This is a genomic window from Rhodococcus jostii RHA1 (assembly GCF_000014565.1).
Lineage (GTDB): Bacteria > Actinomycetota > Actinomycetes > Mycobacteriales > Mycobacteriaceae > Rhodococcus_F > Rhodococcus_F jostii_A.
Window position 1 is genome coordinate 1,461,885 of the sequence record NC_008268.1, and the last position, 57,671, is coordinate 1,519,555.

The following is a 57,671-nucleotide window of genomic DNA, read 5'->3' on the forward strand; positions in this document are numbered from 1 at the left end:
CACCAGCGTCGAGCACGAATGGTTCCGCGCCGCCCTGGCGTCGCCGCCGGGCAGTCCCGAACGGGACCGATACATCTTCCGCGACGGTCGCGGTGAGGACGGCGCGGAGCCGCCCAACAACTGGCCGAGCATCTTCGGCGGGCCGGCGTGGACGCGGATCACCGAGGCCGACGGCAAGCCCGGCCAGTGGTATCTGCACATCTTCGCGGCGGAGCAGCCCGACCTGAACTGGGATAACCCGGAGGTCGTCGACGATCTCACGAAGACGCTCCGGTTCTGGCTGGACCGCGGCGTCGACGGATTCCGCATCGACGTCGCGCACGGCATGGCCAAGCCGGAAGGTCTGCCGGACCACGACTGGTCCGCCAACGAACTGCTGCAGAACTCCGATGGCGATCCGCGGTTCGACAACCCCGCGGTCCACGACATCCACCGCGGCATCCGCAAGGTCCTCGACGAGTACCCGGGCACGATGGCCGTCGGGGAGATCTGGGTTCGAGACAACGAACGCTTCGGCGAGTACATCCGGCCCGACGAACTGCACCTCGGGTTCAACTTCCGGCTGGCCGAGGCCGAGTTCTCGGCGGAGACGGTGCGGGAGGCGATCGAGAACTCCCTGACCGCCGTCGACCAGGTGGGCGGGACACCCACGTGGACCCTGTCGAACCACGACGTCGAACGGGAAGTCACCCGGTACGGCGGCGGCGAGATCGGCACGGCACGCGCCCGGGCCATGATCCTCGTCGAACTGGCGTTGCCCGGTGCGGCGTTCCTGTACAACGGTGCCGAACTCGGCCTGCCCAACGTCGACCTCCCCGATTCGGCGTTGCAGGATCCGGTGTGGGAACGATCCGGTCACACCGAACGCGGCCGCGACGGCTGCCGTGTGCCCGTGCCGTGGGAAGGCACCGAACCACCGTTCGGGTTCAGCACCGGCGAGCCCTGGCTGCCGATGCCCCCCGAATGGGCGGACCTCACCGTCGAGGCGCAACTCGAGGACGTCACGTCGACGCTGTCGCTGTACCGTGCAGCACTCGAACTGCGCTCGCTGCGTCCGGAGTTCTCCGGTCCCGGGGTCGACTGGTACGGGAGCCCCGCGGGCTGCTTCGCCTTCCGCAGGCGCGGCGGACTGATCTGCGCCCTCAACGCCACCGACGCGCCGATCTCGCTGCCACCCGGTGAGGTGCTGCTCAGCAGCGCGCCGCTCGTCGAGGGGCAGCTCCCACCGAACGCGGCTGCGTGGCTCATCTGACCCGCACTCCCGCAGTTGCGGCGGTCGTCGCAGCATCGATCCTGTTCGCCACCACGGGAACCGCGCAGGCCCTTGCGTCCCGCGCCCTCGGATACGACCTCGACCCACTGGCCGTCGGCTCGGCCCGGGTCGTGGCCGCGGGCGCGCTCCTCGCGGCGTTCGCGGCGCTGCGCGGCGGACTCGGGTTCGGTGACGGCCCCGGGATTCGCCGATATGCGCCCGCCGTGTGGGGCGGGATCGGGGTCGCGGCGTACCAACTCGGATTCTTCACTGGCGTGCAGAGCGCCGGAGTGGCCGCAGGAACCATGATCGCGCTGGGTTCGGGACCCGCGTTCACCGGCGCGCTGCAATGGGCGGTGCACCGTCACCGCCCCGGCCCGGTGTGGGCCGTGTCCACCGTCATCGCCGTCGCCGGCATGGCGTTGATCGTGGCGGGCACGACCGGCGGCTCCGACTCGTCCGGGATCCTGGCGGGTGCGCTGCCTGCGCTGATCGCCGGTCTCGGGTACGCCGCCTACACGGTCGCCGGGTCGTCGCTGCTCGCGGCGGGTTCGAGTCCCGAGGCGGCGATGGGACAGATGTTCGGTCTCGGTGGACTGTTCCTGATCCCCGTGCTCGTCGCGACCTGGCCGGGCGGCCTCGACACCGGGGCGGGCGCCGCGGCCGCCGTGTATCTGGCGATCGTCCCGACCGTGCTGGCGTATCTCCTGTTCGCCGCCGGTCTGCGGCGGCTGCCACCCGCGACGGTCGCGACGCTGACCCTCACCGAACCGGTGGTCGCGGCACTGCTCGGGACCGCGGTGCTCGGCGAGCAGCTGACCCTGGTCGCGGGGCTGGGCATGGCGGCCGTCGTCGCGTCGCTCGCCGTGCTGGCCACCAGCACGCTGCGGTCCGGCTGACGGCGCGCTACCGCGCGACCGACAACGGAATCCCCCCACCGCGGTGCCGGTAGATCGACCCGAACCGGGCGTCCACCCGCAGCCACGACGCGGTGGCACGCACCCGGACCAGTTCGGAGGCGTCGATGCGCTCGAGGTCGATGTCGGCGGTCAGCCGATCCGAGCCCGCGTGCGGAACGAACCCCATCGCGGTGAGAGCGAACACCACCCGCATCGGGATGCCGACCGTGTGCTCCGCGCCCGCCACCTGCAGGACTTCCTGGTCGAGAAGTGATGCGGGTGGGCCGTGGCCGCTGCCGTGCTCCTGCGCCAGGGCCGCACCGCGCTGCGCGAGGTCGACGAGAACACGCGCCGGGACGTCGTCGACGTGAACGAAGCCCTCCGCCGGAGGCAGTGCGCCCCGCCACGCCGAATCCATCGAGAAACCCGGATCGATGTCGGCTGCGGTCGCCGCTTCGAGAGCGGCGAGCAGTTGGTCGCCGGCAGCCGACGTGTCGTCGGGGGTGATGGTCCCCGCGACCGTGCGCACCGCCAGCGCGTCGAAACCGGTTGCCGCCCAGATCGTCAGGCGGCCGGGTCCGCGTTGACGCAGACGCACCACCGTCGACTCGTCCAACCGGACCACCCTCGTGAGGAATGTGGCGAGATCACCGCGCTCAGTGGCGTCCGGGATCGACAGGACGCGCTCATACACGCTGCCAGCTCTCCAGGTACGCCCGCTCGACGTCGGTGATTCTGCGCAGGCGCTGGGTGTCGATGTCGAACGCCGCGATCTGCGTCGACGCGATGATGGACGGCGCGACCGAGACGTCGACGCCCTTCGGTCGGACCTCGTAGTTGATCGTGAAATCGACCGCGCGCACCTTCTCCACCCACATCAGGACGTCGAGCGGTGAATCGCTGTGCCGGAGTTGCCCGCGGTAGCGCACATGGAGGTCCGCGATGACCGCGCCGTCACGCAACGTCACGGTCGGACGGTCGTCCTCGAACAGCCAGGGAATCCGCGCCTCCTCCAGCAACGTCACCATCCGTGCGTGGTTGATGTGCTGGAAGACGTCCATGTCCGACCACCGAACTTCGACCTCCGCGTGAAAGCCCTCGCTCAACGTCATACCTCCGATCGGGTGCCCATACCTCGCACCATGCTGCGTACCTGACGCGCCGCCACCGAGAGCGTCGCGAGGTCAAGGGTCCCAGACTCGAATATTTCGGTGAGAGCGGACCTCGCCCTGGCCAGCCGGGACGCGTTCGTCGACTCCCAGTCGTCGATCTTCTCCTGCGGCGTCTCGTGAGGTTCACCACCCAGGAGCACTTCCATCGTGAGCTGACGCAGCGAACTGTAGAGGTCGTCGCGCAACGCGAGACGGGCCAGCGAATGCCAGCGGTCACCCCGCGCGAGAGTGGACACGGCGCTCAGCAGCCAGTCGATGCCGAGGTGCGCGTCGAGCTCGTAGTACAGCTCGGCGACCTCGTCGATGTCGCGTTCGGCGATGTCGGCGATGTCGCTGATGTCGAGCAGACAAAACTTGTCCAGAAGCCGGAACACCTCGAACGCGAGGTCCTCGGGCGCGCCGCGGACGACGAGGGGCCGCGCCCGCGTCTCCACGTCGGCGAGCTGATGCCCCCGCACGAGCTGCGGCACCCTCGGCGAGAGTGCACGGAAGTCGGCCGAGTACCGGGCGATCTCGGCGCCAACGGCGAGGGGCTGAGGCCGGTTGGTCAGGAACCAGCGGGACGCGCGGTCGAGAACTCGGCCGGACTCGAGAATCAGGTCGTCCTCGATGTCCGCCGCGATGTTCGCCGACCGGATCCTCGACCACAGCTCCGGCAGGGCGAAGATCTCGGTGACCGCCGCGTAGGCGCGGATGGCGTCGGTGCTGCTCGCACCCGCCTCGTCCGCCAACCGGTACGCGAAGGTGATACCGCCGTTGTCGATGGTCTCGTTCGCGAGCATCGTCGCCACGATCTGCCTGCGCAGAGGATGCGCCTTGATCGCGGTGCGGAACCGCTTGCGCAACACCGTCGGGAAGTACCGCGGCAGCCGCGGCGCGAACGTCTCGCTGTCGGGCAGGTCCGTCGCGAGGAGGTCGTCCTTGAGCGCGAGTTTCACATGCGCGGTGAGGGTCGCGAGTTCCGGAGACGTCAGGCCCTGACCGGCCTGCCTGCGTCGGGCGATCTCCTCGTCGGTGGGCAGGGCCTCGAGCTTCCGGTCGAGTCCGCGACGCGACGCCAGGTGCTCGATCTGGCGGCGATGCACGGTCAGCATCGGAACCGCGCTGGTCCGGGAGACACCGAGGAGATCGTTCTGCGCGATGTTGTTCGCGAGTACGAGTTGGGCCACCTCGTCGGTCATCGACGCCAGCAGAGGATTGCGTTCCTCCCGCGGCAGCCCGCCGCTGCTCACCAGCGAGTCCAGCAGGATCTTGATGTTCACCTCGTGATCGGAGCAGTCGACGCCCGCGGAGTTGTCGATCGCGTCGGTGTTGATCCGGCCACCGTTCTGGCTGTACTCGATCCGGCCGAGCGCCGTCACCCCGAGGTTGCCACCCTCGCCGACCACCTTCGCCCGCACCTCGTTGCCGTCGACGCGCACGGAGTCGTTGCTCTTGTCGCCCACCATCGCGTTGGTCTCGGTGGACGCCTTGACGTACGTGCCGATGCCACCGTTCCACAGCAGGTCCACCGGGGCACGCAGGATCGCCCGGACCAGTTCCGGCGGGGAGAGTTCGGTGACGGCGTCGTCGAGTCCGAGCGCGGCACGCGCGGCGGCACTGATCGGGACCGATTTGCGGGTCCGGTCCCACACGCCCCCGCCCTCGCTGATGATGCTGGTGTCGTAGTCGGCCCACGACGACCGGGGCAACGCGAACATCCGCGACCGCTCCGCGAACGACCGGGGGGCGTCGGGATCGGGGTCGAGGAAAATGTGCCGGTGGTCGAACGCCGCCACCAGCCGGATGTGTCGGCTCAGGAGCATGCCGTTTCCGAACACGTCGCCGCTCATGTCGCCAACGCCGACCGCGGAGAAGTCCTGGGTCTGGGTGTCGACGCCCATCTCCCGGAAGTGCCGTTTCACGCTCTCCCAGGCACCGCGCGCGGTGATGCCCATCCCCTTGTGGTCGTACCCGGCCGACCCACCGGACGCGAACGCGTCGCCGAGCCAGAATTTGTACTGCTCCGCAACAGAATTGGCGAGGTCGGAGAATTTCGCGGTGCCCTTGTCCGCGGCCACCACGAGATACCGGTCGTCGCCGTCGCGACGCACCACCCGGGCCGGGGGCACGATCTCCCCCGACACCTGATCGACGTTGTCGGTGAGGTCCAGGAGCCCGCAGATGAATGTGCGGTAGCAGTCCTGGCCCGCCTCGAGAGCGGCGGCGCGGTCGGCCGCCGCGTCCCCCGAGGGCGTCGGCGGATTCTTGACGACGAAGCCGCCCTTCGCGCCGACCGGGACGATCACCGCGTTCTTCACGGCCTGGGCCTTCGCCAACCCCAGGATCTCGGTGCGGAAATCCTCACGCCGGTCCGACCAGCGCAACCCGCCGCGGGCGACGGATCCGAACCGCAGGTGCACACCCTCGACGTCGGGTGAGTACACGAAGATCTCGTACTTCGGGCGGGGCTTCGGCAGTTCCTGGATCGAGGTCGGATCGAGCTTGATCGACAGGTATGTGGGCGGCTCCCCGGTCTCGCCGACGACGAAGTAGTTGGTGCGCAGCGTCGACTTGATCAGCCCGAACAGACCGCGCAGGATGCGGTCCGCGTCGAGGCTGACCACGGCGTCGATGTACTCCCGCAGACGGGTGTCGAGTTCGGACACCAGATCGGGTGAGGGCGTCTCCGGATCGAACATCGCCTCGAACAACTCGACGAGTGTGTACGCCGAACGGGGATTCGCCAGCGCAACCCCCTCGATGTGGAACTGACTGTACGGAAACCCGGCCTGACGCAGGTACTTTGCGTACGTCCGCAGGATCACGGCCTGCCGCCACGACACTCCCGCCCGCAGGATCAGCTCGTTGAACCGGTCGGCCTCCGCCCGCCCGAACCAGACGGCGGTGAAGGCATCGGTGAACCGTTCCTGAAGCTTCGGTGCGGCGGCCGACGCCTCCTCGGCGGCGAGTTCGGCATCCAGGTCGTCCTCCACCGAGGAGCGGAGCAGCTCCGCGGGCACCGACAACCCGAAATCGTAGATCCAGCAGGTCAACCCGTCCGGCCGCGGAATCAGATAGGGCCGTTCGTCGAGCACCTCCACACCCAGGCTCTGCAGCACCGGAAGCACCTGGCTCAACGAAATGCCGTCCCCGCCCACGTACAGGGTGAATCGCCAGTGCCCGACCTCCGCCCCGGGATCGCGGTAGAGCAGCAGATCGATGGAACCGTCTTCGAGCGCCTCCAGCCTCGCGAGATCCGACAACGCGCGTGTGGCGTCGAAATCCTCCTTGTACCCCTCGGGCAGGACGGCGGCGTAACGCTGCGCCAGAACGGGATCCACACCGGTGGTCACCGGGAGGAGGTCGCCGAGATGGTCGTCCCAGCTGCGGCTCGCCTCGGCCAGCATCGCCTGGACCCGTTCGCGGTCGGCGTCCGAGAGGTCGAGCCGAGACCCCATCTGTTCGGTGCTCTTGCGGATCGTCACGTGCAGCAACGCCAGGTCGGATTCCGTGACGCGCGCGGTGTATTCCAAAGTGCCGCCACCGAATTCCCGCAGCAGGATGTCCTGCATCGCGAGCCGGACCCGGGTGGTGTACCGGTCGCGGGGCAGGTAGATCAGGCAGGAGACGAATCGTCCGAGAAAGTCCTCGCGCACGAACAGACGCACCTGACGCCGGAGCCCGATGCTGTGCACGGCGGTCACCGTGTCGAAGAGTGTGTCGGCGTCGCTCGAGAAAAGCTCGGTGCGCGGGAACGACTGGATGACCTCCAGCATCGCCTGCCCCGAATACGAATTCAACTGGAACCCGGCCCGGTCGATCACCTTGCGCACCCGGCGAGCGATCACGGGAATGTCGAGGACGTTCTCGTGCAGCGCCGTGACCGTGAAGACCCCGAGGAAACGGTGCTCACCGGTGATGTTGCCGTTCTCGTCGAGAATGCTCACGCCGACGAAGAACGGGTAGACCGAGCGGTGCACGGTCGCGGGGAACGAGCCCTGCGTGAGCACGAGCAGGGGACGGTCGGGGATCTCGGCGGCCGGCGGCAGACTCAGCGGGCCTTCGGTGACCGCGTCGGAGCGCAGCAGTCCGAGACCGCTGCCCGGCACCACCTGCAGGCTCCGGGCGCCGGAGCTGTCGGGCTCCCCCAGTTCGAAGCGGCGGTAGCCCAGCGCCGCATAATTGCCCTGCGACATCCATCGCAGCAGATCGGCGCAGTCCTCCAGGTCGTCCTTCGACACGCCGGGACAGGGTGCGGACGTCTCGAGTTCGTCGGCGAGTGTCCGCTCGAGCTTGCGCATGATGTCGGTGTCCCGGACCACCTGGCGCACGTCGGCGAGGACGGTGCCGACTTCCTTCTCGAGTGTGTCGAGAACCGCGGAGTCGGTACGGGGATCGAGTTGGACGTGAATCCACGACTCGGCGAGGCTGCCCTCGTCGGCATCCTTGGCCGTGTCTCCCATGAGGATTTCGCGCAGTGCACCGATCGGATCGCGCCGGACCGAGACGATGGGGTGCACGAATTCGCTGATCCCGATGCCCAGGCGGTTCAGCAGCGCGGTGATCGATTCGACGAGCAGCGGCATGTCGTCCGTCACGATCTGCAGGGACGCACCGAGTTCGTGCCCGTCACCCGGGCGGTAGACGCGGGTGACCGCGCGCTCCGGCGGACGGTGCAGGGCAAGTGTCAGATGCGCGCCGAGCACGGCCTCGGAGGCGCCGTTGACGGCGCTCTCGCTGTCACCGCGATCGACGTGACGGAAATACACGGCTGCGAGAGTCGGCACCTGCGACCGGAGACCTTCGGGCAGATTCCGCGCCCACTCCGCATCTTTCAGTGCTGCCGATTCCGTCATCGGGGCTCACTTCCTCTGTTCCGATCGCCGCGGGCAACTCTCTCGAGACTAGCCCGCGGCGATGGGAACAGAGGGTGAACTTCGGGCACCCCGCGTGCCGGATCCGTCAGCCGGTGGTCACCGGCGCGAGGTACCGCTCGAGCGCGTCCCGTTCCGCCTCGGAGAGCGGACGCGAGCGTTCGGTCTTCGCGTCGAACGCCACCATCAGGGCGTCGCCCGTCGCGCAGCGGACCCCGTCGCGGTTCGTGACGATGTGCCGGATCGTGTACGACGAATTGCCGACATGGAGCACCGACACGTCGATCGTCAGCGGACCGGAAGCGTCGGTGACGGGACGCAGGAATTCCACGTCCATCTTGCGCACCACCGTGGCGCCCGCCCGGGCTCCCACCGACTCCAGCTCCGACGACAGGAAATGCACACGTGCTTCCTGCATGTACTCGACGAAGCGGGTGTTGTTGACGTGACCCAGCCGGTCGGAGTCACCCCACCGGACCTGGATCTCGTACGTGAAGACCTTCGACTCCGCCAAGGGTCAGTCCCTCGTGAGCTTGCGGTGCGTCACCCGGTGCGGCCGCGCCGCGTCCGGTCCGAGCCGCTCGACCTTGTTGGCCTCGTAGCCCTCGAAGTTGCCCTCGTACCAGTACCAGGCGGCTTCGTTGTCGCCGAAGCCACCCTCCCACGCGAGGATGTGCGTGCAGGTGCGGTCGAGGAACCAGCGGTCGTGGGAGATCACGACGGCGCAGCCGGGGAACTGCTCGAGGGCGTTCTCCAGCGAACCGAGGGTCTCGACGTCGAGGTCGTTGGTCGGTTCGTCGAGCAGGATCAGGTTTCCGCCCTGCTTGAGCGTCATCGCAAGGTTCAGGCGGTTGCGCTCACCACCGGAGAGGACGCCCGCCGGCTTCTGCTGATCGTGGCCCTTGAACCCGAACGAGCTGATGTAGGCGCGCGACGGCATCTCCGTCTGGCCGACCACGATGTGATCGAGACCGTCGGACACGACCTCCCACACCGTCTTGTCAGGGTCGATGCCCGTGCGGTTCTGGTCGACGTAGCTGAGCTTGACCGTCTGACCGATCTTCACCTCACCGGCGTCCGGCTCCTCGAGCCCGACGATGGTCTTGAACAGCGTCGTCTTACCGACACCGTTGGGGCCGATCACGCCGACGATGCCGTTGCGCGGCAGGGTGAACGACAGGTCCTTGATCAGGACCCGGCCGTCGAAGCCCTTGTCGAGGCTCGAGACCTCGACCACGACGTCGCCGAGTCGCGGCGGCGCCGGGATCTGGATCTCGTCGAAGTCCAGCTTGCGGGTCTTCTCGGCTTCGTTGGCCATTTCCTCGTAGCGGTCGAGGCGGGCCTTGTTCTTGGCCTGACGGGCCTTCGCTCCCGAACGGACCCAGGCCAGCTCCTCCTTGAGGCGCTTCTGCAGCTTCTGGTCCTTCTTGCCCGCGACCTCGAGCCTCGCGGCCTTCTGCTCCAGGTAGGTGGAGTAGTTGCCCTCGTAGGGATACAGGCGGCCGCGGTCGACCTCACAGATCCACTGGGCGACGTGGTCGAGGAAGTACCGGTCGTGGGTGACGGCCAGGATCGCGCCCGGGTAGGCGGCCAGGTGCTGCTCCAGCCACAGGACGCTCTCCGCGTCGAGGTGGTTGGTCGGCTCGTCGAGCAGCAGCAGGTCGGGCTTGCTGAGCAGGAGCTTGCAGAGGGCGACGCGGCGCTTCTCACCACCGGAGAGGTGAGTGACCATCTCCTCCGGCGGCGGACAGCGCAGGGCGTCCATCGCCTGCTCGAGCTGGGAGTCGATCTCCCACGCGTCGGCATGGTCGAGCTTCTCCTGGAGCTCGCCCATCTCCTCCATCAGCTCGTCGGAGTAGTCGGTGGCCATCAGCTCGGCGATCTCGTTGTACCGCTTGAGCTGGACCATGGTTTCACCCAGGCCCTCTTCGACGTTCTCGCGAACGGTCTTGGTCTCGTCCAAGTGCGGTTCCTGCATGAGGATCCCGACGGTGGCACCCGGAGCGATGAACGCTTCACCGTTGCCCGGCTGATCCAGCCCCGCCATGATCTTGAGGATGCTGGACTTACCCGCGCCGTTCGGGCCGACCACACCGATCTTGGCGCCGGGGTAGAAGCTCATCGTGACGTCATCGAGGATGACCTTGTCACCGTGCGCCTTGCGCACCTTCTTCATCGTGTAAATGAACTCAGCCATGGGGCCAGCCTAATGGTGAAGTGCGATGAACCCACATCGCGGAGGGTCGGGGACGTGATCGGGGGCTTCGCAGGAAGAAGCCGCGGGCACCGGCGCCGCGGGCGCGGGGTCGGCGCCGATACCCGCTGGTGCGCTACGCGACGAGGGACCGAGTGGCGACCTGTTCCGTCGCCGGGGTCGCCGCACCCCCGTCCGCGGTTCTGGGCGCGCGCTCGAGGACGACCGTGCAGCGGGCGAGATCCGGTCCGATCGCGGTCGCGCTCAGCTCCAGGTCGGAGCGGGCGATTCCGTCCCGCGTCGTGTACTCCGTGGTGCGCAACTCGCCGGTCACGATGACCGGATCCCCCTTCGCGATCGATTGGACGACGCCGGCCATCAGTCGCCGCCTGCAGGTCACCGTGAGGTAGAGCGTGCTCCCGTCGCGCCACTCGCCCGTCGCGTGATCGCGGCGCCGGACCGTGCTCGCCATCCGGAAATTGAGGAACTCGTCACCGGCCGCGTTCGACCGGGTGACCGGGCTGGTGATGACCGTTCCGACCACGGTGCCGTGTGTTTCGTACATTTCGCTCTACCCCCTGTGAGTGCGGCAAGGTGCCGTCACTCACAGCGTGCCGTCCGGATGGGAGATTGCCGGACGGCATCCGAAATCTGTGGAGAAACGGAGCGGGTGTGGATAGAGCAGCCGAAACGGCTGCTGACGCTCCGACGGTGTCGGAACCACGTGCTAGCGGTCAGTGTCCGGCTTCTCGGTCCCGTCGCGCCAGTTCCGCGAACATCGCGTTGTGCGCTGCCAGGTCGGCATCGTCGTCGCGGTCGGCGGCCCGGTCGACCCGCCGCGCCGTGCGGCCGTCGCTGCGGGACCACTGGATGAGCAGCGCCATCATCACCAGCACCAACGGGATCTCGCCGGTCGCCCACGCGATGCTGCCACCCAGTTGCTGGTCACCCACCAGGTCGGCGTTCCAGCCCAGTCCGAGCGACCGGTAGTACCACTCGCCCATCACCGCGCCCATGCTCATCAGCGCCACACCGAAGAACGCGTGGAACGGCAGCGAGCCGAACACCATCGCGAGCTTCGTCACCGGCTGAAGTTTGCGCGGCGAGGGATCGACGCCGATGGCGACCCAGTAGAAGAGGTAGCCGCTCAGCAGGAAGTGCAGGTTCATCAGGACGTGCGCGGAGTGCGAGTCGACGGCGGCCTCGAAGATCCCGCCAAGGTACAGGGCGTAGAAACCGCCCACGAACAGCACGGCCGCGACGACGGGATGGGTGATGAATCGGGAGAACGGGCTGTGCAGCGCCGTCAGGATCCACTCGCGCAGACCCGGCACACCATTCTTGCCCGCCGGATCGAGGGCACGCAGGGCGAGGGTGATCGGCGCACCGAGCACCAGCAGGACCGGGGTCAGCATCGACAGTGCCATGTGCGCGCCCATGTGCACGCTGAACACGGCCGGTGAATAGCGCCCGACACCCGACGACGTCGCCACGAGGAGCACCACGCATCCGCACATCCACGCGACGGTCCGGCCCACGGGCCAGCTGTCGCCGCGACGCCGGAGTTTGCGCAATCCGAGCGCGTAGACGACGACCAGCACTATCGCGGCGGTGCCGTAGAGGAGGTCGAATCGCCAGTCCAGCATCAGCCTGGAGAACGTCGGCGGCCCCGCCAGGTTGTAGCCGAGTTCCACCTCCGTCAGGGTGGGCGCCGCGGTCGGAGGGGGCGGGGGTGTGCGACCGAGCCCGACGGCGAGACCGATCGTCGCGGCGAACACCATGGCCTCCGCGCCGGCGAACCGGATCAGGTTGCCGCGGCCGGCCGGGTCCTTCTGCAGCGCGGGCAGGGCCCGTCGACGCTGCGCCCAGCCGAAGACCCCCAGGATGACGAGCGCCACGATCTTCGCGACCACCAGGCGTCCGTACGTGGTGTCGACGAGGTCACCGATCTGGACGCGAACCAGCGCGTTCACCACGCCACTGATCGCCATGACGACGAAGCAGACCGTCGCGACCGCGGAGAACCGGCGCGCCGCCACATCGGTGTAGGCGCCGCGCCTGCGCGCGTGGGCGAGGAGAGCGAACAGGCCGCCCGCCCACAGCGACGCAGCGACCAGGTGCAGGATCAGACTGTTCGTCGCCATGTCGTGCGAGCCGCCCGACGACGAGTGCCCCGTCAACGCGAGCGGCATCAGCCCGAGGATGCCGACGACCAGAAGGATCGGCGTCCACCACCAGCGCAGCACGAGCCGGGACGCGATCGCGAGGACGATCGCGATGATCGCGGTCCAGCGCCAGGCGCCGGCGAGTTCGACCTGATCGATCGAATTGAAGATATTGGCCGGTTCGACCGCCTCGGCGAAGGGTTGCCCGGACGTGTCCGACAACGTCAGCGGGACCAGGACGAGGGCGGTCGCGGCCCACACGATCGCGGCGTACGACGCCGTCCGGACCGCGCGGTAGCCGTCCACGTCCAGGACACCGGATTTCTGCGGCGGCACGAAGAACGCCGCGAGCAGCAGCGATCCGATGGTGATGACGGCAGCGATTTCCGACACGGCCCGCATCGCGGGCAGTCCGTAGGTGGTGATCGGGCCGGGATCCGGAATTCCCAGCAGCACGAGCGCCTGAGCAGCGGAAAGTCCGACGACGATTGCCGCTACCAGGCCGGCGATGAGTCCGCCGACGACGAACAGGGCGGTCGAATCGGCGCGATTCGGGGGTTTCGATGCCGGGTCGGACGGCGCGAGCTGGGGTGTAGCCATACATCAAGGGTAGGACCTACGACAGGCCGTCGGAGACGCGAGGGTTCCGTCGCCGATCCGGTTACCGTCGACAGGGACTGTCCCGAGGGAACGAAAGGCTGAGATGGCCGAGTTTCTGATCATCGCCGTGGCGCTGTTCTTCGCGGGCATGGGTGTGTACGGTCTCGCCGCACCTGCCCGGCTGGTCGCCCCGTTCGCCCTGTCCGCGGATTCGGCGACCTCGCGCGCCGAGGTGCGCGCGGTCTACGGCGGCTTCGGTGTCGCGGTGGCGGCCCTACTGTTCTTCGCTGCTTTCGACGCGCACGGCATCCGATCCGCCGCCTCGGTGACCGTGGCCGTCGCCCTGCTGGGGATGGCATTCGGCCGGATCGTGTCGGTCGTCGCCGACCGGCCGGCCCGCTTCTACCCGGTGTGGTTCTACTTCGTGGTCGAGCTCGTCCTGGCAGGACTTCTGCTCTCCGGGGCAGCCCTGGGCTCATGACGCGGACACCCCAGCCCCGGTCGGAGCGCTCGGAGCGGCAGGTAATATTTGCTGCGCGCCTCCGTAGCTCAGGGGATAGAGCAAGAGCCTTCTAATCTCTTGGTCGCAGGTTCGAATCCTGCCGGGGGCACTCATCCGACGGAACACCGACAGACGAAAACCCCCGACCACCTGGACGAACAGGGATCGGGGATTTCGTGTCAGCAATTCAGGTGCGCTCCGCTGGCCCCTCCGTGGATAGGGAAAATGTGGATCGATGACCTGCCCTGGTAGGTCGACTGCACTGGCATCGGGAGCGGGTGAGAGCGCAGGATTTTCATGTGTGCGTTGCGGTCGACCCCGATCCGTCTGTGGTGCCGGTGAGCCTGCGTGTCAGCATGGTGGCGGAGGGCCAATCTTCATCCGCGGGAACCGTGGAATGTTGCCTTCGAGCACGAGTAAGAGAGTTCTGTCTTCATCCCGCCCTCCCCGCAACGCGCACCCGAACGAGCGAATACGTGCCACCAGTGACGGAGAGAGGGTGATCGGCGATGGAAGTGGTGCACCCCCGGTGCGCGGGACTCGACATCTCCAAGAAGGACGCGAAGGTGTGCGTGCGGATCCAGGGCCGCGGCAGCAGGCGCACCTCGGCGACGGTGACGACGTGGGGCGCGATGACCAACCAGATCCTTGCCCTGCGCGAGCACCTGGTCCAGCAGAAGGTCACCTGCGTGGTGATGGAAGCAACCGGCAACTACTGGAAACCCTATTTCTATCTCCTCGAGGACACTCTCGAGGTGATGCTCGTCAACGCCCACGACGCCCGAAACATGCCGGGCCGCAAGAGCGATGTGTCCGACGCCGCCTGGCTGGCCGACCTCGGCGCGCACGGATTGTTACGCGGGTCACTGGTGCCGCCGCCACCGATTCGCCGTCTGCGTGACCTCACCCGTGCCCGCACCGCGCTGACCCGCGACCGCGCCCGGCAGGGGCAACGAATCGAGAAGGTCCTCGAGGACGCCGGGATCAAACTGTCCTCGGTCGCCACCGACATCATGGGGGTCTCCGGTCGAGCGATGCTCGACGCCCTCATCGACGGCCGTGACGATCCCGCCGTCATCGCGGGGCTGGCCAAGGGACGGATGCGGTCGAAGATCCCGGTATTGGCCGAGGCACTGACCGGACGATTCACGCCCCACCACGCGTTCTTGATCAGCATGCACCTGACGCTGATCGACCAGTACGGGCAGGCTCTCGGTGAGCTCGACACCAGGATCGCCGAGGCGGTGGAACCTTTTCAGGCGGCCCGGGACTTGCTGACGAGCATCCCGGGTTTCTCGACGACCGTCGCTGAGGTAGTCCTCGCCGAAACCGGCGGCGACATGCGGGTGTTTCCCACCGCCGGGCACCTCGCGTCCTGGGCCGGCACCGCACCCGGATCGCACGAATCCGCCGGCCGGGTCAAGTCCACGAAGACCAGACCGGGCAACCGGCACCTCGAGGGTGCCCTCGGCACCGCGGCGCTGTCCGTGTCCCGCTCGAAGGGCACCTTCTTCTCGGCCAAGTACAAGCGGATCGCGTCCCGCCAAGGTCCGATGAAGGCGCTCGTCGCCGTGCAGCATGCCATGCTCGTCGCCGCCTGGAACATGCTCACCAACGGTGACCTCTACCGCGACCCCGGACCCGACTACTACACCCGACGCGTCCCCACGAAGACCAGGGCCCGGGCCATCGGCCAGCTCGAATCACTGGGCTACCGCGTCATCCTCGAACCCGCAGCCGGCACCGCATAACCACACGCCGACCACGCCAGCCCACCGGGACATCGGCGGGTCACCCCCGCCCGCCCTCACCCGCGGTGGTCACCTAATTTTCGTAAGAGTCCTTCAGGAACGCCAGCAGGTCGGCGTTGATCGTCTCCGCCTGTGTGGTGGGCATGCCGTGCGGGAAGTCCTGGTACGTCTTCAGCGAGCCGTTCGCGAGAAGCTTCGCGGACAATGGTCCCGCGTCGGCGTAGGGAACGATCTGGTCGTCTTCGCTGTGCATCACCAGCACCGGCACCGTGATCTTCTTCAGATCCTCGGTGAAATCGGTCTGCGAGAAGGCCACGATGCCGTCGTAGTGGGCCTTGGCCCCGCCCATCATCCCCTGGCGCCACCAGTTCGCGATGATCGCTTCCGAGGATTCCACGCCTGGTCGGTTGAATCCGTAGAACGGTCCCGACGGCAGGTCGCGATAGAACTTCGAGCGATTGGCGGCGAGCTGTGCCTGCAAGTCGTCGAACACGTCTTTGGGAAGGCCTCCCGGGTTCGCCTCGGTCTTCACCATCAGCGGCGGTACCGCGCTGATCAGTGCGGCCTTCGACACCCGGCTCTCCCCGTGCCGCGCGAGATAGTGCACCACCTCGCCGCCGCCCGTCGAGTGGCCGACGTGGATGGCGTCCTGCAGGTCGAGATGCGCGGTCAGCTCCGCGAGGTCGTCGGCGTAGTGGTCCATGTCGTGGCCGTCGCCGGTCTGTGTCGAGCGCCCGTGACCGCGCCGATCGTGGGCGATGACGCGATAGCCGTGCTGGAGGAAGAACAGCATCTGTGTGTCCCAGTCGTCGGCCGACAGCGGCCAGCCGTGGCTGAACACGATGGGTTGACCGGTTCCCCAGTCCTTGTAGAAGATCTCCGTGCCATCCTGGGTAGTGATCGTGCCCATGTGGTTGCCTTCCTTGACCGCTCTGGGGATGACGCTGATGTGGACGCAATTTCAGTACATCAAAGTTCGGTACGTCGCAGGGCGGCTTCGACCGGCAGCATCCTGTACGACCGTCTGATAGGTATTGCGCCCGTCGTCCGTACCCAGAGTTCCGTACTCGCGGGTAACAAACCGACCAATTAGTCTTGTTCGCGCATCGCCCCAACCCGACGGGGCAAGGGTGCACCGGGACCCGCCACCATCCTCCGCGAGTGGCGGGTTCCCGGGTTCAGCCGCCTTACTCGCGCATCCGGTGTCAGCTCTCCGGCGGAACCTCGAACACCAGCAGGGTGCTGCTCGCGGTGGCGACGAGACGGCCCTGCGAGTCGGTGACCTCCCCTTCTGCGAACGCAATCCGGCGACCCGCCTTCTTCACGACGCCGGTGGCCGTGAGGACTCCGGAGTCCCGGGTCGCCCCGCGGATGTAGTTGACCTTGATCTCGACCGAGGTGTAGCCCCACCCGGCGGGCAACGTGGTGTGCACGGCGCAGCCGGCGACCGAATCGAGCAGGGTGCACACGGCGCCACCATGGATGGCGCCGATCGGGTTGTACTGCGACTCGTCGGGGTCCAGCGCGAAGACGACCCTTCCGGGCTCGGCCTCGAGGAAGCGCAGGTTCATCAGGCTCGCGATCGGCGGTGCGGGAATGTCGCCGCCGAGGATCGCCCGCAGGTACCCGAGGCCGTCGAGTTCTCGCGCCTTCCGCGCCGGACCCGCCGGGTCGCGCCATTCGACGGTCCTCGACCGCACCTCTCCCCACTCCGCGTCCGCCACGCCCTCGACAGTCGACACCGCGCCGTTTCCGGACTCGCTCACTATGCCGCCCCCTGCTGCGCCGGCTGCGGATAGAGGACGTCGAGGTCGCCCGACAGTGCCGCCTTGACGGTGCGGGAGGTGTCGTCCGCGAGGACTTCGTGGGCGCCGGACTCGATGCCGTCGAAGGCCAGTCGCGCGACCTCGGCCGCGGAGATCTTCGGCACGTCCAGTCCGCTCGTCATATCGGTGTCCATGTACCCGAGGTGCAGCCCGACCACCTGGATGTTCTGCGCCGAGAGTTCGGCACGCATCGCGTTGGTGGCACTCCACAGGGCGGCTTTCGAGACGCTGTACGAGCCGCCGACGGCCAGCCAGGACAGGACGGAGTGCACGTTGAGGATGGCGCCGCCCCCATTGGCGGCGATGATCGGTGCGAGCACGCGAGTGACGTTGAGCGGGCCGTAGAGGTTGGTTTCGAGTTCACGGCGCATTCCGTCGAGATCACCCGTGAGCGGCGACTCGCCGATGAGGATGCCGGCGTTGTTGATCAGGACGCCGAGGTCCCCCACGTGCTCCGCTGCGGCGTAGACCGATTCGGGGTTCGTGACGTCCAATGCGACGGGCACGACCCGCGGATGCTCCTCGATCGTCGACGTATCACGCGCCGACGCATAGACCGTTCGCGCTCCTCGCGCGAGCGCCTCGGCGACGAAGGCACGTCCGAGCCCGCGGCCGGCCCCGGTGACCAGCACCGTTCGATCTTGAATCATGGTCATGACGACCCCTTCGAGTGAGTAAGTCTGCTTTTCCAACCAACTACGTTCACGACAGTAATTCCTATTAGTTGGAAAACACAACCCTCTATGATGGAGAGCATGAACAACGGCGACACCGAGCGAGCGACACCCGAGATCGTCATGGACCGCATGCCACTGGCGCCGAGACCCTGCGCGATCGCCGCCACTATGGAACTGATCGGCGACCGCTGGTCCATGCTCGTGATCCGCGAACTGAGCTATGGGGTGCACCGCTTCGACCGGATTGCCGGGTACATCGGCGTCTCGCGCGACATCCTCACCGCGCGACTGCGCAAGCTCGAGGAGGTCGGCGTCATCGAACGCAGGCAGTACTCCGAGCACCCTCCCCGCTTCGAGTACCACCTCACCGCGGCGGGCGAGGACCTGCGACCGCTGCTGCTCTCCTTGTTCCAATGGGGCAGCAAGTGGGCCGTCGACGAGGCCCCGTCGGTGCTCGTGCACGAATGCGGGCACTCACTGGAGCTGGAACACCGCTGCGCGCACTGCGGCGAGGCAGTCGAGAACACCTCTGTCGCAATGCATTCCCGCACACCACCGGCGAAGTCCTGACCTCTCCACCCAGCCCGATACAGGACGCCCGACATCGGGTCTATAGTTTTCAAAGTAAACGTCAGGTAACGAATTCCTCACACGTCAGGCAGGTGGGTCTGTGTCAACGCGCGACCAGGTAGCAGAGATCTACGAGCAGGTCCGCCTGCGGAACGCCGGCGAACCCGAGTTCCACCAGGCAGCCGCCGAGGTCTTCGAGTCGCTGCAGGTCGTGCTCGACCACCACCCCCACTACGCTGACTCCGGATTGATCGAGCGGCTGTGCGAGCCCGAGCGTCAGATCATCTTCCGGGTGCCGTGGGTCGACGACTCCGGCAACGTGCACGTCAACCGCGGTTTCCGCGTGCAGTACAACAGTGTGCTCGGCCCCTACAAGGGCGGCCTGCGGTTTCACCCCAGCGTGAACCTGGGAATCGTGAAATTCCTCGGGTTCGAGCAGATCTTCAAGAACGCCCTCACCGGACTTCCGATCGGCGGCGGCAAGGGTGGTTCCGACTTCGACCCCAAGGGTCGCTCGGAGGCCGAGATCATGCGGTTCTGCCAGTCGTTCATGACCGAACTGCATCGCCACATCGGCGAGTACACCGACGTCCCGGCAGGTGACATCGGCGTCGGCGGGCGCGAGATCGGCTACCTGTTCGGCCAGTACAAGCGCCTCACCAACTCCTACGAGTCCGGGGTCCTCACCGGTAAGGGCCTCACCTGGGGTGGCTCGCAGGTGCGTCGCGAGGCGACCGGGTACGGCGTCGCCTACTTCGTCGCCGAGATGCTGAAGGCGGCGAACAGCTCACTGGACGGCAAGACCGTCGTCGTCTCCGGGTCCGGAAACGTCGCGATCTACGCGATCGAGAAGGTGCACCAGCTCGGCGGAATCGCGATTGCGAGCTCCGATTCCTCCGGATACCTCGTCGACGAGAAGGGCATCGACCTCGAGCTCCTGAAGGAGATCAAGGAGGTGCGGCGCGGACGGATCAGCGAGTACGCGGACACGGTGCCGCACGCCCGGTTCGTGCCGAACGGATCCATCTGGGACGTGCCGTGCGACGTCGCGCTCCCCTGCGCCACCCAGAACGAACTCGACGAAGCGGCCGCCAAGACGCTGGTCGCGAACGGCGTGCAGGCGGTGGCCGAGGGCGCGAACATGCCCACGACCCCGCAGGGCGTCCAGGTGTTCCGCGATGCCGCGGTGGCGTTCGCGCCGGGCAAGGCGGCCAACGCGGGCGGCGTCGCCACGTCGGCGCTCGAGATGCAGCAGAACGCATCCCGCGACTCGTGGGGCTTCGAATACACGGATGAGCGGTTGGCCGGAATCATGCGCGGCATCCACGAGCGCACCGTGGCCACGGCCGCCGAGTACGGCATGCCGGGCGACTACGTGCACGGTGCGAACATCGCCGGTTTCGTGAAGGTGGCTGACGCCATGATCTCGCTCGGGGTCATCTAGCAGAAGCGACGGGTGGGGCGCGGCCGTCGCCGTCCCCAACCCACCGTTCGACGACGCGAATGCGTCAGCTCACCTGACACCGGGCCCGACCCCATTCGACCCAGCACATCTGATTGACGTCGGGCCTGGGGTTCTTGGTGGGCAGCGGCTGGGAACAGCCGGTCTGGCAGATCGGCTTGGCCGACGCCATGCCGACGGCACCGGTCAGCGAAATGGCAAGGGCTGCAAAGCCGGCGAGCGCGATACGCGCTGTGGTGGAGATTATGATGGGGGACAGGGATTCCTTTCGAGGTGCGGTTACGTGCTGCACCCAGCATCGGCCGGAGCCCTGCCCGCAGAAAGGCCGCCGAGGGTGCAATGAACACACCCTCGGCGGCCGGATCTCTACCCTCGGCGATACGCCCGGTCGGCTTACTCAGTCGACCGGTTCGGCCTCGCCCTCGTCGTCGCGGGCCTTCTTCGCGGCCTCGCGCATCTCGATACCGTCGGACACCCAGTCACCGATCTCCCGGGTGACGTCCCGGACGGCGCCCGCGATGATCGTCGCGATCTGGCCCACGTGCGTAGCCGCGGACTCCGTCAGTTCCTGCACGGTGTCCTTGCGCCGCTCGAACTTCCCCACCATGTGTTTCGCCTCTCAGGCTGCAGTCTTCTGCCGCTCGACGATAACACCGGGAGGGGTGTCGGACGAGACGAGACCGGGCGGCAGTGCGAACTTGAAGATCTTCCCCCACACGGAGCCGATCTGCTTGAAGAAGCCACCGGTGTTGTAGGGCAGCCCGTGCTTCTCGCACAGCGCCTTCACGACGGGTGCCATCTCCGGGTACCGGTGGGCGGGCAGGTCCGGGAACAGGTGGTGCTCGATCTGGTGCGACAGGTTGCCCGACATGATGTGGAACAGCGGGCTCCCCTCGATGTTTGCGCTTCCGAGCATCTGCCGGACGTACCACTCGCCGCGAGTTTCCTCCGCGGTCTCGTCCTCGGTGAAACTCTGCACGCCGGTGGGGAAATGGCCGCAGAAGATGATGGAGTACGCCCACACGTTGCGGATCAGGTTGGCGGTCACATTGCCGAGCAGTGTGGGGACGAACAGTGGCCCGGTGAGCGCCGGGAAGATCACGTAGTCCTTGAGCACCTGCCGACCGGCCTTGCGCCACCAGCCCTTCAGCAGCGGCTTGACGTCGTGCCACTTCCGCTTGCCCTGGATCACGTTCTCCGCTTCCAAGTCGTGCATCATGACGCCCCACTCGAACAGCATCATCAGGAAGAAGGCGTAGACCGGGTTCCCGAGATAGTACGGGTTCCACTTCTGTGCCTCGTCGATCCGCAGGATGCCGTAGCCGATGTCCCGGTCCCGGCCGAGGATATTGGTGTACGTGTGGTGCATGTAGTTGTGGGAATGCTTCCACTGATCGGCCGGGCAGACGGTGTCCCACTCGAACACGCGGGAGTTCAGGCCCGGTTCACGCATCCAGTCGTACTGGCCGTGCATGACGTTGTGGCCGATCTCCATGTTGTCGAGGATCTTCGACACACCGAGGGCACCGACCCCGGCGATCCAGGCCGGCGGGAAGAAGCCGAGATACATCAGCCCGCGGCCGGCGACCTCGAATCCCCTCTGCGCCTTGATGATCTTGTAGATGTATTCGCGGTCCTCGGCGCCGAGGTCCGCAACCGTCCGGTCGCGGAGGGCATCCAGTTCCCGGCCGATCTCTTCGACCTGGTCGTGACTGAGCACCACCGGGGCGTCGTTACGGGAACCGTCGGAGCCGTCGACGAACGGGAGGAACGAGAGTGAGAGTCCAAACATGTCGGTCTCCAAGCGTTGAATGTCTTGTGAAAGTCAGATGTCGAGGGCGACGTCGCCCACCGGAACCGAGACGCACAGCTGGATCGCCTTGTCCGGATCGGTGTCGGTGTCGCCGGTGCGGACGTTCTTGGTGCACCCCGACTTCTTCACCGTCGTGCAGGAGAAGCAGATGCCCATCCGGCACCCGTACTCGGGATGGAGCCCGGCGGCCTCCGCCTGTTCGAGCAGCGTCGCGCCGGAATTGTCCGCGGTGACACCGCTGGCGGTGAAGGACACCTCGCCACCGGCCGCACCCTCCGCCGGGGCTGCGGCGGGAGCGAATTCCTCGGTGTGCAGACGGTCCTCGATGCCGAGTTCGCGATACACCTCCCGAACGCCACGCATCAGTCCGGGCGGGCCGCACAGGAAGGTTTCGGCGTCCGCGTACCAGGGCGCCACAGCGTCGAGGTGCTCCTGACCGAAGAACCCGTGGAGATGACCGCCGGTCTCCTGATCGGTGTACGCCAACACGAGGGAGACGTTCGCGTTCGCGTCCGCGAGTGCGCGTAACTCGTCGAGGTACGCGACGTCGTTTTCGGTGTACGCGTAGTGCAGAAAAGTGATGCTGCCGACGTGCTGCTCGTCGACGAGGGTGCGCAGCATCGACAGAACCGGGGTGATTCCGCTGCCTCCGCTCACCAGCAGGAGCCGGCACGGACGCGGAGACGGAAGGGTGAATTCTCCCGCCGCCTGAGACAGGTCGAGCACGAGACCGGGACGCGCGTGCGCGTGCAGGTACTGCGAGACCAGACCGTCGGGATGCGCCTTGATCGTCAGCTCGACGAGCCCGTCGGTGGACGCCTGTGCATTGGCCGGTGAGTAGCACCGGGTGTGCCGAACCCCGTCGATCACGACGCCCACCTGCACGAACTGCCCCGCACGGAATCCGCGCCACTGACGGGTGGGACGCAGCGTGAGGGTAACGGTGTCGGCGGTGGACCGCCGGACCTCGATCACTTCGGCTCGCAGGTCGCGCACGGTGACCATGGGAGTGACGAGTTCGAGGTAGCGGTCGAGCTGGTGCGGAGTGGCCATCGCCTCGAACAACGACAGCAGCGAGAACCTGCGTCCCTCCGCCGGACGACTGGTGTGGGCAACTGACACGTCAGCCTCCTCCTTTTGAGTGCACGGTTGTACACTGACAATAGTGTGACAGAGAGAGACAGGAACTTGTCAATCGGAATGTGACCGCACGCACACCCCAGACAGGGATCGGATACGCATGTCGGATGACGAGTACGAGCACCCGGAGATGACGGTCGTCGGCACCGCCGCGAATACACTCACTGCCGTGAGTCAGTCGACCGGCGCCGAACCGGAGAGCAGGGCAGCCCGCAAGGAGCGCACGAGGAAGGCTCTCCTGGACGGCACGCTCGAACTCATGGCGGACCGCAGTTTCGCCGGCGTGAGCCTCCGCGAGATCACCCGCACCGCGGGAATCGTGCCCACCGCGTTCTACCGCCACTTCGCGTCCATCGAGGAGCTCGGCGTGGTGCTCGTCGAGGAGGGCATGCGGATGCTGCGGCAGATGCTCCGCGACGCCCGGCGCACCCCGAGCACCAAGAGCGCGGGCGCATCCCTCGACATCCTCGTGCGGCAGGTCCGCACCCACGAGGCGCAGTTCCGGTTCCTCAGCCGCGAACGCTACGGCGGCGTCCCGGAAATTCGCCGGGCAATCGCGACCGAGATGAAGCTGTTCGTCAGCGAACTCACGGTGGACCTGTCCCGCATCGACGGTCTGCAGTCCTGGGACCACGACGACCTGGAGATGGCGGCCGACCTGATCGTGTCCACCATGTTCGCCGTCGTCGTCGATCTACTCGAGGCCGAGCGTCCCGGAAGCCGAGGTGAGGCTGAGGTGGTCGCGCGCGCCGAACGGCAACTGCGCCTGATCATGCTCGGCATGAGCGGGTGGAATCCCGGGAAGTAGTCGCGCTCTCACCGTACGGTGGGGGCATGTCGACTCTCCTCGAGCACACCCACGTCCCGGTAGGTCCGCTCACCTTCGACGTGACGGTCGGTGGCCCCACCGACGGCGACGCCGTCCTCCTTCTCCACGGATACCCGGAAAGTGCGGCGTCGTGGTCACGGGTCGCGACCATCCTGAACGACGCGGGCCTGCGGACCTACGCGCCGAATCAGCGCGGCTATTCGCGCGGTGCGCGCCCCGATGGCGTCGAGTCCTACCGGATCGACCACCTCGTTGCAGACGTCGTGGGGCTGCTCGACGCCCTCGACCTCGACACGGTGCACCTCGTCGGCCACGACTGGGGATCCGTGGTGGCGTGGTGCGTGGCGGCCCGCCACCCGGATCGCCTCACGTCTCTGACCACGGTATCGGTTCCCCATCCCGCGGCCTTCGGCTGGGCACTACGCCAGGACGCCGACCAGCAACAGCGATCGTCTTATATCGATTTCCTGCGGACGGAGGGCAAGGCCGAGCACGTTCTCCTCCGCGACGACGCCCAGCGGCTGCGCGCGGTGTTCGCGGACGTCGTGAGCTCCGAACTCGTCGACGAGCATGTCGGACTTCTGAGTGAACCGGGCGCGCTGACCGCCGCCCTGAACTGGTATAGAGCGATGACGAAGGACTTCGAGTCCACCCCGGTCGTCACGGTCCCCACGACGTACGTCTGGAGCACGGGCGACCTCATGCTCGGTCGTGCGGGTGCCGAGCGGTGCGGCGAGTTCGTCGATGCGCCGTACGAATTCGTCGTGCTCGACGATGCCACGCACTGGATCCCGGAACAGCGCCCGGGCGCCCTCGCGGATGCGATCCTCGCGCGCACCGCAGCCGCACCGAACTGAAATCCGCTCTTCACCTCGACGGGGCGTCCGTTCTGGTTTGATGACACTACTCGTCTCGTGCACCCTGGGAGGGCACCATGAGTGGCATCGCAATCCTTCTGGTCGGCGCCGTTCTGTGCTTCGCCGGTGTCGGTTCACAACACGTCGCCGTTATCGCCGCGGGATTCGGCCTCGGCTGGCTCCTGGCCGACCTGCTGTCGCTGTCGCTCGGGACGACGTTCCTGGTCGCGGCGATCGGTGCGGTAGTGGTGTGGGTGGCCACGACCCTGATCTTCAAGTTCGCCGCATTCTTCATCGGGATCATCGCGGGCGCGGTGATCGGAGCGAAGCTCAGTCGTGTTCTGCAACCCGACGACGCCGGCTGGCTCCTCAGTGGGGTCGTGATCGTCGCACTCGCCGTCGCGTGTGGATTCCTCGCCGACCGGTACCGGGCGCGGGCGTTGTTGTGGCTCACCGCGGTCGGCGGCGCCAGCATGGTGCTGACCGGGCTCGGCCTGGCTATCCCTCCGCTGGGTTTCTTGGAGGATCCGAACGAGGGCAGCCAGCAGTTCTTCGCCACGCTGATCTGGATCGTCGTGGCGGCGGCGGGCTGGCTGACACAGCGACGGCTGTTCCCGGACAAGCTCCGGATCGATGACAATCGCGCGCGGCGCTAGTCGCGCTCGGGCGCCTTCACCATCGTCAGCGCGGCGAGCCCGATCGCGAGCACGATCACCAGGCCGATGATCCCCGCCCGATCCGCCGCGAACCACCAGGCGAACAATCCGAAGAGGGTGGGCGAGAGGAATGAGACCGCGCGACCGGTGGTCGCGTACAGACCGAACATCTGCCCCTCCCGACCGGGTGGTGTGATCCGGGCCAGGAATGTGCGCGCCGACGACTGCGCGGGACCGACGAACAGGCACAGCAGCAGCCCGAAGATCCAGAACATGGCCGGTCCGGAGACGGCCGTCAGTACGACGCCGACGACGATCATCGCGATCAGGGACGTCATGATGACGGTCTTGGGTCCGATCCGGTCGTCGAACCGGCCGGCGGTGAGCGCGCCGAGCGCGGAGACGACGTTGGCCGCGACGCCGAACAGCAGCACGTCGCCCGCGCTGATGCCGTAGACGTTGACGGCGAGGACGGCGCCGAACGTGAAGACACCGGCCAGCCCGTCACGGAACAGCGCACTCGCCACCAGGAAGTACACGGTGCGCCGGTCGGCGACCCAGAGGTCGCGCAGATCGCGCCACAGCACCCGGTACGACTCGACGAAGCCGGCCTTGTCGGCACCCGGATCCACGTGCGGGCGGGGTAGCTCGGGGACCTTCAACAGGACGGGGATCGCGAAGATCGCGAACCAGACGGCGGCGAGCAGCGCCACCATCCGGATATTCAGTCCGCCGTCGGTGGTGAGCCCGAGGAATCCCCGGTTGTCGCCGTCACCGGAGATGAATCCGAAGTAGCACAGCAGCAGCAGCACGATCCCGCCGAAATAGCCCATCGCCCAGCCGAACCCGGACACCCGGCCGATGTTCGCCGGCGTCGACACCTGCCTGAGCATCGCGTTGTACGGGACGCCGGCCAGTTCGAAGATCACCGAACCCGCGGCCAGCAGCACCAGTCCGAGCCACAGGTACTGGTACGAGTCGCGGACGAAGAACATCGCCGCCATGCACCCGACCGTCGCGAACGTGAGGACGCCGAGCGCCCACTTGCGTCGTCCGGCGGCGTCGAATCGCTGACCGGTGACGGGGGCGAGCACGGCGATGAGGAAACCGGCGATGCCGAGCGACCATCCCAGCCACGTGCTCGCGGAGATCGACCCCGGCAGGTCGTCCCCCACGGCGTCCGTCAGGTACACGGAGAAGACGAACGTGAGGATCACGGCGTTGAAGGCGGCCGATCCCCAGTCCCACAGCCCCCACGCGACAACCTGTCTGCGCGTCGCGGCCTCGCCGATCCCGGCCGGCGGACGAACGTCGGTGCTCATGCCCGCGAGCCTATGCGAGCGAACGGGAAGTTCGTACGGTCTGACGCGACGAGCGTCCCGTTCGCACGGAACAACTAAGTGTGCACTCAGTTGCATACGCACCTCGTTGCATACATACTTCGGTTCGTGGCACTCGAACATGCGCTCCTCGTCTCCCTGACCGAGCACTCCGGCTCGGGCTACGAATTGGCGCGCCGGTTCGACAAATCCATCGGCTTCTTCCAGAGCGCCACCCACCAGCAGATCTACCGCGTCCTCAAACGCATGGACGAGTCGGGATGGGTCGATGCCGAGGTCGTGGCGCAGGTCGGCAGACCCGACAAGAAGGTGTACCGGGTCAGCGCAGCCGGGCGCGCGGAACTCGAGCGCTGGATCGCCGAACCGACCGAGCCCAACCACCTGCGCAACGAGCTGGCAGTGAAGATCCGCGCTGCTCAGCACGGTGACATCGCCGCACTCACCGCCGAGGTCGCTCGCCACCGCGACGGCCACGCCGCCCGGCTCGAGGTCTACCGCATGATCGAAAAACGTGACTTCCCCGCACCGGCCCAGCTCTCCGGGGCAGCCCTGCACCAGTACCTCGTCCTGCGCGGCGGAATCCGCGTCGAAGAGGGATTCGCCGACTGGTGCCAAGAAGTACTCGACGCGCTCGCACAGTAAGGACACGCCGCCAATGACACAGTTCCCGCAGCTCCTCGCTCCCCTCGACCTCGGTTTCACGACGCTGAAGAACCGGGTGATCATGGGCTCCATCCACACCGGGCTCGAAGATCGCGCCAAAGACGTTCCCCGTCTGGCCGAGTACTTCGCCGAGCGCGCCCGCGGAGGTGTCGCGCTGATCGTCACCGGCGGATACGCGCCCAACCGGACGGGCTGGCTGCTGCCGTTCGGCGCCAAGCTCACCAACCGTGTCGAGGCACGCAGGCACCGCGCGATCACGAAGGCGGTGCACGACGAGGGCGGCAAGATCGCCCTGCAGATACTGCACGCCGGCCGGTACAGCTACCAGCCGTTCAGCGTCTCCGCCTCGTCGATCAAGGCCCCGATCAACCCGTTCCGGCCCCGCAAACTCACCGGCCGCGGCGTGCGCTGGCAGATCCGCAACTTCGTCCGCTGCGCCCGGCTCGCGCAGCAGGCGAACTACGACGGCGTCGAGATCATGGGCGGCGAGGGCTACTTCATCAACCAGTTCCTGTGCGAGCGCACCAACAAGCGCACCGACAAATGGGGCGGCACTCCCGAGAACCGCAGGCGGATGGCCGTCGAGATCGTCCGCCGCACTCGCAAGGCGGTGGGCCCGAACTTCATCATCATCTTCCGCCTGTCGATGGCCGACCTCGTCGAGGGCGGTCAGACGTGGGACGAGATCGTTGCGCTGGCACAGGAAGTGGAGGCCGCGGGCGCGACCATCATCAACACCGACATCGGCTGGCACGAATCCCGTGTTCCGACGATCGTGACCTCGGTACCGCGGGCCGCGTTCGCCGACATCACCGGCAAGCTCGAGAAGCACGTGAGCATTCCCGTGGCCGCGTCGAACCGGATCAACATGCCGGAGGTCGCCGAGGAAATCCTGACCCGCGGTGACGCGCAGCTCATCTCGATGGCGCGCCCGATGCTCGCCGATCCCGACTGGGTGCGCAAAGCCGAAGCGGGCACCCCCGACGAGATCAACACGTGCATCGCGTGCAACCAGGCCTGCCTCGACCACGCCTTCGTCCGCAAGCACGTGTCGTGCCTGCTGAATCCCCGTGCAGGCCGGGAGACGGAACTGACACTCTCCCCCACCCGGGCCGCGAAGCGTGTCGCCGTCGTCGGCGCCGGACCGGCCGGACTGTCGGCGGCACTGGGCCTGGCACAGCGCGGCCACTCGGTGACCCTGTTCGAGGCGGATTCGGAGATCGGCGGCCAGTTCGGCATCGCCCGCAAGATCCCCGGCAAGGAGGAGTTCGCGGAGACGATCCGGTATTACAACCGCCAGCTTCCGCTCGCCGGTGTCGACGTCCGGCTCGACAGCCGCGTCACCGCGACCGAGTTGATCGGCGAGTACGACGAGGTGATCGTCGCGACCGGGGTGACGCCGCGCGTTCCGTCCATTCCGGGTATCGACCACCCGAAGGTGCTCACGTATCCGGAGGTCGTGCGGGGCGGCAAGCCCGTCGGGCAGTCGGTCGCGGTGATCGGAGCCGGCGGGATCGGCGTCGACGTCAGCGAGTTCCTCACCCACGAGCACTCCCCGACGCTCGACCTGAAGGAGTGGAAGCAGGAGTGGGGTGTCACCGAACCCGAGGCCGCGGCGGGCGCCCTCACCACACCCATCCCCGAACCGTCGCCGCGTGAGGTGTACCTGCTGCAGCGCAAGAGCGGCCGGATCGGCGCCGGACTCGCGAAGACCACGGGCTGGGTTCACCGGGCAGCGCTGAAGAACAAGGGCGTGCAGGAACTGTCCGGGGTCAACTACGAGCGCATCGACGACGACGGCCTGCACATCACGTTCGGCGCCAAACGCGAGAAGCCCCGCACCCTCGCCGTCGACAACGTCGTGATCTGCGCAGGTCAGGAATCGGTGCGTGACCTCGTCGACGAACTGACCGTCGCCGGCGTCACCACCCACGTCATCGGGGGCGCCGACGTCGCCGCCGAACTCGACGCCAAACGGGCCATCGAGCAGGGCACCCGGCTCGCCGCGCGCATCTGACGCACTACGCTGCTGATCGTGAGCTTGCCGAACCCCACTCCCAGTGCCCGCGCCGTCGTGACCGGCGCCTCGTCCGGAATCGGCGAGGCGCTGGCCACCGACCTGGCCTCCCGGGGCCACTCCCTGATCCTCGTCGCGCGCCGCGGCGAGGTGATGGAGTCACTCGCCGGGACCCTGCGTGACGAGTACGGCGTCGAGGTCGACGTGCGCGCGTGCGATCTGTCGGATCGCGACGCGCGGGCCACCCTCGTCACCGAACTGTCCGGACGTGAGATCAGCGTCCTGTGCAACAACGCGGGCATCGCCACGTTCGGCCCGGTCGCCGGACTCGATCCGGCGTACGAGCGGGCCCAGGTGGAACTCAACGCCGTTGCGGTGCACGACCTCACCCTCGCGGTGTTGCCCGGGATGCTCGAACGCAAGTCCGGCGCCATCCTCATGGTCGGCTCCGCGGCAGGCAACATGCCCATCCCCCACAACGCCACCTACGCGGCCAGCAAGGCGTTCGTCAACACCTTCTCCGAGTCGCTGCGCGGCGAACTCAAGGGAACGGGAGTGAACGTCACGCTGCTCGCACCCGGCCCGGTCCGCACCGAGGAGCCCGATCCGGCGGACGCGTCGATCGTGGACAGGCTGGTGCCCGACTTCCTGTGGATCTCCAGCGAATACACCGCCAAGGTGTCGCTCGACGGTCTGGCCGACAACAAGATGCGCGTCGTGCCCGGCATCATCAGCAAGGCGATGTCCGTTGCCGGGCAGTACAGCCCGCGCGCCGTGGTCGCCCCGATCGTCGGAACGTTCTACAAGAAGCTGGGCAGCTAGACACTGGCGTGCAGCGGGTTTCACCGCCTGCGACGTTTACCCGTCCCGAAGATGCTGCGGGAGATTTCGCGGCCGGCGGCCGACGCGGCCGAGCGGAGGAAGCTCTTCACCGCGGAGTTCCCGAGAATCTGTTCGGCCATGTTCGGACCCTCCGGCTGTGCGGGCGGTGGTGTCGGCAGGTCGGGCAGCGGGGGCAGGTCGAGACCTGGTTCCGCGGCCGGGGCTCCGGCGACCTTGGCCGTCAGCTTCTCGTACGCCGATTCCCGGTCGACGGTCTGCCCGTACTTCGCCGACAGCGGGCTCGACGACGCCGCGGCCGTGATCGCGTCGGTGCCGATGGTGTCCATCAGCGAGCGGGGAGGCCGAATCCTCGTCCACGCCACCGGCGTCGGTGCGCCCCGTTCCGACAGGACCGTGACGATCGCCTCACCGATGCCCAGTGAGGTGAGAGCCTTCTCGAGGTCGTAGTTCTCGGTGGTCGGGTACGTCCGTACCGTTTTCGTGAGCGCCTTCTGATCGTCGGGAGTGAAGGCGCGCAGCGCGTGCTGGATCCGCGCACCGAGCTGCGACAACACCCCATTCGGGACGTCCGTCGGCAACTGGGTGCAGAAGAAGACCCCCACACCCTTCGAGCGGATGAGCTTCACGGTCTGTTCCACCTGTTGCAGGAACGCCTTCGACGCGTCCGCGAAGAGCAGGTGCGCCTCGTCGAAGATGAAGACGAGCTTGGGTTTGTCGAGATCGCCTTCCTCGGGCAACGTCTGGAACAGGTCGGCCAGCACCCACATCAGGAAGGTGGTAAACAATGCCGGTCGCGCGGCCTGGGCGCCCAACTCGAACAACGTGATCACGCCCTTGCCGTCGATCACCCGGAGCAGATCCTCGGTCTCGAGCTCGGGCTCCCCGAAGAACGTGTCGCCGCCGTCGGCTTCGAGATTGACGAGGGCCCTGAGGATCACGCCGGCCGTGGCCGGGGACACGCCTCCGATGCCCTTCAGATCGGCCTTGCCCTCGTCGCTGGTGAGATGCGCGATGACCGATCGCAAATCCAACAGGTCGAGAAGCGCAAGCCCCTGAACGTCGGCCCAGTGGAAGATCAGCCCCAGCGTGGACTCCTGAGTCTCGTTGAGCCCGAGAACCTTGGCGAGCAGGATCGGCCCGAACGCCGTGATGGTCGCGCGGACGGGAATGCCCAGACCTTCCGTTCCCAGCGAGAGGAATTCGACCGGGGACGCCGCCGGCCGCCACTCGCCGTCACCCGTCTCGGACGCCCGGGTGGTGATCTTGTCGCCCGCCTCACCCGGCTGCGACAGGCCCGACAGGTCGCCCTTCATGTCGGCCATCACCACGGGAACCCCTGCAGCCGACAACTGCTCGGCAATACCCTGCAGCGTCTTCGTCTTTCCCGTCCCGGTGGCGCCGGCGACGAGTCCGTGCCGGTTGACCGTCGCGAGGGGGATACGCACCCGGGCCGCCGAATCCACGACGCCGTCGAGAACCACCGTTCCCAGCTCGAGAGCCGCACCCTCCGAGGAGTATCCGGCCGCGATGTCCGCGGCGGCACCGGAGGAGGCGGCGACGCCTGCGGGAGCACGGTTCTCCGCGGCCTCCGCGTCCCGGGCTTCCTTCTCGGCCTCCTCTGCCGCTGCCGCAGCCTCCGCCGCGATCCTGGCCGCCTCGGCGGCCGCCGCCCTCGCCGCCGCCGCCCTCTCCGCCGGGGTCGAGGTCGCGTCGCCGTCCTGCGATTGCCGGGTCATCCAAGCCCTCCTCGGATCACGCACGTCGGGAGAAAGTGTCCACCGCAGACATTATCCCGTCACTCACGTGACTACTGTGTTCCTGGTGCAGGACAAACTTGTGTGGATCGACTGTGAAATGACCGGGCTCCGGCTCGGCACCGACAAGCTGATCGAGATCGCAGCTCTGGTCACGGACAGCGAGCTGAACGTGCTCGGTGAGGGTGTCGACATCGTCATCCACGCCGACGACGACGCGCTCGCGGCCATGCCCGACGTGGTGACCAAGATGCACGAGAACTCGGGGCTGACCGACGAGGTCCGGAAGTCCACGGTCACGCTCGCCGAGGCCGAGCAGCAGGTGCTCGCCTACATCCGCGAGCACGTGCCGGTCGCCGGGACGGCGCCGCTCGCAGGCAACTCGATCGCTACCGACCGCGGATTCATCGCCCGCGACATGCCGGACCTCGACACCTACCTGCACTACCGGATGATCGACGTCAGCTCCATCAAGGAACTGTCCCGACGCTGGTACCCGCGGATCTACTTCGGTCAGCCCGAAAAGGGTCTCGCCCACCGCGCCCTGGCCGACATCAGGGAGTCGATCCGGGAACTGAAGTACTACCGGAAGACGGCGTTCGTGCCCGAGCCCGGACCGTCTACCAGCGACATCGCCGCAGTTGTCGAGGAACTCGGGCCCGCCTGAGATACCGATTGGCTTCTCGGGCACCGGACGCGCTAGTATCTTCCTCGCCGAAGTTACTGCCCCCGGGCGGTGCCTGGAGCACATGGTGAGTGTAGTTCAGTTGGTAGAGCACCAGGTTGTGATCCTGGCTGTCGCGGGTTCGAGTCCCGTCACTCACCCCATACGGAAAGCCCCCGGCCTCGGCCGGGGGCTTTCCTCTTTGCGATTGGTCTGACGCCTGCCGTCAGGCGTTGGCGTTGCCCGCCTTCCACACATCCCACGGGATGTTCCAGTCACCGAGGCCGTCCGTGCCCGACAGCGTGCCGCCCAGCGTGTTCTTGACGATCACGATGTCGCCGCGCTTCGTGTTGTCGTACACCCACTTCGCGTTGGACGGGCTCAGGTTCAGGCAGCCGTGGCTCGCGTTCGAGTAGCCCTGCTGCCCCACCGACCACGGCGCCGAGTGGAAGAAGATGCCGCTGTAGGACATTCGCGTCGCCCAGTCGACGGGCGTCTTGTATCCCTGCGGGGAGTTGACCGGCACACCGTAGGTGGACGAGTCCATGACGAGGTTCGCGAACCGGTCGCCGATGATGTAGACGCCGTTGTCGGTGGGCGTGTCGTCCTTACCCATCGACGTGGGCATCGTCATGATCACTTCGCCGTTGCGCTCGAACGTCACCTGCTTGGTGTTGTCGTCCGCCGTCGCGATCAGGGCGTCGCCGATGGTGAAGGCCGTGTGAACATCCTCCTGGCCGAACAGTCCGTCACCGAGATCGCGCCCGTACACGGCGACCTTGACGTCCACGGCCGTGCCGGGAGCCCAGTAGCTCTGCGGACGCCACCGCACCTCACGGTTGTTCACCCAGTAGAACGCGCCCTCGACGGGCGGATTCGTCGTGACCGTGATGCCGGCCTCCGCGGCCTTGCGGTCGGGAATGTTCTCGTCGAACTGGACCGCGATCGGCTGACCGATGCCCACAACGTCACCCTCCGACGGCATCACGTACGGCTTGGTGACGTTGCCGGGCGCGCTGGTCGTGAACGCCGACGTCGAAGTGGTGCCGCCGCCGAGTCCGTTCGCCTTCACCTCGAGCCGGTACTCCTTGTCGTAGCCCAGCGGCTCCGTGTTGACCCAGGACAACCCGTCGGGGGCGATGGCGCCGTCGACCGGCTCGCCCTCCGGGTTGAGCATGGTGACCGCCGCCAGCGTGCCGTCGGCCACAGTCACCGTCACCGGCTGTCCGGGCGAGAATCCCACCGCACCATCGACGGCCGACGCCGTCAGCTTCGGCTTGATGAGTTCGGTGACCGGATTGGAATCGATCGGCGCCTCACCTTCCGACGTGACGCTGTCGGCACCGGAGACGGTGCACCCTGCGATCGACACTGCGAATACGAGTGATGCCGCCACAATCGTCGCCGTCTTCGAGACGGATCTCACCGATTGCGCACGCACGCGCCCGCCACGCCCCACACCCATGGATAACCCCACTTCACGTCCTCGCTCCGAATTCACGTTCAAGCCGGCACGTCCCTCGCCTTCGCAAGACGAATCAGCACGTCGAGACCGTGTGGTCTTCAATGATGCCAGCCACTGGAGAGCGGTTCCAACCAAGCGCCGAGCCGCTCAATAACGTTCGAATATCAATCGTGACCAGCGGCGCTCTTGTTACGCGCCACCGTGTGGATGGGGTCGCCACGGGCAGTCGCCACCAGGCGATTTGCATTCTCGAGAAGCGACCCGCTAATGTTCTGTCTCGCAAGAGCGAGCGCCTATAGCTCAGTTGGTAGAGCAAGTGACTCTTAATCACTGGGTCCGGGGTTCGAGTCCCTGTGGGCGCACTTGCACGAAGGCCCCCATCCTCTCACGAGGATGGGGGCCTTTCTCGTGTCACGATCTCACCGCACCGAGTGGGCGGCCGGATGACGAACGGGCCGCCGGAACGTGAAGTCACTGCGAACTTCACATCCGACGGCCCGTCACTGACGAGGGTTGTTCAGCGCAACGCTTTGCGGAGCACCAGGAGCCCTGCCACCGCACCCACGGCGATCAGTCCGTACTTGACCGCCGGCTCGTTCAGCTTCGCGATCAGCGTGCGCTTCGTGCTCTCCACGAGACGCTTCGGGTTGGTGCGGACCGTCAATTCGTCGAGAGTGCTCGCGAGCTGATTGCGCGCGTTCTCGATCTCACGCTCGATGCTCTCGGTGTCCCTGGGCACGTGTCCTCCAACTTGTTCGACTGGTTCGATCAGCGAGAGCGACGCTACCGCGACGATCCCACACTTGCGTCAACCGTAGACGAGAACTCCCGACCTGCGACTCCGTCTCCCCCGATCGCGCTTCGGGCCACGTCCACCCCGTCCCGGTAGCCTGACTTCTCGTGACCGACAACAACAGACTCGCCCCCGGAGACACCGCACCCGCCTTCACGCTGCCCGACGCCGACGGCAACGATGTGTCGCTCGCCGACTACCGCGGCCGCAAGGTCGTCGTGTATTTCTACCCGGCGGCGAGCACGCCGGGCTGCACCAAACAGGCCTGCGACTTCCGCGACAACCTCGCCGACCTGAACGGCGCAGGCCTCGACGTGATCGGCATCTCACCCGACAAGCCGGCGAAGCTGGCCAAGTTCCGTGACAACGAGGAACTGACGTTCCCTCTGCTATCCGATCCCGACAAGGCCACACTCGAGGCGTGGGGCGCGTTCGGCGAGAAGAAGATGTACGGCAAGACGGTGCAGGGTGTCATCCGCTCCACGTTCCTCGTCGACGAGGACGGGAAGATCGAAGTGGCCCAGTACAACGTCCGCGCCACCGGCCACGTCGCGAAACTGCGGCGAGACCTGTCCGTCTGATCGGCGCGACGGGCGGCTGCGTGTCGTCGGCCGCCCGTCACCGGCGTTGTGGTGGGTCGGAATGCAGCCGTCGGCTACTTGTGGGCGATCACATCGTTCACACCGAAACGGCGCGAGCAGTCTCCTCGCCCAGGTGAAACCCGACGCGTCACCGGGAGGGATCTTCGGAATCCGGACGAAAGACGGATAGCCTGGGGCGGTGGAGTCTTCAGTCAGCAAGCAAGCGCCGCGCCGAGTGGACCCGGCGTTGGAGCTGCAGTCGGACCCGCAGGAACTACTGCCCCGCAGACGTCCGACCCAGGAACGTAGTCGCCGGAAGTTCGACGCGCTGCTCACGGCATCGCGGGAGTTGCTGGTGGACGTGGGATTCGAATCGTTCACGTGCGAGGAGGTCGCCGCACGCGCGGACGTCCCGATCGGCACCCTCTACCAGTTCTTCGCGAACAAGTACGTGATCGTCTGCGAACTCAACCGGCAGGACCTCGTCGGCGTCCAGCACGAGATCGCCCAGTTCAACGGTGAGGTCCCGTCCCTCGACTGGCTGCGGTTCCTCAATTCCTTCGTCGACCACATGGCAGGCCTGTGGACATCCGACCCGTCGAGGCGCGAGGTGTGGCTGGCGATGCAGTCGACGCCCTCGACCCGCGCCACCGGCGCCATCCACGAGAAGGCGTTCGCGGAGCAGGTGTCACGGATGCTCGCGCCCCTCACCCCGCGGACGTCGCGGGAGCGGCGCACGATGATGGCCGAGGTGCTCGTCCACGTCGTGTACTCGATGCTGAACTTCTCCGTGCAGGACAATCAGAGCCACGCGGACGCCGTCGCCGAACTCAAACGGCTGATGGTGGCATACCTGCTGGTCGCCGAGAAGGAATCGCGCTCCACCTAGCCGTTACGCGCCTGTGCGCCCTTCCGGTTGCCGGAGCTACCAGAAAGGCGCACGGGCGCCGGAGGCGCCTACACGGACTCGATGACGGCGAACGCGCCCGCCATGTCTCCGTCGTGTGTGAGGGAGATGTGAATCTTCACGTCGGTCAGATGCTTGGCGACGTCTCCGCGTAAGCGGATACTCGGCCGTCCCCACGCATCCGTCACCACCTCGATCAGGTGGTGGATCATCTCGGGCAGCACCGGCGGGCTGGCGAAGAGAGACGTGGACCAGGCCTTGATCACTGCCTCCTTCGCAGCCCACCGGGCGGCGAAATGTCTAGCCGGATCGGAGCTCCGGGTCACGGCGTCCCGACGCTCGCCCGGTGTGAAGTTGTCGAGCATTGCCGTCCCTGGCCGGTCCAGCTGCTCGGCGAACTCCGACACCGTCACGAGATCGAAGCCGATCCCCAGAACTCCCATCCGTCGTTCCTACTTGCAGCCGGGCAGACCCGAGCTGTACACGTCGTCCGCTCCGAGGCGCGCGGCCTCGGTGAGCAGGACGTCCGCCTCGAGCTGACGGGACGCTGCGGCCGGGACACTGTCGCCGCCGAAGCGACGATCCGCCGGACGCTCGTACAGGCTGCCGCCTCCGACCATGGCCTTCGCCAGACGACGCTGACCCTCGACGGTGCGCTTGCGTGCCTGCTCGAGGTACGCCTCACGCTTGTCGGCCGGGATGGCCTCGACGAACGCCTGCGAGTGCACGACGGCGATCAGTCCGGAGACGTGACCGAAGCCCAGGCTCGTGAGCAGACCGGCCTTCAGGGGGAACTGCTCACCGAATCGGAGCGGCTCCCGAGCCCACACGAGGTGTTCGAACTCGGCCATCTTCTCGTCGACGCAATCGAGGCTGCGGTTCGGCGGGACGACACCTTGATCCAGCACCTGGCAGAGACCGATCAGCTGGAATGCTGCGGCACCACCCTTGGAGTGTCCGGTGAGGCTCTTCTGCGAGACCACGAACAGCGGCGCACCTTCGCTGCGGCCGAGTGCCCCGGCGAGGCGCTCGTGCAGCTCCGCCTCGTTGGGATCGTTGGCCGCGGTGGACGTGTCGTGCTTGGAGATCACCGAGATGTCGTCGGCGCTGACACCGAGCTTGCCGAGGGACTGGGCGAGCTGCGAATCCGCTCCCCCACGACCTGCACCGAGCGCACCGATTCCGGGAGCCGGGATCGATGTGTGGACACCATCCGCGAACGAGCTGGCGTAGGCAACCACACCGAGGACGGGCAGACCCATCTCGAGTGCCACGTCACCGCGAGCGAGGAGGATGGTGCCACCGCCGGCCGACTCTACGAACCCGCCGCGTCGACGATCGTTGGCCCGCGAGAAGCGGCGATCCTCGATGCCCTTGGCGCGCATGTCGTCGGTCTTGGCAGTGGCAGACATGTCACCGAATCCGATGATGCCTTCCGTGCCGAGGTCGTCGTAGCCACCGGCAACGACCAGCTGCGCCTTGCCGAGCTTGATCTTGTCGACGCCCTCTTCGACGGACACCGCAGCCGTGGCGCACGCCGCAACCGGGTGGACCATGGCGCCGTAACCGCCGACGTAGGACTGGACCACGTGCGCCGCAATCACATTCGGCAGGGCTTCCTGCAGGATGTCGTTCGGCCGGTTCTCGCCGAGCAGCGTGTCGATGTACAGCGACCTCATGGAGGTCATGCCGCCCATGCCGGTGCCCTGGGTGTTGGCGACCAGCGAGGGGTGCACCCACCGCAGCAGTTCGCTGGGCGTGAACCCACCGGTGAGGAACGCGTCCACCGTGGCGACGATGTTCCACAGGCCCACGCGGTCGACGGAATCGGCCATGTCGGCGGGGATGCCCCACTTGGTGACGTCGAATCCGGTCGGGATCTGACCACCCACGCTGCGCGTGAGCTTCATCTTGCGGGGGACGCGGATCTCGGTGCCCGCACGGCGGGTGACCTGCCAGTCACCGCTGTCCGGAACCGGCGCCGCGACCGTGTTCTCCGGGTCGGCCTCGACGAAGGCCAGTGCCTCCGCCTCGGTGCTGACCACGAAGCTCAGGTCCTTGTCGAGGAAGACCGACGTGAGGAGCGGTGCGGTGTTCTCGATCATCGCGCCTTCGTCCACGTAGCGGCGGATGCCGCAGCGCTCGACGACTGCGTCGTGGTACTTGTCCGCGATCTCGGCCTCCGGAACCAGTTCCCCGGTCTCGGCGTCGTACCAGCCTGCGGACGGCGTGGTCTCCCACACGACGAGTCCGGTGTTCCAGGCGAGTTCGAGAACGCCTGCCGCCGAAAGCTCTTCGTCGACCTCCATCTCGAAGCGGGTACGCGAGGAACCGAACGGTCCGAGCTCACCGGCGCCGACGATGACGACGAGGTCTTCCGGAGCCGCCGTGACGCCGGACCAAGCCGGTGCCACCGACTCGGAAACCCGCGGCGGGGCGGGCAGAGCCGCGATGGTGTCGATCTCGACTGCATCCGCATCGGCCTCGGCAGCAGCGGTCGCAGCTTCCTGAGCCTGCTTCGCCAGCGCGGGCAGGTCCAGGTTCGCCTGGGCGAGCCCACCGGTCAGATCGGCCGCGAGCGGCTCGGTGGAGGCGAGGCGACGTGCCTCGGGCTCGCACCACTGCAGCAGCTCGGTGGCCATTTCCTGGGTGGACCAGGTACGGACTCCGGCACCTTCGACAGCCTCGACCAGCGGGTCGTTGCCGCCCATGAGGCCGGTTCCGCGGACCCAGCCGATGAGAGCGTGCACCAGGGTGACGCGCTCGGCCCAGTTGCGCTCGGCCTTCCAGCGGCCGACCACAGCGTCCAGCGCGGCCTTGGCCTCGCCGTACGCACCGTCGCCACCGAACAGGCCGCGGTTCGGGGAACCGGGCAGGACCACGTGCAGGTGGGTGTCGACGTCACGGTCGTAACCGACCTTCGACAGTCCGCCGATCAGACGCTCCACCGACCACAGGAGAACGCGCATCTCCATTTCGGCGCGGGCGCCGGCGTCGGCGAGGTCGCCTGCCACGCGGGGCGCGGCGAACGGGAACAGCAGCGTCGGGGTGACCGCTTCCTTGACGAGCTTCTTCGATCCACCGGCCGTCTCGTACTGCGCTTCACCGATCCACTCGATGAGCGCGTCGATGTCCGTGTAGGACGCCATGTTCGCGGGGACCACCCACAGGGCGGCACCGGCGCGAGCATTGCGGCGGTAGAGGTCGCGGTAGAAGCCGAGACGCTTGTCGTCGAGACGCGAGGTGGTCACGAAGACCGTCGCGCCGCCGGCGAGGAGCTTGCCTGCGACCGAGGCCGCGATGGAACCCTTGCTGGCACCGGTGACGACGGCGACCTGGTCTGCCCATTCCGGGGTCTCGTCGGTGACGAGGACTGCCGCCTCCGCGATACGCCCGTACTTCTCGGCCAGAGCCGTGCGACCCTCGTCGGTTGCGCGGGCCTGCCACCATGCGGCCTGCGCCGCAACGGACTTGCCTGCACCGGCGAAGCCTTCGATCTCGAGAGACTCCACGCCTGCCGCGTCGATCCACAGACGAGCCAGATCCTCACGTGCGCTGGCCCAGCGGTCGTCGAGCAGCACCGCCCGCCTGGCGTCGAACGCGGGAGCGACCAGTCGCGGCCAGTCGGAACCGAGCTCCGCCGACACGAGGTCGACGAGTTCGGTGTCGGTCGGCTGCGCTGCCGTCGCCGCGTCGCCTGCGAAGCCGAGCTGCTCGAGCACGAGGCGGGCGGCCGAGGCCAGCACGCCGTCGCGGCCCGTGATGTGCTCGGTGAACTCGCCCAGCGCCGCGGCGTCGACGGTGCCACCGGCTCCGCCACCCGAGGACGGGAGGGAGACGCTGATCCCACGGCGCGAGGCCACTGCGGCCACTGCGCTGTCGATGACGGCGTCCACTGCGGCGCCGTCGGCGAGACCGCCGCCGGCCAGGCCGCCGAGGTCACCACCACGGATGCTGGACCCGTCGCGGGTTCCGAGCGCCACCTCGGCGGTGACGTGGTACGCCCAGCCGTCGCCGAGTTCCCAGACCTTCTTCACGCGGTCCGCGATGGCCGCCGGACGACGACCCGAGGGGCCGAAGACCTTGCGGAGGTGATCGTTGATCGAGTCGGACAGCACCGGGCCGAACGGCTTGTACGTACGGGCCAGGGAGTCGACCGTGCCGGCGAGCGAACCCATGTCGGCGTCCGCGGCACCGTCGATCGCACCGAGCGAGAGCTCGGAGCCGAGGTCGACGAGCAGCTGGTTACGCCGCGAGGACACGCCGTCGCACAGCGCCTCGATCGTGTCGACGGGGCCGACCTGATCGGGACGGAGCTTGGTCCACAGGCTGATCAGGACCTTGGTGGCGTCGGCGGCCTTGAACGCGATGTCGTCGGGACGCGGTCCACCGGACGGTGCAGCGGCCGGGGCCGGAGCCGCGGCGGGTGCGGCCGATGCGGCGGGCGCCTCGGCTGCGGGTGCTGCGGGCTCGTCGTCCTCGACCGGCGCCGGATCGACGTCGGTGGAGTACACGATGGACGCTTCACGCTCGATGTTGAGGACCTCGACCGGGTAGCCGAAGCGGCCCGGCAGCTTCAGGGTCTGCGAGGCGAGGTTCGCGACGGTCGGGACGGAGCCCAGACCGATCTCCACGAACCGCTCGACACCCAGTCCACCTTCGGACTCGTCGGCGAACAGCAGATCCTGCGTCTCGATCCAGCGCACCGGGCTGGCGAACTGCCAGGCCAGGAGCTCGGTGAGGACCACGCGGGTGAGCTGGACCGGCTTCTTCGTCCAGGAGTCGAAGTCCTTCAGCACCTTGTCGAGGGGCTTCGACGGCACCAGGTCGGCAATCTCCTGCACGAACTCCTTCTTCAGGGAGAACGGCTTGGGGACCAGGTTCGGGATGTAGCGCCCGATCAGGATGGCCGGGTCGATGTCCTGCGGAAGCAGTTCCTCGAGACGTCCACGGAAGTCGTCGACGCCGCCACGCAGCACCGTCGAGTGGAACGGGACGTCGATGCCCGGAACCATGATGTACGCGCGCTTGCCACCGAAAGCCTCACGGCGGATGTCGATTTCCTTCTCGAGCGCGTTGAGCCCGGCGACCGTGCCCGCGATGGCGTACTGCGAGCCACGCAGGTTCAGGTTCACGATCTGCAGGAACTCACCGGTCGCCTCGGCGACACCGGCGACGAACGCCTCGACGTCGTCGTCGGCCAGACCGATCTGCGACGGGCGGATGGCAGCCATCCGGTAGTCGGAACGGCCGGCCTCGTCGCGGGGAACGAGTGCGTGCATCGCGGAACCACGCTGGAAGACCACCTCGAGAACAGCTTCGAGAGGCAGCACACCGGCGACGGCGGCGAGAGCGTTGTACTCACCGACCGAGTGGCCTGCGAGCAGGGCACCCTCGACGAAGGCACCGGATTCGCGGAGTTCGGCGACCTGGGCCACACCGAGCGTCGCCATCGCGACCTGGGTGAACTGGGTCAGGTGCAGGACACCGTCCGGGTGCTTGTGCTCGACACCACGGGCCTTGACGACCGTCGGGTTGTCGCGGACCACGGCGAGGATCGAGAAGCCGAGGGCCTTGCGGGTGTGCTTGTCGGCGCGGTCCCAGATCTCACGGGCGGCCTTGGAGCGGGCGCGGGCGTCGAGGCCCATGCCGGGACGCTGGATGCCCTGTCCGGGGAACGCGTAGACGGTCTTCGGGGCGGCGGTGCGACCCGTTGCGACCATCACCAGTTCACCGTCGATGCGGCAACCGACCTCGACGATCTCGGCGCCACGGTCCACCGCGATGCGGTCGACGCGGACGTCGATCTCGGCGCCCGGGCGAACCATGCCCAGGAAGCGTGCGGTCCAGGCGGTGAGACGACGCGGCGGCGTCTTGGTCTCGGCCGGGTCCACGGCGGTGACGACCTGCTGGGCAGCGGCGGAGAGCCACATGCCGTGCACGATCGGGCTGCCGAGGCCGGCGAGCAGTGCCGCGTTGTCGGAGGTGTGGATCGGGTTGTGGTCGCCCGACACCTGGGCGAAGGAGCCCATGTTGCGGGGAGCGACGATCGTGGTGTCGCGGCGACGACGACGCGGGGTGTCGACGGCCTCGTCACTCAGCGAGCCACCGGCGCGGGCCGGGTCGGACAGTTCGCCCTTGCCGGTGCGGCCGCGGATCGCGAAGCGCTCCGACAGGGTGACGACGGCAGGCGCGTCCAGGCCCTCGCCGAGCATGGCGCCGACCTCGACCTTGACCTCGACGACGCGGCCCAGGTCGGTGTCGAGGACCGAGGCGACCTCGGCCTTGACGACGAGAATGCTGGTCTCCGAAGGCAGTTCGCCGACGAAATCGACGCTGTGGTCCAGGTGGACCAGGTCGAGCATGCCCTCGATGACGGACAGCGAGTCTTCGGTCTTGGCAGCACCGAGCACGGCGAACACGGCCGGCCAGCAAGCGCCGACGACCACGTCCGGGACGGCCTTGCCGCTGACGCTCAGCGTCGTGGGCAGACCCGAGCCGGTGACACCGGCGTGGTCGGCAACCAGGTCGGGCGTCCAGGCGAGGTTGAGGCGTGCGACACCGTTCTTGACGGCGGGCAGTTCCTGACCGGCCGCGACCGCGAGGAGTGCGGTCATCGACTTCTCGGCGTCGGCCTCGGTGACCACGGGAGCGCCACCGTCCGCGACGGACCCGGGAACGGTGATGGTGATCTGGACGGACTTGGCTGCCACCAGCGGGACCGTGAGGAGCACCTGCTGGTCGTCGATGACGGACAGCTCGGCACCGGTGGTCTCGTGCACCGCGAGGGTGTCGGACTCGATCGACCACTTGTCGAGGTCACCGAGCCGGCGAACCGGGTTCAGGGTGAGGCGCGAGGCCCACTGGATGTCGGGAGCCGACAGGACGGTGTCGAGGAGGCCGCGGGCAATGTCCGCGTGACGGCGAGCGGGCAGCGACAGCGGCGCGACACCGGCGGTGACCAGCTCGTCGTACGTGGCCTTCTCGAAGCGGTCGAGCAGCTCGCCGACAGGCTCGTCGACGCGCGTGATGCCGGCGACGGCGACGGTGCCGGGGATGACGCAGACCTGGTCGGCCGTGTAGCGAGGATCGTGTGCCTGCCACAGCGAGTCGGAACGCCACCAGCGGCGGACGTCACCGTCGACGACGGGCACGAAGTTGACCGGCTTGCCGGGGGTCTTGCACAGCGAGACGAAGAACGAGACGTCCGCGGGGTGCAGAACCGTGGTGGCGTAGTCGGGGTACTGCGCCTGCAGGGCGCAGACGGCCGCCTCGGGACGCTCGAGAATCGCGTCGTCGGCGAACAGGGTGGGGATGGGGCCACGGTCGACCGGGTGCAGACGCGACTCGGTGCGCTGCAGCATCTCACCGAAGCGCGCACGCCAGGTGATGTCGAGCCACGGGCTCGAGGTGGCCTCGGTGATGGCGTCCTGGAGGTCGGTGCCGCAGTCGAATGCCTTCGCTGCGTCGATACCGACGGCCAGCTCGAGGTAGCGGCGCAGCCACTGCTCGTACGTCATGGTCGCGACGTCGCCGAAGTACGGCTTCGCCGTGATGTTCAGTGCCTCGATGATCTCGTCGCGACGCTCGGCGACGGCGTCGGCGTCACCGGCGACCTCGTCGAGCAGACGGCCGGTGCGGGACGCGGCGTTGTCGATCTCGTGGATGTCGGCGCCGAGCTGGCTGCGGCCGGAGGCCATGCCGCCCTCGGCGGTGCCTGCTCCGACCCAGTCCGGAGTACCGGGGGTGTCGACGAGGAGCTGCTTCACCTCGGCAGAGGTGGTCGCTTCGAGGGTGGCCATGGCGGCGGTGCCGACCAGGATGCCGTCCAGCGGCATGGCCGGGAAGCCGTGTGCAACGGACCAGCGGCCGGTCAGGTAGTCGGCAGCCTGCTCGGGCGTGCCGATGCCGCCACCGACGCACAGGACCAGGTTCGGCCGGGTGCGCAGCTCGGCGTAGGTGTCGAGGAGCAGGTCGTCCAGGTCTTCCCACGAGTGGTGACCACCGGCGCGGCCGCCCTCGATGTGGGCGATGACGGGGAACGAGGGAACCTCGTTGGCGATGCGGATGACCGAGCGGATCTGCGCGACCGTGCCCGGCTTGAACGCGACGTAGCTGAAGCCCGCGTCGGTGAGGTCGCCGATGATCGAGACGGCGTCCTCGAGTTCGGGGATACCGGCGGTGACGACGACACCGTCGAACGGGGCACCCGCGGCGCGGGCCTTCGGCACGAGGCGCTTGCCACCGACGTGGAGCTTCCACAGGTAGGGGTCGAGGAACATCGAGTTGAACTGCACGGCGCGGCCCGGCTCGAGCAGCCCGGTGAGCTTCTCGACGTTGTCGGCGAAGATCTGCTCGGTGACCTGGCCACCGCCGGCGAGCTCGGCCCAGTGGCCTGCGTTCGCTGCTGCGGCGACGATCGTCGGGTCGACCGTGGTCGGGGTCATGCCTGCGAGCAGGATCGGCGAACGACCGGTCAGCTTCGTGAACGCGGTCTCCACGCCGATGCGGCCGCCCGGCAGCGACACCGGCTTCGGGAGGAACTCGGTCCACGCGGCGGGAACCTCGGGGGTTGCGCCCGGGGTGAGGAGGTTGCGGTGACCGCCACGGGTCGCGGCGGCAACGATGCCGACGCCCTGGCCGCGGACACTGGCCGACGTCATGCGGGTGAGGAGGTCACCGGGTCCGAGGTCGAGGATCCACGCGGCACCGGCTTCGAGGGTGCTGTCGACGGCGGCGACCCAGTCGACGGGATCGACGAGGCAGGCGCTCGTGAGAGCGCGGGCCTTCTCCTCGTCGAGACCGCAGCGCACGGCCCACTGGCCGACGATGTCAATCGTCTCCGCGAGTGCGGGGTGGTGGAAGCCGATCTCGACCGCGAGGGGCTCGAAGACGGGCGCGAAGATGGAGCCGCCACGCTTCTTGGCGTCGCGCTCACGGGCCTCGTCGGCCTCGATCTGCTCGCACCGCTGCTGGACGCGTGCCAGCTGGGCGGGCGGGCCGGACAGTACGACGCGGCGACGGGCGTTGCGGATGCCGAGGACGGCTGCACGCTCGGGCTCGAGGCCCTCCGCGAGCTCCTCGACGATCTGACGGAGTCGTTCCGGGTCGACGTTGGAGACAGCGAGCATCGGGGTGGAGTCGGCGGCGGCGATCACTCCGCGACGACGGCCGACGAGGCCGGCAGCCGCACCGATGAGCTGAGCGAGGGCGAGGAGTTCGCCGTCCTTCTGACCCGAGGAGGCAACGGCCTCCGCGGCGAGGAGTCCCTGGGAGTGGCCGATCACCGACACGGGAGCCGTAACCGCGGGATCGAGGCCCTGAGCTGCCAGCGCACGCAGCGCTGCGATCTGGGTGAGGAAGACGCCGGGGAGAGACACCGCCGCCGAGGTGAGCGCTGCCGCGGAGGGACCGGCCGCCTGGGCGCCGTCCTCTTCGTCGGCGAGTTCCTGCTCGAGGATCCAGGCGATGGGGTCGAATCCGACCGGGCGCACGACGAGGAGTTCCTGCGCCACGGGGGCCAGGTAGTCGGCCGCGTCGTTGACGATCGTGGTGAGTGCCGGCTCGAGTCCGTTGTCGCGGCTCAGTTCCTCCAGCGAGCTCAGCCAGGGCGCACCCTGACCACCGAAGGCGAGCGCGTACGGCTCACCTCCGAGCAGACGATCCACGAGGGTGCCCTTGCTCGACGACCGAGTGTCGTCCCGGTCTACGCCGATGCGCCGCGAACCCTTCGAGTTTTTTCCGTTTCCTGCGGGTGTCGTGTCGTCAATCGTCACGCGTATGTCCTCTCCTGGTCCCCTCTGGGGGGAGGTGGGGATAGTGTCTGCCGCCCTCGGCATCGTGTGCCAGCTGTATCGGCTCTGATCAGCTCTTCCGGGCTGTTCAAGGTTGACACAGAATCATGAGGATTTCCTCACGTTCACGAGCCGTCGGGGTGTCACAGCCGTGCATCGGAGAAATATCGCGTGATGTCCCTCACAGATCTCCCGCGAAGTGACCGGTGAGTAGATCGCGTCCGTGCTGGACGAGGGCGGTGCGAGGACGTCCAAGAACCTGAGGAAAGCCTCATATTAATCGTTATCAATCTGTTACCACCTTGACGAAGTCCCAGGTTCATGCAGGTCTGCGCCCTCGAATCCGGGTCCGCGACCTGCGAAAGCGAACCTGTCGGACCCTCGCACTAATGTTCGAGTCCAGGAACAGCCGACAGCCATTCTCCGGGGGGAAGAAATGAGCACAGCCCACGTCCGCGCCCTACTCGATCACGTCGCCGCCGAACTGCCACCAGAGTCGTGGCCGCACTGGACGGAGGGCTGGCCGCACGAGATCGAAGCCGGTCTGCTCGATGCCGCGTTCTCCGCCCGCGCCACGTACGGCACGCCCACCACGGGGGTCCGCGCCGTCATCACCCGCTGGCGCGATCACCGGGCCGCACCTCTCGACGACCTCACGGCGCTCGCCGCGCACGCCGACGAACCCGAAGGCCTCCTGGCCGTCCTGGACAACCGGCAGCGAGCACCGGGGAACTACACCACCAAGGCCGAGGCCGTCGCCTCGGCGGCACGCTCGCTCGCCGAGCTGGGCTGCACCACCTCGGCGGATCTCCGCGACGACGAGGCCCAGCGGAGCGCCCTCGTCAGGGTGCCCGGGTTCGGTCCCGCCACCTGGGAGTGCCTCGCCATGCAACTCGGCATCCGCACCGCCGACTCTCACCGCGTGGTGTGCGAGTTCCTCGGCGAGGCGCTCGACCTCGAAACACCCCCATCGACTGCAGACGCCGAACACCTCGTCGCCGAGGCAGCAGCGCGGCTCGGGATCACGCCCGCCACCTTCACCCACGCCGCCTGGCGGTACCAGCGCGCGCAGCGGCGGGTGGCGGGTGCGAGATGAAGTACACGCGAGAAGTGCTCGAGCAGGCGGTCGCAGAATCGACGAGCTACGCCGGCGTCATGCGCTACCTCGGCCTGAAACCCGCGGGTGGGACACACGCGCACCTGCGGCGCCGGATCAACACACTCGGCATCGACACGTCACACTTCACGGGCCAGGCGCACACCAAGGGCAAGCGTGCCCGCAACCGAATGACGTGGCAGGAGATACTGATCCGTCGCCCGGCGGGCAGCAGGCGCGTCCAACCCCACCTCCTGAGAAGGGCTCTGATCGAGGCAGGAGTGCCGTACAAATGCGTCGCATGCGGCGTGCAGGACGAGTGGTGCGGACTCCCGCTGATCCTGCATGTCGACCACATACGGGGAGACCCATCGGACTCCCGCTTGCAGGAAGTTCGATTCCTGTGCCCCAACTGCCACAGCCAGACTCCATCGTGGGCCGGGCGAAAGAGCCTCGACCGGGGCCGGCGATCCGATTGACATGTGCTGCGGGGGGTGCCTTGTTCATGGCGTAGTCTGTGCTTCGCGCGCGAGTGGCGTAATTAGGCAGCCGCGTCAGGTTTAGGTCCTGGTGTCCGAAAGGACGTGGGGGTTCGAGTCCCCCCTCGCGCACTGCTCGGGTTCTTTGCCGATTTTTCGGCGGCCCTGTTTCGCTTAGATCGACGGTCGTCGGGCGGCTGTGACGGCCGCCATAGGCGCAACCTCTCCTAGCAGCGCATTCAGCGATTCAGGTACCGTCGTTACGTGTCCGGTAACCGTAAGCAACGCCGCCCCGCGCTGGTCCTGTTGGTGGTCGTCGGGGCTGTCGGGTGCCTCGCACTCGGCTGGTGGCAGTGGACACGTTTCGAAGCGGTCGGCGGGACTGGCCAGAACCTCGGATACGCGTTCCAGTGGCCACTGTTCGCGGCGTTCCTCGTCTACGCCTATCGGCGATTCGTGCAGCTCGAGGATGCCGAACCAGCTGACACCACCGACGTCCCGGATGCTCCCACCGAACTGCGGGAGATCCCGGCCGACGTCTTGCCCCCTCGCCCCTCGGTGGCCGAGGACGACGATCCGGACGACCTCGAGAGCCGGCAGATTTCACAGTACAACCAGTACCTCGCCGAGCTGTCTGCTCGCGAGACCGATAGGAGCACCACGTGAGCACGGGCCAAGACGAAACGACTGCCGGTTCGGTCACAGACACCGCGAAGCAGAAGAAGATCGCCCCCGCGCTCCTGCGCTACCGCGTCCTCGCCTACGCCACCGGTGTGTGGCTGCTGGTCCTCACCGCAGAGATGGTGGCCAAGTACATCTTCAAGGTCGACAACCTGCCCAGCTGGATCGCCGTGGTGCACGGCTGGGTGTACTTCGTCTACCTGCTGGTGACGCTCGACCTGGCGGTCAAGGTGCGCTGGCCTGCGGGCCGGACGGTCGGGACGCTCCTCGCGGGCACCATTCCGTTCCTGTCGTTCTACGTGGAGCACCAGCGGACCAAGCAGGTCCGCCGCGACTTCGGTCTCTGATCGAACCGGTCGGCTCCCTCACATGATGACCGGCTGCCCGGTGATCATCGCGATCACGTAGGTCAGCCAGCCGAGCGGTGTCTGCGGCACCATCATCGGCGACATGCGAAACCTCCTCCCGTGAAGCGTAGCGAGGGTCAGTGCCCGGTGAGCGCCGCCAGGGCGGGGACGAGTTGAACGAGCGCCCGCCCTCGGTGCGAGGACGCGTCCTTCTCCTCGGGTGACAGCTGGGCGGCCGAGCGGGTGTCTCCGTCGGGCACGAAGACCGGGTCGTAGCCGAATCCGCCGTCGCCGACCGGCTCGCGGGCGATGCTTCCCCGCCATTCGCCGCGGACCACCGATTCTTCGCCGCCGGGCACCACGAGCGCGCACGCCGAGACGAACGCCGCTCCCCGGCGGTCGTCGGGCACGTCACCGAGCTGAGCCAGGACCAGGGCGGTGTTCGCGGGATCGTTCCCGTGCGTGCCCGACCACCGGGCGGACAGGACTCCGGGCATGCCGTTCAGCGCATCGACTTCGATTCCGGAATCGTCTGCGACACAGGCCATTCCGGTTGCGGCGGCACCGTCGCGCGCTTTCGCCAGGGCGTTCTCCTCGAACGTCGCACCCGTTTCGGGGGCCTCGGGGTACTCGGGTACGGCATCGAGCCCGACCAGTTCGATCCCGTCGACACCGGCCGCCGCGAGCACCCGATGCAGTTCCCGGAGTTTCTTCGCGTTGCGGCTGGCCACCAGCACCCGTGTGGTTGGCACCGAGCTAGCCCCCGAACTTCTTCTTCGACGTCTCCGGGACCTTCGGCTCCGGAAGCGCACCGGGGTAGGGCAGTTCGAGCGCGGCCTTCTGGATCTCGAACAGCTGCTCGCACCCTGCGAGTGCGGAATCCAGCAGTTTGTCGAGAGTGCTCCGCGGGAACGTCGCGCCTTCGCCGGTGCCCTGGATCTCGACGAGGGTGCCCGTGTCGGTGGCCACCACGTTCATGTCGACCTCGGCGCGCGAGTCCTCCTCGTACGGCAGGTCGAGGCGCACACGGCCGTCGACGACGCCCACGCTCACCGCGGCGATGCCGCAGGAGATCGGCTGGGGGTCGGCGAGACGGCCGGCGGCGCGGAGGTAGGTCACCGCGTCGACGAGGGCCACATAGGCGCCGGTGATGGCTGCGGTGCGGGTTCCGCCGTCGGCCTGCAGCACGTCGCAGTCGAGGGCGATGGTGTTCTCACCGATGGCGGCGAGGTCGATGCAGGCGCGGAGGGAGCGTCCGACCAGCCTGCTGATCTCCTGGGTTCGTCCACCGACCTTGCCCTTGACGGACTCTCGGCCACTGCGGGTGTGGGTGGCGGCGGGCAGCATGGCGTATTCGGCCGTCAGCCAGCCGAGTCCGGAGCCCTGACGCCAACGGGGAACACCGTCCTCGACGCTGGCCGTGCACATCACCCTGGTGTTTCCGAATTCCACCAGCACCGATCCCGCGGGATGAGTGGTGAAGCCCCGGGTGATCTTGACCTCGCGGAGTTCGTCGTCCGCCCTACCGTCTTCTCGTGTGGTCACGGCAGAGAGCCTAGTCGCCCCCGTGCGGGGCGCGGGCACACGGCTTCAGACGGTGTAGACGCCGCCCGCGGACACCGCGTGCACGGGGCCGGAGAATTCGGCCTTGGCCTCGGCGATGACGTCTTCGCGGGACGTCCACGGCGGTATATGGGTGAGCAGCAGTTCGGCGACACCGGCGCGGTGTGCGACCTGACCGGCCTCGGTCCCCGACAGGTGGATCCCTTCGGGCCGGTCCGGGCTGTGCGTCCACGACGCCTCGGCGAGCAGTACGTCGGCCCCGCGGGCGAGGTCGATCACTTCTTCGCACATGCCGGTGTCGCCGGTGTAGACGAGGGTGCGCCCGGCGCCGTTGGTCAGCCGGAACCCGTACGCCTCGGGCGGGTGGTTTACCCGGCGCGCGGTGATGGTGAGGTCGCCGAACGTGACCGGTTCGCCGTCGGTCCAATGGTGCAGGTCGATCGTGTCGGAGATGTCGTCGATGTCGCCGCCGCACTCCGCGGACGCGACGCCGATCCGGCGGGCGGTGTCGGACGGGCCGTAGACGAGTGCGCGCCCCTTCGGCGGGTGCGGATGATAGCGACGCCAGACGAGCAGTCCGGGGAGGTCCAGGCAGTGGTCCGCGTGCAGGTGGCTGAGGAGGACGGAGACCTCGCCGGGATCGGCGAACCGCTGGAGCGCACCGAGGACACCGGGTCCGAAGTCGAGTACCAGCGGCGGTGTGTCCGGCGCGGTCAACAGATAACCCGATGCAGGTGAGTCTGGTCCGGAGACGCTCCCTGAACATCCCAGGACGGTAATGCGCATACCCGCCATGCTGCCACGGCGACCCGTTTCGGAAAAAGCTTCCGACGGAATTGGCGCGTCGACCTCACAACCGATGGGGAACTGTGACCTGATCGCAAGGCGTCGAGGGCCTGCGCCGACCGGGCTGGACCGATCACCCGAACGATTGAGGCCCCACCGCTTTCCGGGCCCGCTGCTTCCTGGCGTCCGCGGAGAGGAGCCAGGCCGCGACGACTCCGCCGACGGCGCCGAACAAATGCCCCTGCCAGGACACACCGGGAGCGCTGGGCAGGACACCCCACAGCAGGCTGCCGTAGACGACGAACACCACCACGCCGACGAGGATCTGGCCGAGGCTGCGGGCGAAGATTCCCCGGACCAGCAGGTAGGCGAGCCAGCCGAAGATCAGGACGGAGGCGCCGATGTGGTTGGAATAGGATCCGCCGGTCAACCAGGTGCCCAGACCTCCGACCACCCAGACGATCCCGGTGGCGGCGAGGCCGCGGGCGATGCCCGACAGCAGCACGAGGAACCCGAGGACCAGCAGCGGGACGGTGTTCGCGAACAGATGCGCCCAGTCGTCGTGCAGGACTGGGGCGAACAGAATCCCCCACAGCCCGTCGATGGAGCGCGGCCCGACGCCGTTCTCTTCGAGTCGCTCGTCGGACGCCACGTCGACGATCTCGATGACGTACAGCAGCATCGTGAAGGTGCCGATGAGGATTGCGGACTGCAGCCACAGCGGTTTCGACTTCGACGCGGGCGCCGGCTTCGCGCCACCCCTGGGCACCGGCGAGTCGAATCGCGAGGAGTCGAACGACGACGTCATGATCCACACACCCCTGTCGTCATGCCCACAACTGCCCTTCCAGTGCTTCTTCTGCTTCCTCGACCGTACCGCCGTATGCGCCGGTCGACAGATATTTCCATCCGCCGTCGGCGACGATGAACGCGATGTTCGCCGCGCGTTCGGCCTTGACGGCCTTGCGTGCGACCCCCAGCGCGGCGTGGAGGATCGCGCCGGTCGAGATGCCCGCGAAGATGCCTTCGTTGTCGATCAGTTGCCGGGTGCGGCGGACGGCGTCGGCGGGGCCGACGGAGAACCGCGAGGTGAGGACGGATTCGTCGTACAACTCGGGGACGAAGCCCTCGTCGATGTTGCGGAGGCCGTACACGAGTTCCCCGTAGCGGGGCTCGGCCGCCACGATCTCGATGCCGTCGACGTGTTCGCGGAGATAGCGCCCCACGCCCATCAGGGTGCCGGTGGTTCCGAGACCCGCGACGAAGTGGGTGATCTCGGGAAGGTCGCGCAGGATCTCGGGGCCTGTGGTCTCGTAGTGGGCCAGCGCATTCGCGGGATTGCCGTACTGGTACAGCATCACCCACTCGGGATGCTCCGCGGACAGCTCCTTGGCCACGGCCACAGCCTGATTCGATCCGCCGCGCGCGGGTGAGTCGATGATCTGCGCACCGAACATCGCCAGCAGTTGCCTGCGTTCCACGGACGTGTTCTCGGGCATCACGCAGATCAGCTGGTAGCCCTTGAGTTTCGCGGCCATCGCGAGCGAGATCCCGGTGTTCCCGCTGGTCGGCTCGAGGATCGTCGCCCCGGGCGTCAGGGTGCCGTCGTTCTCGGCCTGCTCGATCATGCGGAGGGCGGGCCGATCCTTCACCGAACCGGTGGGGTTGCGGTCTTCGAGCTTCGCCCACAGCCGGACCGGCGCTGTGCCGTTCCAGCTCGGCGACAGGCGGGGCAGCCCGACGAGGGGTGTGTCGCCGAGGGTGTCGATCAGCGAATCGAACCGCGCCACGGCCGCGATCAGCCTCCGGCGACGGCGGGCAGGATCGTCACGGAGTCCCCGTCGGCCACCTCTGTGTCGAGTCCGCCGGAGAATCGGACGTCCTCGTCGTTGACGTACACATTGACGAAGCGGTGCAGACGGCCGTCGTTGATCAGGCGGTCCTTGATGCCGCCGTAATTGCCGTCGAGATCGTCGATGACGGCGGAGAGTGTGGGACCTGTTGCCTCCACCCGCTTTTCACCGCCGGTGTGGGTACGCAGAATGGTGGGGATCGAAACTGTGACAGCCATGGTCGGCTCCTCGGGATGTGGGTGTCTTACCTGCCGCGGGCCCGTCGCGAGGGACGGCGCCGTCACTTGTCGGGGACGTCTGCCACGGACGTGTGGGCGAACTTGTAGCTCTGGACCACGTCGACGGGTTCCTCGGTGACGACACCGTCGACGATGCGGTAGCTGCGCAGTTCGTGGACGTCGGGGGCGCGGGTGGAGATCAGCACGTAGTGGGCGTCCGGTTCGGACGCGAAGGAGATGTCGGTCCGGCTCGGGTACGCCTCGGTGGCGGTGTGCGAGTGGTAGATCACGACGGGCACCTCGTCGGCGTCGTCCATCGCCCGCCACACCTTCAGTTGCTCACCCGAGTCGAATCGGTAGAACGTGGGCGAACGCTCGGCGTTGATCATCGGGATGTGCCGTTCGGGGCGGTCGGAGCCTTCCGGCCCGGCGATGACCCCGCATGCCTCGTCCGGGTGGTCGGCGCGCGCGTGCGCGACCATCGCCTCGACGAAGTCCGATCGAATCACCAGCACGTCATCTACCTCCGTGAGCGCCATCCTAGGTGCGCACCGGCGAGTCGGCCACCGACCGGCCGGTACCTCAGGAACGCAGTGCTGAAGGGAACAGGTCGCGGTAGGTGGGAATTCCCGCGACGGGGGTGGCGCTGAGGACGGCGTCGACGATGGCCTTCTCCACCACTTCGGCGGCCGCGGTGCAGACGGCGTCGACGACGGGCAGATCGGGCGGGAACGCGTCCGGCACTCCTGCCGGGTGGTGGACCGGGTGGATGCCGGTGGAGAGCGCGAAGATCGTGTCGCCGTCGAGCGGCGAATGCGCAGGCCGGATCGCGCGGGCCAGCCCGTCGTGACCGGCGACGGCGGCGCGGCGTAGCGCCGCCTTGCCCAGGACGGCGTCGGTCGCGACGACGCCGATGGTCGTGTTGAGGACGGTGCTCTTGGCGATCAGTTCGCGCGTCGCCGACACCTCGGCGGCGACGGGGGGTCGGAGCCCGAACGCGGCTGCACCCACGGTGGCGACACCCCAGGGCAGTCCGGTCGCCGGATCGAACACGGTTCCGACGGGATTGGCCACCATCAGCGCGGACACCGTGATGCCCTTCGCCGGACCGTCCGTGACGACGACGCTCGCCGTTCCGACACCGCCTTTGATCGCGCCCGCCCGCGCCCCGACCCCGGCGCCCACCGAACCGGAGAGGACGGTGTGCGACGCAGAATCTGCTGCCCGGTAACCGAATTCGGCGGTGGGACGCGTGCGCCAGTCACCGACCGGCAGATCGAAGATCACGGCAGCGGGAACGATCGGGACCACCTGATCGGGTTCCCCCATGGCGATTCCGTGACCGTGCTCCTCGAGCCACCGCATGACGCCGTCGGCGGCGGCGAGTCCGTACGCGCTGCCGCCGGTCAGGACGATCGCGTGCACCTTCCGGACGCTGTGACTGGGGTCGAGGAGGTCGGTTTCCCGGGTGCCCGGTCCCCCGCCACGGACGTCGACCGCACCGGTCGCGCCGTGCGGCGCGAGGACCACGGTGCATCCGGTGGCGGCACCGCGTCCGAGCGCGGCGTCCGCGTCGAGTTCGTGGTGGTGCCCGACGCTCAGGCCCACCACATCGACGAGCGAATCGGTGCGGCCCGGCGTCGTGGCCGTCACGGTGCGAGCGCCTGAACGAGCGAGTCCTGCATCCAGGTCAGCCAGTGGTAGATGTCGAGGTGCGGTGCGCGGGGATCGGCGGGATCGATTTCGTCCGGCGTGTCGGAGTCGATGCCCAGGTTGGTGCCCAGCGCCAGCCGCACGTCGTTGAGACCGCTGAGCCAGGCGTCGGCCTGCTCCGGCGTGAGCAGCACCTTGCCGCCGTTCTCCGGCACCGTGTGGAGAATGACCGAGCCCGCCGCCACTTTGGCGTCGATGATCTCCGGTTCGTGGAGTCCGCGCAGCGCACCGTTGATGTCGGCGTTCGATTCGGCCCGGATCTCGTCGTCGTCCGGCGCGTCCATGTCGGGACGGTGGAAGTCGGGCAGCAGCCGCGCGAGGACCTCCTCGTCGGGTGCCGTCGTATTGCCGGTCCGCATCCCGGTGAGCGCCGCGAGTTCGTCCTCCGGGGCGGACGCGGCCCGCTCCTCGAGAAGACCGAGGACGGAGGCGACCAGCGATCGCAGCACCGTGGCCTCGTGCGCGTCCATCTCCGAACGCAGCTTCACACCGCCGAGCGAGTTCTTCCTGCTCCACATCCGCACGTCGTGTACCGAGTTCCTTACTGTCCGAACGGAAAGTTAGCTGCCGTCGTGCTGCATCGTGGCCCACAGGCCGGCCGCGTGCAGCTTGCGTACATCGTTTTCGACCTTGTCCCGGGAGCCGCTCGACACCACGGCCTTCCCCTCGGAATGGACCTGCATCATCAGTTCCGTGGCCTTGGCTTTGCTGTACCCGAAGAGCTTCTGGAAAATGTAGGTGACGTAGTGCATCAAATTCACCGGATCGTCCCACACGACGGTGACCCAGGGACGATCATTGGCTTCATCGATCTCGACGACCTCCGACTCTGCAGGGGTGACCTGCGGCGATGCCGGCATGGCATCCACGAATGGAGCTGTCGTCGAGCAATGAGCCATGACACCAGGGTACGACGCTCCTCCACTGGGCGACACCGCGGCTTACAGTGGCCGGGTGTCCAGAGACAGCACCGCCTTGTTCACCGACCAGTACGAGTTGACGATGCTGTCGGCGGCCCTCGCCGACGGTTCGGCCCACCGACGCTGCAGTTTCGAGGTGTTCGCCCGCCGGCTCCCCGACGGTCGCCGGTACGGAGTCGTCGGCGGCACCGCCCGTCTGGTTGCCGCGCTGTCGAACTTCCGCTTCGGCGAGCCGGAACTCGCGATCGTGTCCCGCTTCCTCGACGAGGCGACCGTCGCTTGGCTACGTGACTATCGCTTCAGCGGGGACATCGACGGCTACCGCGAGGGCGACTTCTACTTTCCCGGCTCACCGATCCTCTCCGTCCGTGGAACGTTTGCCGAATGCGTCCTGCTCGAGACGCTGAGCCTGTCGATCCTCAACCACGACAGCGCGATCGCGTCCGCCGCCGCACGCATGGTCAGCGCTGCCGACGGACGCCCCATGATCGAGATGGGTTCGCGGCGCACCCACGAGGAATCCGCGGTGGCGGCCTCCCGCGCCGCCTACCTGGCGGGGTTCACGGCCACGTCGAATCTGGAGGCGGTCCGCAGGCACGGAGTGCCCGGTGCGGGTACCAGCGCGCACGCGTTCACCCTGTTGCACACCACTCCGGACGGGCCGGACGAGGCGGCGGCGTTCCGCGCGCAGGTCGCGGCACTCGGAGTCGGGACCACGCTTCTCGTCGACACGTACGACATCACCGACGGCGTCAAGACCGCCGTCGAGGTGGCGGGCCCCGAACTCGGAGGCGTCCGGATCGACTCCGGTGATCTGGGTGTCCTGGCGCGGCAGGTCCGCAGGCAACTCGACGACCTCGGTGCGACCGGGACGAAGATCGTCGTCTCCGGCGACCTCGACGAATACGCCATCGCCGCGTTGCGGGCCGAACCGGTCGACGTCTACGGCGTCGGCACGTCCGTCGTCGTCGGCTCCGGCGCGCCGACCGCCGGAATGGTCTACAAACTCGTCGAGGTGGACGGCATCCCCGTCGAGAAGAGGAGCAGCAACAAGGCGTCGCGGGGCGGCACCAAACGGGCGTTGCGGTTCGCCCGGGACACCGGAACCCTGGTGGAGGAGGTCGTGTACTCGGCCCACTCGGACGCACCCGGCTCGGCGGGTCTCGAGGCGCAGGAACTGCTGGTCCCACTGGTGCGGGGCGGTGAGACCGTCTGCGACACGACTACCCTGGAGGACAGCAGATCCCTCTTGGCGGCGGGCCTCGTCAGCCTGCCCTGGGAGGGCCTGAAGCTCTCCCACGGCGAGCCCGCGATCCCGGTGCGCTTCGCCGAACCCGAGTCCAGGAGGGCACCATGACCGACATCGAGAACACCGACGCCCGGCGCGCACTGCTCGTGGTCGACGTCCAGAACGACTTCTGCGAGGGCGGCTCCCTCGCCGTCGACGGCGGTTCCGCGGTCGCGGCCGCGATCACCCGCTTCCTCGCCTCGAACGAGTACGACGCCGTCGCGGCCACCATCGACCACCACATCGACCCGGGCCACCATTTCTCCGACGAACCGGACTACGTCGACACGTGGCCGGTGCACTGCAAATCGGGAACGTCCGGCGCGGACTTCCACCCCGACCTCGACCTGAGCGGCATCGAATCGGTGTTCTCCAAGGGCGAGTTCTCGGCGGCCTACTCGGGCTTCGAGGGCAGGAACGCCGACGGCCAGAGCCTGGAGAAATGGCTGCAGGCGGCCGGAGTCACCGAGGTCGACGTGGTAGGGATCGCCACCGATCACTGCGTGGTCGCGACGGCACTCGACGCCGTGGCCGCCGGGTTCCCGACGCGCGTCCACCTCCCCCTCACCGCCGGTGTCACCCCCGCGACCGTCGAGGCCGCGATCACCGCGATGCGGACCGCCGGGGTGCGCCTCGTGGGCCGCGACTCGGACACCCCCTCGGACCGCGTGACAATTTCTGACGT

50 protein-coding genes and 4 tRNA genes (2 of these 54 cut by a window edge) are annotated in these 57,671 nt (G+C 67.6%); 25 read left to right on the plus strand and 29 right to left on the minus strand.

Going from position 1 to position 57,671, the window contains the following annotated elements; genetic code table 11:
- Together RHA1_RS06735 and RHA1_RS06740 are read left to right on the plus strand one after the other, a co-directional pair.
- Positions 1–1,252 carry the 3' portion of a glycoside hydrolase family 13 protein gene (locus tag RHA1_RS06735; RefSeq protein WP_016879917.1) on the plus strand. The gene continues 344 nt to the left of window position 1, outside the view, so 1,252 of the gene's 1,596 nt are visible here — the last part of the coding sequence; the start codon falls outside the window, past its left edge; its stop codon occupies positions 1,250–1,252.
- On the plus strand, positions 1,240–2,151 hold the full coding sequence (locus RHA1_RS06740; protein ID WP_011594423.1) for a DMT family transporter: 912 nt from the start codon (positions 1,240–1,242) through the stop codon (positions 2,149–2,151). The genes RHA1_RS06735 and RHA1_RS06740 overlap by 13 nt, the downstream gene beginning before the upstream one ends.
- 7 nt (positions 2,152–2,158) lie before the next feature.
- On the opposite strand, the gene RHA1_RS06745 is transcribed toward RHA1_RS06740, so the two are convergent.
- From RHA1_RS06745 to RHA1_RS06775, 7 genes are all read right to left on the minus strand, one after another.
- A complete protein-coding gene (locus RHA1_RS06745; RefSeq protein WP_009474092.1) occupies positions 2,159–2,845 on the minus strand; it encodes a DUF8010 domain-containing protein in 687 nt (228 codons plus the stop codon).
- Positions 2,838–3,263 (minus strand): acyl-CoA thioesterase, encoded by a 426-nt coding sequence (locus tag RHA1_RS06750; RefSeq protein WP_009474093.1) that lies wholly within the window; start codon positions 3,261–3,263, stop codon positions 2,838–2,840. The genes RHA1_RS06745 and RHA1_RS06750 overlap by 8 nt, the downstream gene beginning before the upstream one ends.
- A complete protein-coding gene (locus RHA1_RS06755; RefSeq protein ID WP_011594425.1) occupies positions 3,260–8,161 on the minus strand; it encodes an NAD-glutamate dehydrogenase in 4,902 nt (1,633 codons plus the stop codon). The genes RHA1_RS06750 and RHA1_RS06755 overlap by 4 nt, the downstream gene beginning before the upstream one ends.
- Positions 8,162–8,267: 106 nt before the next feature.
- Positions 8,268–8,693 (minus strand): acyl-CoA thioesterase, encoded by a 426-nt coding sequence (locus tag RHA1_RS06760; protein ID WP_009474095.1) that lies wholly within the window; start codon positions 8,691–8,693, stop codon positions 8,268–8,270.
- 3 nt (positions 8,694–8,696) lie between these two features.
- Complete coding sequence (gene ettA / locus RHA1_RS06765) at positions 8,697–10,376, minus strand: energy-dependent translational throttle protein EttA (RefSeq protein ID WP_007296602.1); 1,680 nt, start codon at positions 10,374–10,376, stop codon at positions 8,697–8,699.
- Between the two features lie 133 nt (positions 10,377–10,509).
- A complete protein-coding gene (locus RHA1_RS06770) occupies positions 10,510–10,938 on the minus strand; it encodes a single-stranded DNA-binding protein (protein ID WP_009474096.1) in 429 nt (142 codons plus the stop codon).
- Positions 10,939–11,107: 169 nt separating this feature from the next.
- Positions 11,108–13,138: a bifunctional copper resistance protein CopD/cytochrome c oxidase assembly protein gene (locus tag RHA1_RS06775; protein ID WP_011594426.1), complete on the minus strand. Its 2,031-nt coding sequence runs from the start codon at positions 13,136–13,138 to the stop codon at positions 11,108–11,110.
- 103 nt (positions 13,139–13,241) lie between these two features.
- Here RHA1_RS06775 and RHA1_RS06780 point away from each other — a divergent pair, with 103 nt between their 5' ends.
- From RHA1_RS06780 to RHA1_RS06790, 3 genes are all read left to right on the plus strand, one after another.
- A complete protein-coding gene (locus RHA1_RS06780; RefSeq protein ID WP_011594427.1) occupies positions 13,242–13,619 on the plus strand; it encodes a DUF4345 family protein in 378 nt (125 codons plus the stop codon).
- Between the two features lie 57 nt (positions 13,620–13,676).
- Positions 13,677–13,749, plus strand: a tRNA-Arg gene (locus RHA1_RS06785).
- 400 nt (positions 13,750–14,149) lie between these two features.
- Positions 14,150–15,391 (plus strand): IS110 family RNA-guided transposase, encoded by a 1,242-nt coding sequence (locus RHA1_RS06790; RefSeq protein ID WP_011594428.1) that lies wholly within the window; start codon positions 14,150–14,152, stop codon positions 15,389–15,391.
- A 73-nt stretch (positions 15,392–15,464) separates the two neighbouring features.
- Here RHA1_RS06790 and RHA1_RS06795 read toward each other — a convergent pair whose 3' ends face one another.
- The 3 genes from RHA1_RS06795 to RHA1_RS06805 form a co-directional block, all read right to left on the minus strand.
- Positions 15,465–16,301: an alpha/beta fold hydrolase gene (locus RHA1_RS06795; RefSeq protein WP_011594429.1), complete on the minus strand. Its 837-nt coding sequence runs from the start codon at positions 16,299–16,301 to the stop codon at positions 15,465–15,467.
- 295 nt (positions 16,302–16,596) lie between these two features.
- Positions 16,597–17,157, minus strand: coding sequence for a PaaI family thioesterase (locus RHA1_RS06800; protein ID WP_011594430.1), 561 nt, complete (start codon positions 17,155–17,157; stop codon positions 16,597–16,599).
- Positions 17,157–17,873 carry an SDR family oxidoreductase gene (locus RHA1_RS06805; RefSeq protein ID WP_011594431.1) on the minus strand — a complete coding sequence of 239 codons (717 nt, stop codon included), beginning with the start codon at positions 17,871–17,873 and terminating at the stop codon, positions 17,157–17,159. The genes RHA1_RS06800 and RHA1_RS06805 overlap by 1 nt, the downstream gene beginning before the upstream one ends.
- An 87-nt stretch (positions 17,874–17,960) precedes the next feature.
- Between RHA1_RS06805 and RHA1_RS06810 the strand changes: the two genes are divergently transcribed.
- Both RHA1_RS06810 and gdhA read left to right on the plus strand, forming a co-directional pair.
- Positions 17,961–18,464, plus strand: coding sequence for a winged helix-turn-helix transcriptional regulator (locus RHA1_RS06810; RefSeq protein ID WP_011594432.1), 504 nt, complete (start codon positions 17,961–17,963; stop codon positions 18,462–18,464).
- 100 nt (positions 18,465–18,564) lie between these two features.
- Positions 18,565–19,908: an NADP-specific glutamate dehydrogenase gene (gdhA, locus tag RHA1_RS06815; protein ID WP_009474105.1), complete on the plus strand. Its 1,344-nt coding sequence runs from the start codon at positions 18,565–18,567 to the stop codon at positions 19,906–19,908.
- A gap of 415 nt (positions 19,909–20,323) precedes the next feature.
- Here the strand turns inward: gdhA and RHA1_RS06820 are convergent, their stop codons facing one another.
- Genes RHA1_RS06820 through RHA1_RS06830 form a run of 3 tightly spaced genes read right to left on the minus strand, consistent with a single transcriptional unit; the run spans position 20,324 to position 22,861 of the window.
- Positions 20,324–20,533 (minus strand): hypothetical protein, encoded by a 210-nt coding sequence (locus RHA1_RS06820; RefSeq protein ID WP_009474106.1) that lies wholly within the window; start codon positions 20,531–20,533, stop codon positions 20,324–20,326.
- Between the two features lie 12 nt (positions 20,534–20,545).
- Positions 20,546–21,718 (minus strand): fatty acid desaturase family protein, encoded by a 1,173-nt coding sequence (locus RHA1_RS06825; protein WP_009474107.1) that lies wholly within the window; start codon positions 21,716–21,718, stop codon positions 20,546–20,548.
- Between the two features lie 33 nt (positions 21,719–21,751).
- Positions 21,752–22,861, minus strand: coding sequence for a ferredoxin reductase (locus RHA1_RS06830; RefSeq protein WP_011594434.1), 1,110 nt, complete (start codon positions 22,859–22,861; stop codon positions 21,752–21,754).
- A gap of 118 nt (positions 22,862–22,979) precedes the next feature.
- Here RHA1_RS06830 and RHA1_RS06835 point away from each other — a divergent pair, with 118 nt between their 5' ends.
- From RHA1_RS06835 to RHA1_RS06845, 3 genes are all read left to right on the plus strand, one after another.
- A complete protein-coding gene (locus RHA1_RS06835) occupies positions 22,980–23,687 on the plus strand; it encodes a TetR family transcriptional regulator (protein ID WP_009474109.1) in 708 nt (235 codons plus the stop codon).
- Between the two features lie 26 nt (positions 23,688–23,713).
- Complete coding sequence (locus tag RHA1_RS06840) at positions 23,714–24,565, plus strand: alpha/beta fold hydrolase (protein ID WP_011594435.1); 852 nt, start codon at positions 23,714–23,716, stop codon at positions 24,563–24,565.
- A gap of 77 nt (positions 24,566–24,642) precedes the next feature.
- Complete coding sequence (locus RHA1_RS06845; protein WP_009474111.1) at positions 24,643–25,221, plus strand: hypothetical protein; 579 nt, start codon at positions 24,643–24,645, stop codon at positions 25,219–25,221.
- On the opposite strand, the gene RHA1_RS06850 is transcribed toward RHA1_RS06845, so the two are convergent.
- Positions 25,218–26,543 (minus strand): MFS transporter, encoded by a 1,326-nt coding sequence (locus RHA1_RS06850; protein WP_009474112.1) that lies wholly within the window; start codon positions 26,541–26,543, stop codon positions 25,218–25,220. The genes RHA1_RS06845 and RHA1_RS06850 overlap by 4 nt on opposite strands.
- A gap of 126 nt (positions 26,544–26,669) precedes the next feature.
- On the opposite strand from RHA1_RS06850, the gene RHA1_RS06855 reads away from it, so the two are divergent.
- From RHA1_RS06855 to cmrA, 3 genes are read left to right on the plus strand one after another with little or no spacing between them, the layout of a single operon-like run.
- Positions 26,670–27,203 (plus strand): PadR family transcriptional regulator, encoded by a 534-nt coding sequence (locus tag RHA1_RS06855; RefSeq protein WP_011594436.1) that lies wholly within the window; start codon positions 26,670–26,672, stop codon positions 27,201–27,203.
- A 13-nt stretch (positions 27,204–27,216) separates the two neighbouring features.
- The gene (locus tag RHA1_RS06860) at positions 27,217–29,241 is read left to right on the plus strand and encodes an NADPH-dependent 2,4-dienoyl-CoA reductase (protein ID WP_011594437.1); all 2,025 of its coding nucleotides are present in this window, start codon (positions 27,217–27,219) and stop codon (positions 29,239–29,241) included.
- Positions 29,242–29,259: 18 nt separating this feature from the next.
- Positions 29,260–30,063 (plus strand): mycolate reductase, encoded by an 804-nt coding sequence (gene cmrA, locus RHA1_RS06865; protein ID WP_011594438.1) that lies wholly within the window; start codon positions 29,260–29,262, stop codon positions 30,061–30,063.
- 20 nt (positions 30,064–30,083) lie between these two features.
- Here cmrA and RHA1_RS06870 read toward each other — a convergent pair whose 3' ends face one another.
- Positions 30,084–31,820: a helicase HerA-like domain-containing protein gene (locus RHA1_RS06870; RefSeq protein WP_011594439.1), complete on the minus strand. Its 1,737-nt coding sequence runs from the start codon at positions 31,818–31,820 to the stop codon at positions 30,084–30,086.
- Positions 31,821–31,905: 85 nt separating this feature from the next.
- On the opposite strand from RHA1_RS06870, the gene orn reads away from it, so the two are divergent.
- Positions 31,906–32,505 (plus strand): oligoribonuclease, encoded by a 600-nt coding sequence (gene orn / locus RHA1_RS06875; protein WP_011594440.1) that lies wholly within the window; start codon positions 31,906–31,908, stop codon positions 32,503–32,505.
- 85 nt (positions 32,506–32,590) lie between these two features.
- Positions 32,591–32,666, plus strand: a tRNA-His gene (locus tag RHA1_RS06880).
- Positions 32,667–32,728: 62 nt separating this feature from the next.
- Here RHA1_RS06880 and RHA1_RS06885 read toward each other — a convergent pair.
- Positions 32,729–33,967: a L,D-transpeptidase gene (locus RHA1_RS06885; RefSeq protein ID WP_011594441.1), complete on the minus strand. Its 1,239-nt coding sequence runs from the start codon at positions 33,965–33,967 to the stop codon at positions 32,729–32,731.
- A gap of 289 nt (positions 33,968–34,256) precedes the next feature.
- On the opposite strand from RHA1_RS06885, the gene RHA1_RS06890 reads away from it, so the two are divergent.
- A tRNA-Lys gene (locus RHA1_RS06890) sits at positions 34,257–34,329 on the plus strand.
- Between the two features lie 155 nt (positions 34,330–34,484).
- Here RHA1_RS06890 and RHA1_RS06895 read toward each other — a convergent pair.
- Entirely contained in the window at positions 34,485–34,706 is a 222-nt protein-coding gene (locus RHA1_RS06895) for a DUF3618 domain-containing protein (RefSeq protein WP_009474119.1), read from the minus strand.
- A 161-nt stretch (positions 34,707–34,867) separates the two neighbouring features.
- On the opposite strand from RHA1_RS06895, the gene bcp reads away from it, so the two are divergent.
- Together bcp and RHA1_RS06905 are read left to right on the plus strand one after the other, a co-directional pair.
- Entirely contained in the window at positions 34,868–35,341 is a 474-nt protein-coding gene (gene bcp / locus RHA1_RS06900) for a thioredoxin-dependent thiol peroxidase (RefSeq protein WP_007296587.1), read from the plus strand.
- A 199-nt stretch (positions 35,342–35,540) separates the two neighbouring features.
- Positions 35,541–36,230 (plus strand): TetR family transcriptional regulator, encoded by a 690-nt coding sequence (locus RHA1_RS06905; RefSeq protein WP_011594442.1) that lies wholly within the window; start codon positions 35,541–35,543, stop codon positions 36,228–36,230.
- A gap of 68 nt (positions 36,231–36,298) precedes the next feature.
- On the opposite strand, the gene acpS is transcribed toward RHA1_RS06905, so the two are convergent.
- The gene (acpS, locus tag RHA1_RS06910) at positions 36,299–36,691 is read right to left on the minus strand and encodes a holo-ACP synthase AcpS (RefSeq protein WP_009474123.1); all 393 of its coding nucleotides are present in this window, start codon (positions 36,689–36,691) and stop codon (positions 36,299–36,301) included.
- 9 nt (positions 36,692–36,700) lie between these two features.
- Positions 36,701–46,024: a type I polyketide synthase gene (locus RHA1_RS06915; protein ID WP_050787256.1), complete on the minus strand. Its 9,324-nt coding sequence runs from the start codon at positions 46,022–46,024 to the stop codon at positions 36,701–36,703.
- A 454-nt stretch (positions 46,025–46,478) separates the two neighbouring features.
- Between RHA1_RS06915 and RHA1_RS06920 the strand changes: the two genes are divergently transcribed.
- The 5 genes from RHA1_RS06920 to RHA1_RS06940 all read left to right on the plus strand — a co-directional run bounded on the left by RHA1_RS06920 (position 46,479) and on the right by RHA1_RS06940 (position 48,645).
- A complete protein-coding gene (locus tag RHA1_RS06920) occupies positions 46,479–47,138 on the plus strand; it encodes a DUF8548 family protein (RefSeq protein WP_011594444.1) in 660 nt (219 codons plus the stop codon).
- Complete coding sequence (locus RHA1_RS06925) at positions 47,135–47,617, plus strand: HNH endonuclease (protein WP_011594445.1); 483 nt, start codon at positions 47,135–47,137, stop codon at positions 47,615–47,617. Before RHA1_RS06920 ends, RHA1_RS06925 begins: the two co-directional genes overlap by 4 nt.
- A 47-nt stretch (positions 47,618–47,664) precedes the next feature.
- Positions 47,665–47,749 (plus strand) — tRNA-Leu (locus tag RHA1_RS06930).
- Between the two features lie 132 nt (positions 47,750–47,881).
- Complete coding sequence (locus tag RHA1_RS06935; protein WP_009474128.1) at positions 47,882–48,283, plus strand: hypothetical protein; 402 nt, start codon at positions 47,882–47,884, stop codon at positions 48,281–48,283.
- On the plus strand, positions 48,280–48,645 hold the full coding sequence (locus RHA1_RS06940; RefSeq protein WP_007296582.1) for a DUF3817 domain-containing protein: 366 nt from the start codon (positions 48,280–48,282) through the stop codon (positions 48,643–48,645). Before RHA1_RS06935 ends, RHA1_RS06940 begins: the two co-directional genes overlap by 4 nt.
- A gap of 137 nt (positions 48,646–48,782) precedes the next feature.
- Here the strand turns inward: RHA1_RS06940 and rdgB are convergent, their stop codons facing one another.
- The 10 genes from rdgB to clpS form a co-directional block, all read right to left on the minus strand.
- Entirely contained in the window at positions 48,783–49,397 is a 615-nt protein-coding gene (rdgB, locus tag RHA1_RS06945) for an RdgB/HAM1 family non-canonical purine NTP pyrophosphatase (protein ID WP_011594446.1), read from the minus strand.
- A 4-nt stretch (positions 49,398–49,401) separates the two neighbouring features.
- Positions 49,402–50,190 carry a ribonuclease PH gene (rph, locus tag RHA1_RS06950; RefSeq protein WP_007296580.1) on the minus strand — a complete coding sequence of 263 codons (789 nt, stop codon included), beginning with the start codon at positions 50,188–50,190 and terminating at the stop codon, positions 49,402–49,404.
- A gap of 45 nt (positions 50,191–50,235) precedes the next feature.
- Complete coding sequence (locus tag RHA1_RS06955; protein WP_167540927.1) at positions 50,236–50,994, minus strand: cyclic nucleotide-degrading phosphodiesterase; 759 nt, start codon at positions 50,992–50,994, stop codon at positions 50,236–50,238.
- Between the two features lie 133 nt (positions 50,995–51,127).
- Complete coding sequence (locus tag RHA1_RS06960) at positions 51,128–51,802, minus strand: rhomboid family intramembrane serine protease (protein WP_011594448.1); 675 nt, start codon at positions 51,800–51,802, stop codon at positions 51,128–51,130.
- Positions 51,803–51,821: 19 nt separating this feature from the next.
- Complete coding sequence (locus RHA1_RS06965) at positions 51,822–52,784, minus strand: PLP-dependent cysteine synthase family protein (RefSeq protein WP_009474134.1); 963 nt, start codon at positions 52,782–52,784, stop codon at positions 51,822–51,824.
- A gap of 8 nt (positions 52,785–52,792) precedes the next feature.
- Positions 52,793–53,065 (minus strand): MoaD family protein, encoded by a 273-nt coding sequence (locus RHA1_RS06970; RefSeq protein WP_009474135.1) that lies wholly within the window; start codon positions 53,063–53,065, stop codon positions 52,793–52,795.
- A gap of 62 nt (positions 53,066–53,127) precedes the next feature.
- Complete coding sequence (locus RHA1_RS06975) at positions 53,128–53,547, minus strand: M67 family metallopeptidase (RefSeq protein WP_237727005.1); 420 nt, start codon at positions 53,545–53,547, stop codon at positions 53,128–53,130.
- A gap of 100 nt (positions 53,548–53,647) precedes the next feature.
- Positions 53,648–54,718: a P1 family peptidase gene (locus RHA1_RS06980; RefSeq protein WP_011594451.1), complete on the minus strand. Its 1,071-nt coding sequence runs from the start codon at positions 54,716–54,718 to the stop codon at positions 53,648–53,650.
- Positions 54,715–55,302, minus strand: a complete 588-nt coding sequence (aosR, locus tag RHA1_RS06985; protein ID WP_011594452.1) for an oxidative stress transcriptional regulator AosR — start codon at positions 55,300–55,302, stop codon at positions 54,715–54,717. Before aosR ends, RHA1_RS06980 begins: the two co-directional genes overlap by 4 nt.
- 36 nt (positions 55,303–55,338) lie before the next feature.
- Positions 55,339–55,677, minus strand: coding sequence for an ATP-dependent Clp protease adapter ClpS (gene clpS / locus RHA1_RS06990; RefSeq protein WP_011594453.1), 339 nt, complete (start codon positions 55,675–55,677; stop codon positions 55,339–55,341).
- Between clpS and RHA1_RS06995 the strand changes: the two genes are divergently transcribed.
- Positions 55,676–57,055, plus strand: coding sequence for a nicotinate phosphoribosyltransferase (locus tag RHA1_RS06995; protein ID WP_011594454.1), 1,380 nt, complete (start codon positions 55,676–55,678; stop codon positions 57,053–57,055). The genes clpS and RHA1_RS06995 overlap by 2 nt on opposite strands.
- Positions 57,052–57,671: the 5' portion of an isochorismatase family protein gene (locus tag RHA1_RS07000; RefSeq protein WP_011594455.1), read on the plus strand. It continues 13 nt past the right edge of the window; 620 of the gene's 633 nt are visible here — the first part of the coding sequence; it begins with the start codon at positions 57,052–57,054; its stop codon lies off the right edge, out of view. The genes RHA1_RS06995 and RHA1_RS07000 overlap by 4 nt, the downstream gene beginning before the upstream one ends.

Bases quoted from the DNA above. Each gene is read 5' to 3' on its own strand.
- RHA1_RS06750 (WP_009474093.1), bottom strand. From the start codon at position 3,263: ATGACGTTGAGCGAGGGCTTTCACGCGGAGGTCGAAGTTCGGTGGTCG.
- RHA1_RS06755 (WP_011594425.1), bottom strand. From the start codon at position 8,161: ATGACGGAATCGGCAGCACTGAAAGATGCGGAGTGGGCGCGGAATCTG.
- ettA (WP_007296602.1), bottom strand. From the start codon at position 10,376: ATGGCTGAGTTCATTTACACGATGAAGAAGGTGCGCAAGGCGCACGGT.
- RHA1_RS06770 (WP_009474096.1), bottom strand. From the start codon at position 10,938: ATGTACGAAACACACGGCACCGTGGTCGGAACGGTCATCACCAGCCCG.
- RHA1_RS06775 (WP_011594426.1), bottom strand. From the start codon at position 13,138: ATGGCTACACCCCAGCTCGCGCCGTCCGACCCGGCATCGAAACCCCCG.
- RHA1_RS06780 (WP_011594427.1), top strand. From the start codon at position 13,242: ATGGCCGAGTTTCTGATCATCGCCGTGGCGCTGTTCTTCGCGGGCATG.
- RHA1_RS06790 (WP_011594428.1), top strand. From the start codon at position 14,150: ATGGAAGTGGTGCACCCCCGGTGCGCGGGACTCGACATCTCCAAGAAG.
- RHA1_RS06795 (WP_011594429.1), bottom strand. From the start codon at position 16,301: ATGGGCACGATCACTACCCAGGATGGCACGGAGATCTTCTACAAGGAC.
- RHA1_RS06805 (WP_011594431.1), bottom strand. From the start codon at position 17,873: ATGACCATGATTCAAGATCGAACGGTGCTGGTCACCGGGGCCGGCCGC.
- RHA1_RS06810 (WP_011594432.1), top strand. From the start codon at position 17,961: ATGATGGAGAGCATGAACAACGGCGACACCGAGCGAGCGACACCCGAG.
- RHA1_RS06820 (WP_009474106.1), bottom strand. From the start codon at position 20,533: ATGGTGGGGAAGTTCGAGCGGCGCAAGGACACCGTGCAGGAACTGACG.
- RHA1_RS06825 (WP_009474107.1), bottom strand. From the start codon at position 21,718: ATGTTTGGACTCTCACTCTCGTTCCTCCCGTTCGTCGACGGCTCCGAC.
- RHA1_RS06835 (WP_009474109.1), top strand. From the start codon at position 22,980: ATGTCGGATGACGAGTACGAGCACCCGGAGATGACGGTCGTCGGCACC.
- RHA1_RS06840 (WP_011594435.1), top strand. From the start codon at position 23,714: ATGTCGACTCTCCTCGAGCACACCCACGTCCCGGTAGGTCCGCTCACC.
- RHA1_RS06845 (WP_009474111.1), top strand. From the start codon at position 24,643: ATGAGTGGCATCGCAATCCTTCTGGTCGGCGCCGTTCTGTGCTTCGCC.
- RHA1_RS06850 (WP_009474112.1), bottom strand. From the start codon at position 26,543: ATGAGCACCGACGTTCGTCCGCCGGCCGGGATCGGCGAGGCCGCGACG.
- RHA1_RS06860 (WP_011594437.1), top strand. From the start codon at position 27,217: ATGACACAGTTCCCGCAGCTCCTCGCTCCCCTCGACCTCGGTTTCACG.
- RHA1_RS06870 (WP_011594439.1), bottom strand. From the start codon at position 31,820: ATGACCCGGCAATCGCAGGACGGCGACGCGACCTCGACCCCGGCGGAG.
- RHA1_RS06885 (WP_011594441.1), bottom strand. From the start codon at position 33,967: ATGGGTGTGGGGCGTGGCGGGCGCGTGCGTGCGCAATCGGTGAGATCC.
- acpS (WP_009474123.1), bottom strand. From the start codon at position 36,691: ATGGGAGTTCTGGGGATCGGCTTCGATCTCGTGACGGTGTCGGAGTTC.
- RHA1_RS06920 (WP_011594444.1), top strand. From the start codon at position 46,479: ATGAGCACAGCCCACGTCCGCGCCCTACTCGATCACGTCGCCGCCGAA.
- RHA1_RS06925 (WP_011594445.1), top strand. From the start codon at position 47,135: ATGAAGTACACGCGAGAAGTGCTCGAGCAGGCGGTCGCAGAATCGACG.
- RHA1_RS06955 (WP_167540927.1), bottom strand. From the start codon at position 50,994: ATGCGCATTACCGTCCTGGGATGTTCAGGGAGCGTCTCCGGACCAGAC.
- RHA1_RS06960 (WP_011594448.1), bottom strand. From the start codon at position 51,802: ATGACGTCGTCGTTCGACTCCTCGCGATTCGACTCGCCGGTGCCCAGG.
- RHA1_RS06970 (WP_009474135.1), bottom strand. From the start codon at position 53,065: ATGGCTGTCACAGTTTCGATCCCCACCATTCTGCGTACCCACACCGGC.
- RHA1_RS06975 (WP_237727005.1), bottom strand. From the start codon at position 53,547: ATGGTCGCGCACGCGCGCGCCGACCACCCGGACGAGGCATGCGGGGTC.
- RHA1_RS06995 (WP_011594454.1), top strand. From the start codon at position 55,676: ATGACACCAGGGTACGACGCTCCTCCACTGGGCGACACCGCGGCTTAC.
- clpS (WP_011594453.1), bottom strand. From the start codon at position 55,677: ATGGCTCATTGCTCGACGACAGCTCCATTCGTGGATGCCATGCCGGCA.